Origin of the sequence: Parathalassolituus penaei (assembly GCF_026626885.1) — a bacterium.
In the GTDB taxonomy this organism is placed as follows: domain Bacteria; phylum Pseudomonadota; class Gammaproteobacteria; order Pseudomonadales; family Oceanobacteraceae; genus Oceanobacter; species Oceanobacter penaei.
Window position 1 is genome coordinate 1 of the sequence record NZ_JAPNOA010000006.1, and the last position, 57671, is coordinate 57671.

The window sequence follows — 57671 nt, forward strand, 5'->3', positions numbered from 1 at the left end:
AGAATCCGTAATCTGAGCTGGCAGGAAACGGTGACGCTGAATCCGGTGAGGAAGGAAGAAATACAAGCCGCGACGATGGCGGCCTGATTAATGGTTTATCGGACAACTATGTTGAAAAATACCGGCAATCAAAACACCCACTCTAAAGGGTACTTTTACCCGATTCCATTTTTCAGTTCACAAGCCATAATCCGATTTCAAGTACTTCACGGATGGAGTTCAATCATGCCAAAGCCACGCAAGCAACAGGTCTCTGTTGAAGCTACCCCCTACTACCACTGCGTTTCGCGCTGCGTTCGTCGCGCATTTCTTTACGGCACCGATTCGGTTTCCGGCCAATGTTATGAACACAGACGCGGCTGGTTAGAGGAACGCTCCGTGGCTATCCAATTTCTGAGTTACCCAAAACTACCTGCAATCGATATGCAACAACTGATTTTCCATCTGATCAAGGTACCTGGCAACCAGACTACAATATTCCTCCCCAACAAAATCCCTAAACCTACCATCCATATGCAACCTTGCGCGCTCAATAAAAATTGGAATAGCGTCAAAATTCCTCGAAATATAACACCCTGTAATATTATTAACATAACAAATCAACGGGTATGCTATTGCATTTCGACGATAACACTTAGGCGGCACAACTTCCGGCGCATTAATCAATTTCATAATCTCCAGAAAAGAATCATTCACTCCCACCCCCATTAAATTAAAATTCAACCATACCCAATGCGACCGTCAACAACATCCTAACCAGGACTCAACCTCTCAAGTGGTTTATTGGTAGCTATCCTGTTCTTGCCAGTCAGAGTAGTGGCTGGCTAGCGCTCTCACTTTCCACTCAGCCACATCAACGAATCAACCAGATCAACCTCTGAGGCGTGTGCTCTGCTAAAACGAGAACATTCCGGCTACTCAGACTGAGTCAATCCAGTCCCACCCAATCCTTACCCAAAGTGATAAAACGATCCTATCCTGCCCGTGCAGTTGATCTATTTTGAAGATGCTGGTTTATGAAGGGCCGTCCTAATTTACCGCTAATTTTTCAAATAAATTGCACCTTTTTTATCCACACCAAAATCTTTCACCACTAAACGTTTTTCCAAAGTATCCAAATCAAGAAGCCATAGATTCACATTGAAGTTAACAGCAATCAGGCCCCCACTCATCGGCAATCAAGCGACAACACTACACTCCGTAGCCACACAAATGCTAGCCTCCCACTGACTTCACAAAAATATTGCTTCACTCCGGCAACAATCAGGGATCTCATCGTGCAGCGGCTCTGTAACCTTCATTCATTGCTACACCATTTATTGGTATAGTCCTGATCTCTCTGATCAACGGATGACATCCAGATGCAAATGGAAATTGTGGCGGCACCCGCCCCGCTTGTTAACTGGAAACCATGGGCTTATCTCTGGTCGCTTGCCTGCTGTCTGATACTGATATGGGCCTGTGTATCCACCACCGGCAAGCTATTACTACCCATGCTTGTAGCGATTTTGCTGATTGTACCGCTCTGGAGACTGCGCTCCTCGCATCTCCCGGTAGAACGTTGCGTGGTGGATGATAGCGATATCCGCTTTTATCGAGGTGATCTGTGTGTCTGGCACGGTAAGTTGGCCGATATCAAACATATTTATGTCAGCCACCAACGCGTAACACTGATTGAACTGCACTTGATTGGCGGTGAGTCATTTTCATTGGTAACACATCTATATAATTACGAGCAGTTAAAAGCGATTGAAGCATTGATACGCTAATAGCCCGGACGTTTCTGGCCGAAAACGCTCTGACTCCGGCTCCAATTTCAGCTCTGAGGCCCACCTCTGGCTCATGGATGACCAGATAACCAGCAGCTTGTTTATCCATTGCGATCTACAACTGTAATCCGAACTCCGGTGCTTGCTGATCCAGGCGTTTCAGCAATTCGCGCATCACTTCCTGTACCTTGATGATATCCGGGCGTTCGCTGTCTTCGGCGCGATACCAGAGCGCGATATCGCGGCGGGCGCCGGGGTTATCTTCCACCTGAATCATCTGTTGTAGGCTGATTTCGCCGGTCATCAGGGTCAGGCGTGCGGGTAATCGCACGACCATGTCGGTGGTTTGTAACAGGTGAAATACCGAACGCAGGCTGCCGGTGAAGGCCATACGCGCCATATTCGGCAAGGCGGTATCTTCGCGGCTGTTCAGAAAACCGGCGCTGGCCCCGGCTATCAGCCAGTTTTTGCGTTCCAGTATTGCGGTGCTGACCGGTTTGCGGCTGCCGAGCAATTCCGATTTCTGGCCGACAAAGACCGCTGAGCGATCCCGAAACAGCACTTCTCTTGCCAGCTGGCCCTGGGCGACCGACAGGTGTGCCGGTGCCAGCAGGAAATCCAGTTCACCCTGTTGTAACCATTCAATTTGTAACGCCGCTGAACCATTACGCAGGTGAAACAGGTAGCGGGTTTCGCGCAGCAGCTGGCCGGTGATATCCGCTGCTGCCGCGTATTCGAGTAGCGGGTCGATACCAATGGTGAATTCGTTGTGGAATCCGCCTTTCCATTGCTGGATCACTTCGTCGCCGTGGGCGGCTTCAGCCAGTATCCGTTCCCCAATCTGGGCCAGTCGGGCCCCGATTTCGGTTGGCTCCATGCCGTAACGGGTACGTTTTAATACCGGTGCACCAACCCGCTGCTCCAGTTGTTGCAGCGCTCGCGTCAGGGTTGGCTGGGTAATAAACAGCTGTTCGGCGGCAGCACTGATCGACCCTTGTTTGACGACCATCGCCAGTTGTTTGAGCAGGTTGGGGTTCATGTATGCGTTTTCTTGTTATCTGGGTTTAAAAACCAATTTTTTGTTATAGCTGGAATTGTTTACTGTAACAACCAATGCAGCGCAGCCCTGAACCCGAATGCGCCTCTGCCCCGACCGATAACAACAAGAAGGAGTGACCCGTATGCAATTCCATCTGAATGGTTTTCACCCTGGTGATCCACGTTTTGCTGATCCGCAGGATGCGGTGGTGGCACCTCCCATCAAACGCCCGCTGCCAACCGAAGTGGATGTGCTGATTGTGGGTTGTGGCCCTGCGGGTCTGAATCTGGCGGCGCAGTTGTCGCAGTTTGGCAGTATCAAGGTGGCGATTATCGATCAGAAAGACGATCGTCTGCTGGTTGGTCAGGCCGATGGTATTGCCTGCCGTACGGTTGAAATGTTCCAGGCCTATGGCTTTGCCGATCAGATTATTCAGGAAGCCTATCAGGTGAACGAGGCGGCGTTCTGGAAGCCGGATGCCGAGCGTCCAAACCAGATCAGTCGCAGCAGCAAGGTGCCGGACGTGGCGGATGACCTGTCCGAAATGCCACACCTGATCATTAACCAGGCACGGGTTCATGATGAGTTCCTGCGGGTAATGCGCCAGTCGGTCGGCAAGATCGAACCGCATTACCAGCGCAAGCTGCTGAGTCTGGAAGTGGATAACAGCGCCAGCGATTATCCGGTGACGGTGACGATCGAACGTATGGTCAACTTCTCGCAATACAGCCAGGAAGTGGAAACCGTGCGCGCCCGTTATGTGGTGGGTTGTGATGGTGCCCGTTCGAGCGTGCGTACGGCGATTGGCCAGCAGCTGGTCGGCGATCCGCTGAATCAGGCCTGGGGCGTAATGGATGTGCTGCTGAATACCGACTTCCCGGACATTCGCCTGAAGTCACTGATCCATTCCAACAACGAAGGCAACATGCTGATTATTCCGCGTGAAGGCGGCTACATGGTGCGTCTGTACGTGGAGCTGGACAAACTCAAGGAAAATGAACGGGTTGCCCGCGATCAGATGACCGCCGATGTGCTGATTGCCGCTGCCAATCGCATCCTGAATCCTTACACCATCGACGTCAAAGAAGTGGCTTGGTGGTCGGTGTACGAAATTGGCCAGCGTATTACCACGGCGTTTGATGACTCCACCCATGAACGTGCCGCCCGTGTGTTTCTGGCCGGTGATGCCTGCCATACCCACAGTCCAAAAGCCGGTCAGGGTCTGAACACCTCGGTGATGGATACCTGGAACCTCGGCTGGAAACTGGCACATGTGCTGACGGGTCTGGCCGATGAAGACATTCTGCGCACCTATTCGGCGGAGCGTCGGGAATATGGTCAGGCGCTGATTGATTTCGATCGTGAGTTCTCGGCCATGTTTTCTGCCAAACCGAAGTCGGCCGATAACCCGGATGGTGTTGATCCAGCCGAGTTCCAGCGTTACTTCCAGCTGTTTGGCAAATACACCGCCGGTGTGTCGATCCAGTATCGCCCGTCGATAATGGTCGGCAGCGGTACACATCAGGCACTGGCGACCGGCCTGACCGTGGGCAAACGTTTCCACTCCGCACCGGTGGTGCGTCAGGGTGATGCCAAACCGGTGCAGCTGGGCCATTGCCATACCGCTAACGGCGCTTATCGCGTGTATGCATTTGCCGGTAAAGACGAGCCGTTTTCAGCCCGCTGTGGCGTAAAAGCCCTGTGTGATTTTCTGGCCAGCCCGGAATCACCGGTGCAGCGTTACACCCCGGCCGGTGCCGATGCAGACTCGGTGATCGACGTACGTGCCGTGTTCCAGCAGCACCATCAGACGGTGGAAACCGCACTGATTCCGGAAGCGCTGGCACCTCGTAAGGGCCGTTATGGTCTGCGGGATTGTGAGAAAGTGTACTGTGTGGACAAGCGTCCGGTGTCATCCGGTGGTGGCCATAACATCTATGAAATGCGCGGTATCAACCAGGATAAGGGTTGTATCGTCATCGTGCGTCCTGATCAGTACGTCGCCGACGTGCTGCCTCTGGATGATCATGCCGGTCTGGCGGCGTTTTTCAGTCGGGTCCTGCGGGCCCGCTAATTTCCAGACAGGCTGATTGCCTCCTCGCACTCTGTTGCACTCAGGCAGAGCGCTTTTACACCAGCGGGTGACACCGCTGGTGTTTTTTCTCTTGCTGTTATTCTCTTGCTGTTTTTCTTCTCTTGGTGCTTCTTCCTTGGGCCGCGAATCAGCGCAGACCAAAACCGCGCTTGTTCAGGAACTCTTTCATGTGGGCGCGCAGTTTGACGGTGAACAGTGGCTTCAACTGTTCCGACCAGCTGCTGCTCTTGTTATTGCTGCTACGGGCCAGGTAGTAGTCGTGCATGGTCTGATCAAAGGCCGCGACCTGTTCTGCAGTACGGGAATCGTCGTAACGGTTTACAAACAGAATGGCTTCTACTGGCAGACGTGGTTTTACATCCGGTTGATGGGCTGGGTAGCCCACCGCCATACCAAATACCGGGTACACCTGATCTGGCAGCTCCAGCAGCTCGCTGACTTCCTGCGGGTTGTTACGCAGGCCACCGATGTAACACAGGCCAAGGCCAACCGACTCCGCCGCCACCGCAACGTTCTGCGCCAGCAGTGCAGCATCGATGCTGGACACTAACAGGTGCTCGGTCATACCAGCGACCACATCCGCACCGGCACGCGCCGCCGCTTCCATCGGACGTTTCATATCGGCACAGAACACCAGGAACTCGGCACAACCGGATACCGATGCCTGACCACCGGCCAGCTCGGCCAGACGCTCGCGTTTGGCAACGTCGGTCACCCGCACAATGCTGCAGGCCTGAACATGGTTGGAGGTCGAAGCGCCCTGGCCGGCACGAACCAGTTCGTGAAGCAGTTCGGTGCCAATGGGCTGGTCGGTGAACTTGCGAATGGAACGGTGGGACTTCAGCAATTCAATGGTCGGATTCATGCGTGTGCTCAGAAGGTTCAGGGTTTGCTGAATTGTGCCCGAAAAACGGCTGTGGTTTGAATGGTTTCCTGTGGAACCCCTTGTTGAAACACCTGTCCTACTGCAGCTAACCCATTTCAGGAGTACGTGCATGAAGCACTCTCTGTTTTCTCCGCTGCAAACATTGCTCGACCAATCCCTGACGCCGGGCGCTCTGCGTCTGTTGCTGGTCAGTGTACTGGCCTGGAGCCCGGTTCATGCCGAAACCGAAAGCAGCAATACCAGCAGTGCCAGTAGCCAGATTCTGAACAGCGCTACTCAGGACGAACAACGCGAGCGTTGCCAAAATACAGGACAACAGGCGGAAGATACCCGTCATAACGACAGTTGATCATCCGCCACTACCCGCTGAACACAGGTTTGCAGCCGTTGGAATAAAAACGACCCGATATACGACTGAACGGGCGATAACCTTGATTCACTGTCCCGGAATCGTGCATGATTCCGGGACACTGTATTGCCTCCGTCATTAGCTGTCGCTTACATCGCTAATGACATATCAGTTGTTATCGAGCGAATTATTCTGACGCACTGCAAGCCTTGTCAGCTCTGGCTTCCAGCGCTGATCACGGTCATCCGGATACGCCAAACAGGCGCCCCTGCCAATATCCAGATCCTGAATCTTTATTACTCTGCCTTGTTGTCTGACAATAAGTTTTTCGACGTATTGTGATATCTCGGACACTGGTTTAGGATGCCGCCCCAATAATGCAACATAGGGAATACAGTTATGGCAATGACACTCTCCCTGCTTCCAACCTCCCAGCACATTTCTCCGGAAACCAATCTGGTGAAAACCCTGCAGCTGGCGCTGGATAAATCCGAAAGTTTCCAGATTTATCCAATTCAGGGCCGTGGAATTCTCGTCAATGCCAAAGCTCGCACCTATGCCGATCCACACCGCCTGGCGCCCAAACTGGTTGCCTGCGCTCGTGAAGGCCGCAGCACTATTCGCCGCATTTCCAGCCGCAGTGATGCCATGCAGGAAGCCGAGTTACAAATGCGCCCGGTAGAAGAACTGCTGTGGACTCTGGCGTTTCAGGAACATCATGTTCGCGATATTCCGGAACACTGTCGTCGTGACGACGTGGTGTCGCTGCGTTACTGGCCGAACTTCACCCGTGTGCCGTCCAGCCCGAACGCTTATCGTATTGCCGCGCTCTTCAAGGCACGTCCAACCTCCATTGTGCTGGCCAGCCGTATTCTGGAAGTCGACGAAGACGAAGTGCTGCGCTTTTATCACGCAGCCAACTGTGCTGGTCTGGTCGAACGGATTAACCGTCAGGGTGAAATGGTCACCACCAAACAGCACCGTCATCACGGCCTGATTCGTTCTCTGATGAATCGCTTCCGTCGGTCAACGCCTGCCACTCACTGATGCCTGTTCGCCTGCCTTACCGGTTGCTGCTACCGTTGCTCGGCGCAGCAACCAACAGCTACAGCCTGTCGGGGATGATCAACTCCGATCTTTCGTATAACAACTTGCCCGTGTATGCCGCTGGCCAGCCGCTGGAAATGTCTGGCATCGGCAAAGGTGTGCGTGTCAGCACCCGCTTTTTAAGCAACTGGTCGGCCGGTGTGGGCGTTAGTCGCCTCAAAGCCACTGATGACCACAACACTGACAACGCCGAGTATGAGTATCAGGACAAAAGCGCGTTTGTGGGTTATCAGTGGCATGACCACTGGTTTGAGCTGAGCGGTGGTCTCGTCACAGATCATCTGGATGCACCTCTCGCCAGCCAGGCCAACATGCGGGTCAACAGCCAGACAGACGGCGAACGACTGGCCTTCACCTGGGGCTATGACTGGTATTTCGGCAACTGGTCACCGGAGATCAGCTCGTCTATTCGCTTGAATCACATTACCTTTCAGGAAGACCAGCACACACCCGGCGCCCGCGAGTTCCAGCGCTTGAATGAAGACCATTCAAGTACAACCCTGCAACAGGCGGCCAGTCTGGGTTATATGGCGAGCTGGGGAGAGCAGATACTGGTTTCAACGATCGGTCTGGATTACCAGCACAGCCTGACCGGCAAGATAGAGTACACCGGCTATAACAACGATCCCGCCAGTAGCGAGCAAAGCAGTGGTGATGTTCAGCAATCCAGTGTTTTCGTGGCGCTGTCATGGTTGACCGATCCCTGGAGCATCAACACCAGCCTGTCGAGAGCACTGATGAACTGTCCATGTGAACAGCAAATACGCATCACGGGCGGTTATTCGTTCTGAATAAAGGCGGGAGATAACAGGCACCCGCGCGGGCGCCTGTATTCACAATCCAACCAACTCGATAGTCAAGTCAGTGCGCTGAGGTGGTCGAGAGCAGGTTTAACACCAGTACCCCCGACAGAATCAGCCCCATCCCTACAAACGCTGCCAGGTCCGGTTTTTCACCGAACCAGAGCCAGCCCACCATACTGATCAGAACGATGCCCGCTCCGGCCCAGATGGCATACACAATCCCTACTGCAAAGTGACGCATACTCAGCGCCAGACAAAAGAATGCCAGTCCATAACCGGCAACCACCACAATTGCTGGCACCCAACGAGTCATACCGTCACTGGCTTTTAATGCGGTTGTGGCCATCACTTCAGCCAGAATCGCCACCACCAGATACACCCAACCCGGCATAACGCCTCCCTGGAAGCCAGCGCGGTTGATCAGGGCTGAACTTCCACTGTGATGTGTTTGAGCTGAGCCATGCTGCCCAGCTGCTGACGAATCCGTGCGATCGACTCCGGAGCACCGGCGGCCACGGACAGCACCACAGCATAGTGATCGGCATTTACTTTCCAAACGTGAAGGTCGCGGACGGATACGCCACTGTCGCGCACCAGCTCGCCAATTTGATTGACCAGTTTGGCCGGGGCTGAGCCGTCCAGCAGAATGGTCGCGGTTTCACGGATCAGGCCGCGCGCCCATACGGAAATAATCACCGCTCCGACAATCCCCATCAGGGCATCGGCCCACATCCAGCCCAGCATCTTGGCCGCTACCAGCGCAGCAATCGCCAGAATAGAGGTCAGGGCATCCGCCAGCACGTGCATATAAGCCGCACGCAGATTGTGGTCGGTATGGCCCTGTTCGTGATGGCCATGTGCGGCATGGCTGTGTTTGGCCGCATGCTGATGATCGTGATCGTGATCGTGATCGTGATCGTGATCGTGATCGTGGTCGTGGTCGTGGTCGTGGTCGTGGTCGTGGTCATGATCATGGTCATGGTCATGGTCATGATCGTGGCCATGTGAATGACCATGGTGATGGTGGTGGTGATCTTTCAGCAACCAGGCACTCACCAGATTCACCGTCAGGCCCAGCACCGCCACCGTAATCGACTCGGCGAAGGCAATCTCCCCCGGATGAAACAGACGCTGCAGTGACTCTACCGCCATCATCAAGGCCACCACCCCCAACGCCACCGCACTGGCAAAACCACCCAGTACCGGCACCTTGCCAGTACCAAAGCTGAATCGCCCTGTGTTGGCATGTTCACGAGCATAACGATAGGCAAACAGGGTAATGGCAAACGCCGCCACATGGGTGCCCATGTGCCAACCATCCGCCAGCAGCGCCATCGAACCATACAGGGTGCCAGCGACCACCTCGGCCACCATGGTGATGGCGGTTAACCACAACACCCAGCGGGTACTGCGTTCACCGCTGTCGCTGGCGGGTAATGGAAGGGGTTGTGTACAAGTAACGTTATGAGTGTTCACGTCAGATCCTGAGGGCAGAACATTTGCCGACAGCCTATCCATTCAGTGGGCGTTTGTCTTGTCAGGAATCAGTTGCATTCGCAAAAAGCCTCGAACCTTCAGGCAGCCCAGCACTCAAAGGCGACACTCAAAAGATGACAGTAGCGGCCTTGAGGGTCAGACTGTGCAGGAATCATACGGAAATACAGAATGAAAACGACGATACCAGAAGTCCTGACCATCGCCGGCCACCGTATTGAACCTGGTACCAGCGCCCAGCTGGAGCTGCCGCTTGGCAAGTTGTATACCAGTACTGATATGAAGATGCCGGTGTTTGTACGCCACAGCCGCAAACCGGGCCCGACCCTGTTCCTGAGCGCTGCCATTCATGGCGATGAGCTGAACGGTGTGGAAATTATCAATCGCCTGATCCACAACCCGGCGATCCGCCAGTTAAAAGGCACGTTAATCGCCGTGCCCATCGTCAACCCGTTTGGGGTTATCAACCAGAGCCGTTACCTGCCCGACCGCCGCGACCTCAACCGCTCTTTCCCTGGCTCCCCCAAAGGTTCACTGGCCGCCCGGATGGCCGATCTGTTTCTGCGTGAAATCGTCAGCCACTGCGATTACGGCATCGACCTGCACACCGGTGCCATTCATCGCTCCAATCTGCCGCAAATCCGCGCCAACCTGGATGATGAAGCCACCCGCGACATGGCGCTGGCCTTTGGTGTACCGGTGTTGTTAAACGCCAACCTGCGTGATGGATCATTACGGGAAGCCGCCGATAACCTCGGTGTACGGGTGTTGTTATATGAAGCCGGAGAAGCGCTGCGTTACGACGAACTCTGTATACGCGCCGGTGAGCGCGGCATTCTGCGGGTGATGCGTCATCTCGGTATGCTGCCAGCCAAACGCCAGAGCCGCAGCCTGATTGAATCCGTGATTGCCCAGGACAGCGGCTGGTTACGTGCGACCGGCAGCGGTTTTGTGCACATTCATAAACGCCTCGGCGACCGGGTTTCCAAAGACGAAAAACTGGCCAGCATTGTTGACCCCCTCGGCAATCTTCTCGATCAGGTGTTAGCCCGCGACGACGGCATTGTGATCGGTTGCCAGAATTTGCCACTGGTGCATGAAGGAGATGCCATGTTCAATATCGCCTACTTCCACAGACCCGATGCGGTCGTGGAGAATATCGGCTTGATGAACGACACCCTTCTACCGGAAGAAACCTTTTTATAATGTTCCTGAAAATCCTGATCCTGGCTGCGGCCATCTTTGGTTATTACTACCTGAACCGTTTTATCGACCGCTGGGTCGAGCGTCATGGCCGCAAGCGCCAGGTGGCGGTCAGCCGGATCTTCTATCTGCAAAAAGCCCTGCAAATGGGCTCGTTTATCCTGTTATTGATGGTCATCGGTTTTGTGCTGGGCTTTGGTTACAGCGAGCTGACCTTTGCCCTGTCGTCGGCGGTGGCGGTATTGGGTGTGGCGCTGTTTGCACAGTGGTCGGTGCTCAGTAACGTTACTGCCAGTGTGCTGATTTTCTTCTTTTTCCCCTATCGTCCCGGTGACCGGGTGCGGGTGCTGGAAGAACACTGCCCGGAAGGTCTGCTGGAAGAAATCACCCTGTTCCACCTGCATATCCGCACCGACGATGGCCAGCAGCTGACCATTCCCAACAGCCTGGTGTTTCAGAAAGCGGTGATCATTACCAAACGTGGCAGTGATGACGATGATGACGACACCGAGGTCAAGGATGTCTGATTCGTACGGTCGTTAGTTTTGTATGCAGGCGTAATTTGTGGGCATAAATGCCCACTCTACGGAATGACAGGTTCTGCCTGGATTCGCACGTTCTGCGCTTGGTAGCGTGGGCATTTATGCCCACTTTACGGGATCACAGGTTTTGCCTGGATTCGCACGTTCTGCGCTTGGTAGCGTGGGCATTTATGCCCACTTTACGGGATCACAGGTTTTGCCTGGATTCGCACGTTCTGCGCTTGGTAGCGTGGGCATTTATGCCCACAGACAAAACCAGGGCCTATAAAAAAAGGGCAGTCAGACCCCGACCGGCCCTGACTGCCCGTAAAAGGGCCCTTTCTTCCACTGTGGTTTGGAAGTCGTGGCCCCAGAGGCTCCTCCCTGATCAGAAATTCGGGTAATTCGGGCCGCCGCCACCTTCCGGGGTCACCCAGGTGATATTGCCTGCCGGGTCCTTGATATCGCAGGTTTTGCAGTGCAGGCAGTTCTGGCCGTTAATCTGCAGTCGTTTGCTGCCTTCCAGCTCGACCACTTCGTACACCCCCGCCGGGCAATAACGTTGCGCCGGTTCGGCGTAATCCGGCCAGTTGGCGGCCATCGGAATACTGGCGTCAGCCAGCTTCAGGTGGCACGGCTGGTTTTCTTCGTGGGCGGTATTCGACAGATACACCGACGACGCCTTGTCGAACGACAACACACCGTCCGGTTTCGGGTATTCCAGACGCTCTGTCTGATGTACGGTTTTCATCTGCTGCCAGTCTTCATGGCGATCACGCAGGGTAAACGGCAGCGCCAGCAGATTCTGGTCAACAAAGTTCACCGCACCGCCGACCAGCGCGCCAAAGCGATGCAGGGCCGGGCCAAAGTTACGGCTGCGGTACAACTCGTCGTACAGCCAGGAATGTCGAATACGCCCGGCCAGACCGGATAAATCCTTGCCCGCCTGATTGCTGCTGATCAGCTCACCAAACACTTCTTCGGCCGCCAACATGCCACTTTTCATGGCGGTATGGGTGCCCTTGATACGGGCAAAGTTGAGGGTGCCCGCTTCGCACCCGGCCAGCAGACCACCCGGGAAATGCATGATCGGCAGAGCATTAAAACCACCCTTGGCGATGGCGCGTGCGCCGTATGCCACGCGTTTGCCCCCCTGCAGATGCGCGGCCAGCAGCGGGTGATGTTTTAACTGCTGGAATTCGTCATACGGGCTTAACCAGGGGTTGCGGTAGTTGAGGTCAACAATCAGCCCCACCATCACCTGCTGGTTGTCACCGTGGTACAGGAAAAATCCACCGCTGGCGCCGTCTTTGTTGCTGCCGCTTAATGGCCAGCCAGCGCCGTGAATCACCAGACCGGGCTGATGCTGTTCAGCCGGAATATCCCACAGCTCCTTGAAACCGATACCGTAGTGTTGTGGGTCGGAATTGCGGTCGAGTTTAAAACGCTGGTACAGCTGTTTACCCAGATGACCACGGCAGCCTTCGGCAAAAATGGTGTAGCTGGCCAGCAGGTTCATACCCGGCGTATAGGTATCGAGCGGTTGACCATCGGCACCTACGCCCATATCACCGGTGGCCACGCCAATGACAGCACCGGCTTCGTTATAGAGAATCTCGCTGGCCGGGAAACCGGGGTAAATCTCGACACCCAGTTCGGTAGCCTGTTCGGCTAACCAGCGGCACAGGTTGCCAACGCTGGCGATGTAGTGCGGGCGTTCACCTTCCCCAAACACGTTGTGCATGGTGGCCGGCACCAATGCGTTAGGCAGCTTCACCGCCCGTTCGGCGTCGGTCAGCAGGTACATTTCGTCACGGGTGGCGGCGGTGGTCAGGGGTGCTCCCATGGCTTGCCAGTCGGGCAACAGCTCATCGAGGGCACGCGGGTCTACCACTGCGCCAGAGAGGATATGAGCGCCCACTTCCGAGCCTTTTTCCACCACACAGATACTCAGCTCCTGACGGTTGATCTGTGCCAGTTGGGCCAGACGGATTGCCGCAGAAAGCCCGGCCGGGCCTGCACCAACAATCACCACATCAAAAGCCATCGACTCACGTTCGCTCATGTTCACCTCGGTGCCGGGCGCGTCTGCATCTGTGCAAATCATCGCCTAACGGCTGTAAGAATTCTTTTTCAAGGCCAAAAAGTCCCCGCAGCGGGCAACAGGGAGCCCGGCAATCTGTCTCTGCGGGGATAAAAACCGGAACCGGGTGATTCCGGATCAGGCGGTCAGGCAGGGTGTAAGGCTCCTGACCGCCGGATAGGGTCAGAACTGGTCTGCGGCCAGCTCCATACAGCTTGCGCTACCGGACAACACAGTGCTGGCGTGGGACAGACTGCGTGGCAGCATGTGTTCCAGGAAGAAACGGGCGGTAATCAGCTTGGCGTTGAGGAACTCCGGATCACCGTTACCAGCGGCCAGCAGTTCACGTGCCTTGATCGCACCGGCCACCAGCAGCCAGGCACCAGTCAGGTAACCAAACTGCATCATGAAGTTAACGGCAGTGGTTGGTGCCAGGTCAGCTTCAGAAGCGGTGTTTTCCAGCAGGAAAATACGAGTGGTAGCACCCAGCTGGATAGCGGTTTCCAGATTGGCCAGCGCCACGTCTGGCAGAGCATCGGCTTCACGCGCCTGTTCCAGGGTTTCCTGCATATCCGCCAGCAGGGCTGCCAGGGTTTCACCCTTGTTCGACAGCATCTTGCGGCCAATAAAGTCGAGGGCCTGAATACCAGTGGTGCCTTCGTAGATTGGCAGGATTCGGGCATCACGGAAGTACTGGGCTGCGCCGGTTTCTTCAACAAAGCCCATACCACCGTGAACTTGTACGCCCAACGAGGTCAGCTCGACCGACATCTCGGTGCACCAGCCTTTCACAATCGGGGTGTACAGCTCGGCACGCGCCATGTGCAGTGCCGCCTCATCACCAGCCACCAGACGGGCGTGATCAAGTTCAGCAGCAGCCATCAGGCACAGGGCACGCATGGCTTCGATGGTGCTGCGCATGCTCATCAGCATACGACGCACATCCGGGTGTTCGATAATGGCGATACGGCTGCCGTCACGACGGGTGCCCTGCAGACGGTCACGGGCGTACTGACGAGCCAGCTGATAGGCACGTTCGGAAATCGCCAGACCTTGCAGGCCCACTCCCTGACGGGCGTCGTTCATCATGGTGAACATGTACTTGAGGCCGTTGTGCGGTTCACCCACCAGGTAACCCAGCGCACCCTCAAATTCCATTACGCAGGTCGGGCTGCCGTGGATACCCAGCTTGTGTTCGAGCGACAGGGCAAACGCGGTGTTGCGCTCGGCAGTGGTGTTGCCTTCGGCATCCAGCAGGAACTTCGGCACCACAAACAGGGAAATACCTTTTACACCGGCCGGGGCATCTGGCAGGCGCGCCAGTACCAGATGGACGATGTTGTCGGTCATCTGGTGGTCACCCCAGGTGATAAAAATCTTGGTGCCACTAATACGGTAGGCATCCCCTTCCGGGATCGCCTTGCTCTTCACCGCGGCCAGATCAGAACCGGCATCCGGTTCCGTCAGGTTCATGGTGCCGGTCCATTCGCCGGAGATCAGTTTTGGCAGGAACAGGTTTTTCAGTTCTTCACTGCCGTGGTGGCTCAGGGCTTCAATGGCACCCTGGCTCAGCAGTGGACACAGGGCAAACGCCATGTTGGCGGAGTGCCAGATTTCGTTAACCGCGGTGCCCAGAACCTTCGGCAGGCCCTGACCACCAAAATCTTCAGGGGCGTTCAGTGACAACCAGCCACCTTCCACCATCTGCTGATAGGCTTCGCTGAAGCCCGGAGTTTGTTGTACCGCCTGATCACTGATGGTGGCGCCCTTGTGGTCGCCGTCCTTGTTCAGCGGAGCCAGCACGCCGGAACCCAGCTTGCCCGCTTCTTCAATGACCGTGGTCGCCAGTTCCATGTTAATGCCTTCCAGACCGGCGGCCTCGCAGAGAGCATCAAAGCCCACCAGTTGGCTCAGAACAAATTCGCTATCCCGGTAAGGGTGTTGGTAATCGCTCATTCCCGTGCTTCCTCATTCACTATCGGCTAATCATCAGGGCGACAGCCTGCGGCTGTCGCCGGTCGCCAGGCGACCTTTCCGGTTGCTGTTACAGATACAGGCTCAGTAGAAACGCTTGCCAGTGGCGGCGCGTTCTTCCATGCCCGGGGTCAGTCGGTACAGCGGGCCACACTCGGCGTGGGCACGCACTTTTTCAGCGAAGGCAGCTGCGCCCATGCTGTCGATATAACGCAGGGCACCGCCGCGGAAGCGTGGGAAACCCAGCCCCAGAATCAGGCCCATATCACCTTCCACCGCGCTGTCGACAATGCCTTCTTCCAGACAGCGAACGGTTTCCATACACATCGGAATCATCATACGTTCGATGATTTCGGCGTCGGTCACTTCCATCACACGCGACACCCGGTCTTCCAGAATGGCGCTGACCTGGGCCGAACGACGCTTGTAACGCTTGCCGTGTTCATCCTTGCCGTATTCGTAGAAACCAACACCGTTCTTCTGACCCAGTGCACCACCGGCCAGCAGGGTTTCGATAATCGGGCGATCATCGTGGCTCATACGTTCCGGGAAGCCGTCTTCCAGCACCTTGTCGGCGTGCACCATGGTGTCGAGACCAATCACGTCGGCCAGATAAGCCGGGCCCATTGGCCAGCCGAATTCTTCCATCACCTGATCGATGCGCTCGAAATCCACACCGTCCATCAGCAGGCGGTTAAAGCCGTTGAAGTACGGGAACAACACGCGGTTGACCAGGAAACCTGGGCAGTCGTGCACCACAATCGGGGTTTTGCCCATGGCGGCAGCGTAGGCAACCGTGGTGGCGACGGTAGCGTCGGAGGTTTGGCTGCCACGAATCACTTCCACCAGCTGCATGGCGTGCACCGGGTTAAAGAAGTGCATACCGCAGAACTGGTCCGGACGCTGCAGCGCAGCAGCCAGCAGGTCGATGGAAATGGTCGAGGTGTTGGAGGCCAGAATCGCGGTGTCGGCCACTTTCTGTTCGGTTTCGGCCAGTACCGATTTTTTCACGTCGATACGTTCCACCACCGCTTCCACCACGTAACCGGTATCCACAAAACCTTCATACGAGAGTTGCGGAGTGATGTTGGCCAGTACCGCTTCCTTGCCAGCCTCGGTCATTTTGCCCTTGCTGATGGAGCGGTCGAGAATACTGCTGGCGGTGGCCATCCCCAGATCCAGTGCTTGCTGGGTGATGTCTTTCATACGGATCGGTGTGCCGTTCAGGGCCGACTGGTAGGCAATACCACCACCCATAATGCCCGCGCCCAATACCGCGGCCTGGGTTACAGGCTGACCCTGTTTGGCCCAGTTACGGGTTTTCTTTTTCAGGAACTGGTCATTCAGGAACAGGCCCACCAGGCTGTGAGCAACCGAACCAGAGGCCAGCTGACCAAAACAACGGGCTTCCAGCGCCAGCGCCTTGTCGAACGGTTCGGTCATGGCGGTGGTCACGGTTTCCAGAATCGCACCGGCGGCCGGGTAACGTGGGTCGAGACCCTTGCCCAGAGTGGTGCGCAGCGCGGCCATTGCCGCAGCGGTTTCGTCACCCGCCGGCAGTGCGGCCTGTTTGGCCTGACGACGGGCGAGGTAATCCTGTTCACCGTTAATAGCGGCCAGCAGCAGCTCACGGCCTTTGGCCTTGAGTTCATCTACCGGCACCACGGCATCCACCGCACCTTGCTCCAGTGCAACCGACGCCTTGTTCGGTTTGCCTGACATCATCCAGCCCAGTGCGGCTTCCGCACCAATCAGACGGCTCAGACGTACGGTGCCGCCCCAGCCCGGGCAGATGCCCAGCGTGACTTCCGGCAGACCCAGTTTGGCGTCGCTGTCGGCAACCCGGAAATCGGTGGCCAGCGCCAGTTCCATACCACCACCCAGCGCCATGCCATTCACCAGGCTCAGGGTTGGATACGGCAAGTTTTCGATGGCGTTATAAAGGCCATGAACCTTTCCCGCCCAGCGTGCAATTTCAGCAGCATCGTGATCAAACAGGGCGGTAAATTCGGTGATATCCGCGCCCAGTACAAAAGCGGCCTTGGCACTGCTGATCAGCAGGCCACGAACCTGGTCGGAGGTGCCGAGTGCGGCCAGTGCCTGCCCCAGTTCATCCTGAAGGTGAGCGTTCAGCACATTAACCGCGGCATCACTGGTATCCAGAACCAGTTCAGCGATGCCCTGTTCAGTCAAAACGACAGAAACGGATTGTCCTGCGTACATGTAGAGTCCCTCAGATAGCAGTCGTAGTCGTTATGGTCACCGCATTCTGCGGTAACCGTTAAGGTCGAATCTTGAGCCAGGTTCTACCCGACCGCTGCTCATCAAAGCTTCGGTCAGGATTGAGAACTCAGTCGCGTGCAAACAGGGCCGCTACCCCCTGCCCGCCGCCGATACAGAGGGAAACCATGGCGTAACGACCACCAACACGCTGCAATTCGTACAATGCCTTGACGGTAATGATGGCACCGGTGGCACCAATAGGATGGCCGAGAGCAATACCACTACCGTTCGGATTCAGGCGTTCGGCTGGTAACTCCAGCAAACGCGCCACCGCCAGCGCCTGGGCTGCAAAGGCTTCGTTGACTTCATAGACATCAATGTCACCGGCTTCCAGTCCCTGACGTTCCAGAATCTGGCGGATCACCGGCACCGGGCCAATGCCCATGATTTCCGGTTCCACACCGTACACGGCGTAGTCCACCAGACGCCCCAGCACCGGCAAACCTCGCTGTGCGGCGGCTTCACGCTCCATCATCACCAGCGCCGCAGCGCCATCATTCAGACCGGACGCATTACCGGCGGTGACGGTGCCGTCTTTCTTGAACACCGGACGCAGTTTCTGCAGATCTTCCAGCGTGCAATCAAAGCGTACGTGTTCATCCTGCTTGAATTCGATCACACCTTTGCGCGATTTCAGCTCAACCGGCATGATCTGGCTGGCGAAGTGGCCATTCTCGATCGCCCGCTGGGCGCGACGCTGGCCCTCAACCGAATAGGCATCCTGATCTTCACGGGAGATGCCGTATTTCTCTGCCACGTTCTCGGCGGTTACGCCCATATGAATGTGGTTAAACGGACAGGTCAGAGCCGAAACCATCGGGTCGACCATCACACCATCACCCATACGTTGGCCAAAACGCGCGGTTGGCAGGTGATACGGGGCACGGCTCATGGATTCGGCACCACCGGCCACCACGGTGTCACACAGACCCAGCTGGATTTGCTGGGCGGCACTGATAATGGCCTGCAGACCACTGCCACACAGGCGGTTCAGAGTCAGGGCCGGCGCGGTTTCCGTCACACCACCATTCAGGGCCGCAACTCGTGCCAGATACATGTCACGTGGTTCCGAGTGGATCACGTTGCCAAACACCACCTGACCAACATCCGCACCATCAACGCCAGCGCGTTTTAATGCTTCGGCCACCACACTGGCAGCCAGATCACCGAGGGAAATATCCTTGAGACTGCCACCGTAAGTACCAATGGCGGAACGGACGGCGCTGACCACCACCACGTCTTTGAGCGTATTCATACCGGACTCCTTTTGTTGTTATCCACCAGTCAGGATAGTCACATCATCATGGCCTTGGGCCAGAGGCATTCAACAGGACCGCGCAGGCCATTACGCTGCGACCATGGTCCGGGATGCAAGTGCCATCAACTGGTATCCGGAAGGGTTTATGTGGCGACTATTTACCGTTATTTGCACCACTTCTGCCCATTGCCCAAAGAGTCGTTTACTTAACATTTTCGGACATCACACATACAATCGGGTTTTCCAGGCCAACGCCTGTTCAGCCATGAGCCACCATGACCAGCGATCGCACGTCCATATCCCTGCATTACGCCCGCAGTCTTGCCAGCGCCGCCCGGCAGCTGGGGCTGGATGATCAGCAACTGCTGCGTCACGCCGGTATCGACCCAGCACTGTGCCTCGATGCCCACAAACGCCTGCGCATCACGCCCGAGCAGTTTGCCGCACTGTTACTGGGCGTCTGGCAAAATGCCAACGACGAATTTATGGGGCTGACCACCAGCCCCGCCAAATACGGCACCTTCGCCCTGATGGCACGGCAGGCGGTGAACCAGAAAAACCTGCGCGGTGTGTATCGCCATATCAGCCGCTTTTATGCGCTGTTTACCGAAGCCATCAGCCTCAGCCTTGAAGAAGACGGTGACGAGGCCAGATTCATCATGGCGCTCAAGGATGACAGTCTCGATACCAACCACACCTTTGCCGAATTTTTCCTGCTGCTGTGGCACCGGTTTCCAGGCTGGCTGATTGGCCGTTTTATGCCGTTGAAACGGGTCGAATTTAACTACCCGGCGCCCTTGCACGGGCGAGAATACCGACTGATTTACCCCGGCCCGGCGCTGTTTGAACAACCACGTCTGATGCTGGTATTCGACCGCGCCATGCTCGACGAACCGCTGGTGCAAACCGAACAGACCCTGCGCCAGCACCTCGATCAGGCACCGCTGGTGTGGGTCAGCCGCCCCAACTTTTTTCCGCACTTCAGCCGCAAAGTGATCAACCAGCTGCTGACGCATGGCGAGCCCGGCAACCTCGATATGGAAACCGTCGCCAACGCACTCCACGTCACCAGCCGCACCCTGCGCCGCAAACTGACTCAGGAAAAAACCTCGTTTCAGGCCTTAAAAGACAAAACCCGCCGCGACCTCGCGATCCGTTATTTGAGCCAGCCAGAACTGACGCTGGCACAGATCTCCGCCCGACTGGGCTTCGCCGACCCCGCTGCCTTCTCGCGAGCGTTCAAACAATGGATGGGCGTACCGCCGAGTGACTATCGGCAGCAGAAGAAGTGACATTCAGACGTCGGGCCGGGCCGCGTTCGGATCGGGCGTCGGGCGTCGGGCGTCGGGCGTCGGGCGTCGGGCGTCGGGCGTCGGGGGCGATTTTTGTGGGCATAAATGCCCACGCTACAGCAGAACATCGACTTCACTGATTGCGCCCAGCGCAGCTGGCCACCGTTAATTGTCCATCTGGGCGAGCCGGGATTCACCGCAACGGCCGACCCGGCCGGGGCATGGATGCCCCGCCAGACCCGTTGGCACAGGGACGTGCCATCGGGTCGGGGTCGAACAGCCGTTGTCGGGGAATACCGGATTCACGAGCCCAGTCGGGCAACAGCAGGGGGAGGCCCGCCCGGTCGGGGGACAAGGTCCCCCAAGAGGGCAGCAGCGTAGCCAATTAAGAAACCGAGTAGCAGTCAGAAGTCGGACGTCGGACGTCGGACGTCGGACGTCGGAAGAACAGCATCCACCAACACACCGCTTTAACCCAGCACAGCTGGCTACCGTTAATTGCCCATCTGGGCGAGCCGGGATTCACCGCAACGGCCGACCCGGCCGGGGCATGGATGCCCCGCCAGACCCGATGGCACAGGGATGTGCCATCGGGCCGGGGTCGAAAAGCCGTTGTCGGTGAAAACCGGGAAAACGAGCCCAGTCGGGCAAAAGCAGGGGGAGGCCCGCCCGGCCGGGGGACAAGGTCCCCCACGAGGGCAAGCAGCCAGGCCTATTAACAAGCCGAGTAACCGCAAAGCGCCTGAAGTCTGAAGTCTGAAGTCTGAAGTCTGAAGTCTGAAGTCGGACGTCGGACGTCGGACGTCGGACGTCGGGCGTCGGGCGTCGGGGGCGATTTTTGTGGGCATAAATGCCCACGCTACAGCAGAACATCGACTTCACTGATTTCGCCCAGCGCAGCTGGCCACCGTTAATTGTCCATCTGGGCGAGCCGGGATTCACCGCAACGGCCGACCCGGCCGGGGCATGGATGCCCCGCCAGACCCGTTGACACAGGGATGTGCCATCGGGTCGGGGTCGAAACGCCGTTGTCGGTGAAAACCAGATAAACGAGCCCAGTCGGGCAACAGCAGGGGGAGGCCCGCCCGGCCGGGGGACAAGGTCCCCCAGGAGGGCAAGCAGCCAGGCCAATTAACAAGCCGAGTAGCCGCCAGACGCCAGACGCCAGACGCCAGACGCCAGACGCCAGACGCCAGACGCCAGACGCCCAGCACAGCCACACTTCGCGCCTATCGCAACACCCAATACACTCCTCCATAAAACGGATTGATGCAGGCCCGACAGGCACTTGCTCCGGCTGCTACCATGCAGCCTGACAACAAGAACATCAGGAATCATCCATGTCTGTATTCACCCTTCGCCAGCTGGGACTGGTATCTGCTGTTTCACTGGTGATGGCCGGTTGTGCCACTACCCCACCACCGGTTTGCATGCCAATGGAAGAAGCACCAGTCGCGGCCGCCGCTCCTGCAACCGCAACAAGCGCGTCAGCAACCGCTACATCCGTTGCCGTCAACAGCGTCGATCAGAAAGCCGTGGCGACGGGCACCGGTATGATCTACATCCTGCGTCCGCTGAATGATCAGAGTCTGGCGTCCATGACGGTCACTCTCGACGACACCCAAGCGGGTTCAATCAAGGGCACTACCAGTGGTGGCCAGTATCTGGTGTTCCCGGTGAGTGCTGGCAAACACACGCTCTATTCATTAGCCGAAAACCGTGCCGAGCTGGCGGTTGAGGTAAAAGACGGTGAAACCCTGTATATCCTGCAGAACGCCAGTTATGGCTTTGGCTCCGCGATCAGTGAGCTGAAACAACTGGATCAGGCGGCAGGTCTGAAGATGCTGCCGACCCTGCGTCCGGGGCGTCAGAAGTGAGTGTCTGTGAGGTCTGAAGCCAAACGTCGCCCATAAAAAACCGCCCGCAGGCGGTTTTTTTATGCAGCTGGCGGTAACACCGCTAGGGACCCTCTGAATAACTCGGTGCCCGCTCTGGCTTATCGGGATGGTGATGAATCACGAAGCCGGTTTGATGGCATAGCAGGCTACGTCAAAAACCGGCGACACCGAGTCATCACCATCCCGAAAGCCCCGAAGGGCGCGGGCTGCAGCACGTTTGAGCGGTGTTGACGAACTTGAAAAGGACCCGGCCAGGTTGGTTCGTCATTTCGCTGCGTTCGTCGCCTTGCTCACACGCACTGCAGCACTCGCGCAGAGCTGTGCAGAGTTATTCAGAGTGTCCCTGGCACACCGGTATTACTGAACTTCTTTGGCAGCAATACGGGCAGACCACTCGATAGGACCAGTGATGTGTACAGACTCACCCTTGGTATCTACCGCTACAGTCACCGGCATATCCACAACGTCGAATTCGTAGATAGCTTCCATACCCAGATCCGCAAATGCCAGAACCTTGGCATCCTTGATCGCCTGGGATACCAGGTAAGCAGCACCACCAACGGCCATCAGGTATACCGCTTCGTTGTCCTTGATGGCTTCAATCGCCATTGGACCACGCTCGGATTTACCGATCATACCCAGCAGACCGGTCTTCTCGATCACGGTGCGGGTAAACTTGTCCATACGGGTTGCAGTAGTCGGGCCTGCTGGGCCAACCACTTCGTCACGTACTGGATCAACCGGGCCTACGTAGTAAATGAAGCGACCTTTCAGATCAACTGGCAGTTCTTCGCCCTTGTTGATCATGTCGACCATACGCTTGTGAGCCGCGTCGCGGCCAGTCAGCATCTTGCCAGACAGCAGTACGGTTTCGCCGGTCTTCCACTCTTTTACTTCTTCCGGAGTAACGGTGTTCAGGTTCACGCGACGAACGCTGTCACCCACTTCCCAGCTGATTTCTGGCCAGTCTTCCAGTTTCGGAACTTCCAGTTTGGCAGCGCCAGAACCATCCAGAACAAAGTGAGTGTGACGGGTAGCGGCACAGTTAGGGATGATGGCAACCGGCTTGTTGGCAGCGTGAGTTGGATAATCCATCACTTTCACGTCCAGCACGGTGGTCAGACCACCCAGACCCTGAGCACCAATACCCAGCTTGTTGATCTTGTCGAACAGTTCCAGACGCAGTTCTTCAGCACGGTTCTGGGCGCCACGAGCTTGCAGTTCGTGGATGTCGATCGGTTCCAGCAGGGATTCCTTGGCCAGCAGCATGGCTTTTTCGGCAGTACCGCCGATACCAATACCCAGCATACCTGGTGGGCACCAGCCCGCGCCCATCTTAGGCACCTGTTCCAGAACCCAGTCAACGATGCTGTCAGAAGGGTTCAGCATGGCAAACTTGGACTTGGCTTCAGAGCCGCCGCCTTTGGCCGCCACATGCACGTCAACGGTGTTCCCCGGAACCAGTTTCATGTGGATGATGGCAGGAGTGTTGTCCTTGGTGTTGGCACGCTTGCCGTCTGGATCAGCCAGAACAGACGCACGCAGAACGTTGTCTGGGTGCAGGTAAGCACGACGAACGCCTTCGTTACACATGTCTTCAACGGACATGTCACCTTCAAACTTCACGTCCATACCAATGGTCAGGAACACGGTCACAATACCGGTGTCCTGGCAGATTGGACGGTGGCCCATGGCACACATGCGGGAGTTGATCAGGATCTGCGCCATGGCGTCTTTGGCCGCCTTGGACTCTTCACGCTCGTACGCTTCGTTTACCGCATCGATAAAGTCTTTCGGGTGGTAGTACGAAATGTACTGCAGTGCATCGGCGACGCTCTGGATCAGGTCTTCTTGCTTGATCACTGTCATGTAGGATCTCTCTCTGTTAGCTCTGTGCTCTTTTGAGCCTGGTGTCTGTCGGGCAGACACTCCCGGTGACAACCGCAACGCGAGGGGGCTTGCTGCTGCCGGATAGAGGTGTGCCAGACAGACGTCTGGCACGAACGGGCCCGGATTGTACAGCAACCCGCGACGCTCTAAAACGCAAACCGGCATAGGCTTTGGTGCAAGCAGCCATTGAGCGGCTGGGGGCGATGTGCAAGGACAGCACGTCAATGATCCGGGATAGAACCGGATGCCTGGACTGGTTCCGGGCCATCGGAATAAACGGATGAATTGCCTCTGGCAGAACGATCCTGAGATTCTCGCGGATCAACCGAAGCTAAGATCACAGATGCCCGGTTCGTACCGGGCATCTGCAACTGGGTGGCTTAGCGGCTACCCGGAGAGTGCAAGGCGGTAATGCGGGCCTGAGTCTGGGTGATCAGGTTGCGCAATGTCGACAATTCCCGAGTGAGGGACGCGTCGGTTTCACGCAGGGCGGTATCGGCGTCGCGCAGGGCTTTCAGTTTGGCATCGTTGCCCTGAATCGCTTCGGTGTTCTGGGCCATACGAATTTCCATCTCGGCTGGAATTCTCTGTACCGCGCCTTCCAGATTCATCAGTCTGTCTTGCTGGCTGGCGAGGTCCTGATTGGTTTTATCAATCAGTGTCGACTGATCTGCCGTGACCTTGTCGAGTTTGCCCAATCGGCTATCCAGACCGGCGATGTCCTTGTCGTTGGCGGCAATCATGTCCTTGTTACGGGCGGCACTGGTGGCGACTTTGTCGAGGGCTGCGTCCTGATCTTTCAGCATGGTTTTCAGGGCATCCAACGACAGGGTGGCGTTTTCGCCGGTGACCGACAGGCGCTCGTTCAGCACTTGCAGGTTCTGGGACTGTTGTTCGATAACTTTCTGGGCATCGGCCAGCTGGGCGCTGGTGTCTTGCAGGCGGGTGAACAGGAATCCGGCAAAACCACAGGCCCCCACCGCCAGAATCATGGCCAGCATGGCAACACCGGAACCACCGCTGGAGCCAGTATCACGGCTGGCGGTACGAGAAGCCGGTTCAGAACGGGAGGAGGATGCGCCACCACGGGTTTTCTTCAACTGACGCTGACGCAGTTCAATGTCGTCGTCCATCGGCATGATGTCGGGCACTACAGGCTCTTTGATATTGTCCATGACCGCTTCCGGTAAATTGTAAATCGGTGAAACACAGGCATTGCCTGATCGTCAAAAATTACTACCAGTATACAGAGAAAAAGTGTCAGAAAACGGGTTTCAGGTGGCAGCAGAGACCGGAAATACAATAGAGGCTGGCTATTGACCACAGATAGCCGATGCCTTCCAACGAGTGTTATCATGCTTGCGATTGAGGGGCACCGACACTTGAATTTCTGTGCACCGCCCCCATCTCATGCAACGCATGCAACCCGACTTAGCCAGAATAATGGAGATCACTTCATGGCCTTTGAACTTCCAGCACTGCCGTACGCAAAAGACGCCCTGGTTCCACACATGTCTGTAGAGACTCTGGAATTCCACCACGGCAAACACCACAAGACTTACGTTGACAAGCTGAACGGTCTGATTCCAGGCACCGAATTCGAAGGCAAGACTCTGGAAGAGATCATCAAGACCTCTTCTGGTGGTGTGTTCAACAACGCAGCCCAGATCTGGAACCACACCTTCTTCTGGAACAGCCTGTCTCCAAACGGCGGCGGCGAGCCAACTGGCGCTATCGCTGATGCCATCAACGCTGCTTTCGGTTCTTTCGCCGAATTCCAGGCCAAGTTCAACGACAAGGCTGTTAACAACTTCGGTTCTTCCTGGACCTGGCTGGTGAAGAAAGCTGACGGTTCCCTGGACATCGTTAACACTTCCAACGCTGCTACCCCAATCACCGAAGAAGGCGTCACTCCGATCCTGACCGTTGACCTGTGGGAACACGCTTACTACATCGATTACCGCAACGTACGTCCTAACTACCTGGGTGGCTTCTGGGCCCTGGTTAACTGGGAATTCGCAAACGCCAACCTGGCTGCGTAATTCGTACAACACTCATTCCTGAGTGTGCGACTGCCAGTGCTTGTGCTGGCAGGTCGAGAAAAAATCCGGTACCCGCAAGGGGCCGGATTTTTTTATGGCCGCCGTTCAGCCTGTCCGGCTTCAGCCAAAAACACAGCGGTGTGTTGAGGCAGCAATAACCTTTACACTGCCGCTTCTGCTTCCGGTTCGGGCTATCCGTATGAAACTCCTGCTTGCTTCCTCTTCCAAGTACCGTCGTTCATTGCTGCAACAGCTGGGTTTGCCGTTTGACTGGGCCAGCCCGGATATTGATGAAACGCCCCGTGCCGATGAATCTCCGGAGCAACTCACCTGCCGTCTGGCATTGGCCAAGGCTGAGGCGCTGGCGGCACAGTGGCCACACCACTGGATTATCGGCAGTGATCAGGTCTGTGTGGTGAATGGCCGAATTACCGGCAAACCCGGAACGGTGGAAAAAGCCGTGACGCAGTTACAGGCTTGCAGCGGCCAGCGTATTTCCTTCCTGACCGGGCTGGCGCTGATTCACCCGGCCAGCGGTTTTTCCAGGGTAATTACCGAGCCTTTTCATGTGCGCTTTCGCGAACTCAGTACGATCGAAATCCGCCATTATGTTGAACGCGAACAGCCGCTCGATTGTGCCGGCAGTTTCAAGGTCGAGGGGGCAGGAATTCAGCTGTTTGAAGGGCTGGAAGGGCGGGATTTCAACAGCCTGATCGGGTTGCCGATGATCGCCCTGTGTGAGCTGTTACGCGAGGCCGGTATCAATCCATTACTGGCAGGCAGTGGCGACTGTTAACCGCCGCCCTGCCCTTCTTTAAATCAGTCGCTTCCAATAAACGCCTGCAGGCTTTTGATGCGCTGTTCAGCGTGTGACTGCATACAGCCAATGTGCACCAGATTACGCATGGTGCCATCCTGATGCAGGATGTATTGGGCTTCACAATCCGCTTCGCGGAATTTGATCCAGGCGCGTTGGCCTTCCAGCAGTTTGGCGCGCACCTCAGGGTAATGGTCTTCATTACCTTCGAGGTGTTTCATCACATTGCGATACACCTCGTTTAAGCGGGCTTCCACCACTTGCTGCTCCTGGGCAGCACATTCATTCATATCCAGCGTGGTTGTGGCGTTGTTACAGTCCAGCGCCATACTGCTGCTGGAGGCCATCAATAACAGCCATAACAGTCGTTTCATTGCTGCTCAATTCCTTGTGCAAGGCCAGCCACGTTGCCTCAGCAAACCTTCTCGGCCCAGAACATCAGGGCGTCGTCGAGGGTACAACTGGTCATCTGCTCGCCCAGTTCGATATACAGGTAGTCGAGTGCATCCAGCACGGCCATCACTTCGGCTTCTGAATAGGACTCAAACCGCTCGCGTTCTTCGTTGGAGCCAAGTAATTGTAACAGGTGTTCGGCAAATAACTGGCCATCGTGGCTGTGCAAGCCCATCAGTGCCAGTTCCAACAAACGTGGTAAACAATAGGCCAACGCGTCGTCGCCCAGATGATCCAGACGCTGGGCACAGCCCCCGCCCAACTCGGCAAGGCCGATATCTGGTAACGCTAGTGAATCCAGTACGGAGCCCTGCCCGTTTTCCCTGAACGCCGGGTTGATAAAATGCGCGGGCCGTGGGCGCTGTGCAAATGCCTTGTAGAGGTTGCCCACCAGCAGATAAACGTCCATATCAAAAGCCTTTGTTCAGGAAATGTGAATGGCACAAGCCGCCAGGGGCCAGGCCGGTTTATTCAGTCGCGGCTGGTTGTTGCTGGTCGCGGTAGATTCGTAATGCCCGGCCACAGGCCACCAGCATTACCGGAATCGCCAATAACGAACACCAGAACAACGCAAACCGGAACAAGGGTAATAACTTCATACCGCCCAGCTCACACACCGCTTGCGACTGAAAATACCCCTGGCATTGCAGGGCTACCACACACCAGTCCAGTACCACGGTCAGCGCTGGAAAAAACAGCGCCAGTGCGAATGCACGAATGTATTGTCGCGTGTGATCTGCCAACATCTCAATCCTTTCCCTGTGTTCTGGAGTCATCCCTGAATGGTTATAACCGCTTGAACTTGTTCAAACGACAGACGGGATAATAGAGAAAAGTGTCAAGAAGTTCTGGTAAGCCACCACACACCGGAGTGGAGCCATGTCACAAGATAAGGCCTTGCAAATACGAATGGCACACCTTGTTGCCATTCCAACAATCAGAGCCCCCAGCAATCACTGGAAAGAAAACGGGCGACCTGTTGGGCGCCCGTTCTGGTCAAGCTGTTATCAATCGGTTGTTGTTAACGCACTGGCAGACCGTTGAACAGGTGGTTCAACTGGGAATCCACATTTTCTGCCCCCAATTTGTCGGATACGCTGAATTCCCAGATGCCATTGTAACGGTCATGAGTCAGATCACGTGACACTTCGGCGGTGTTCACAATGGTCGGACGCAGGAACAGCATCAGGTTGGTTTTGGTGTGTTCGGTACTGGTCGAGCGGAACAGCCAGCCCAGCAACGGGATATCACCCAGCAGTGGCACCTTGCTTTCGGTTTCAGTGACGTCATCACGAATCAGACCACCGAGTACGATGGTTTCCTTGTTTTCGGTCAGAATCACGGTCTTCAAAGCACGTTTGTTGGTGATCAGGTCAGCACTGCCATCCACGGTGGTGGTAGATACCGATTCCGCCGACGCTTCGACTTCCAGACGAATATCACTGCCATCGTGAATGTGCGGTTTTACCTTCAACGACACACCAACGTCTTTACGTTCGATGGTGTTGAACGGGTTGGAGTTGGTGCTGGAAGCGGTCGAACCGGTAATAAACGGTACGTTCTGACCAACGATAATTTCAGCTTCCTGGTTATCCAGGGTCATGATACTTGGTGTAGACAACAGGTTGGTGTTGGAAACACTCTCGATCGCCTGCAGGATGGCACCAAACTGTACTTCACCGTTCTTCTCTTTATAGGCACCCACGGTCAGACCCGAGCCCAGTGCTGATGCGTAATCGCCAGAAGCCACACTGGTGGCAATACTGCCGATAGAAGAACCAGCGTTGGAGAAGTTGGTGGCTGCAACCGGCGCATCAAGGTTACCGCTGAACCACTGCACCCCCATGGCGTCTTCCTTGCCAGCGGTCACTTCAACGATGGCGGATTCAATCAGTACCTGGGCACGACGGACGTCGAGAGATGCCACCAGCTCCTGGATTTCTTTCATCAGCGATGGTTCTGCACGCACTACCAGCGCGTTCAGCTCTTCGTCAGCATGAATACCAATCGTGCCTTTGACCTGCTGGGCGTCTTTATCCTTGGCGGATGAGTTGTCGTTCATCAGGTTCTTGATCATCTCGGCCAGCTTGGTGGCGTCGGCGTATTGCAAACGAATCACCTGGGCGCTGCCGCTGAAATAGGACGGCTGGTCGAGCTGTTCGATCAGATGACGGATACGTTCACGCGCGGTTTTTTCGCCTTTGATAATCAGACGGTTAGAGCGCTCGTCGGCGACCACACGAATGCTACCCGCGGTGTTGTTGGCGTTATCACCGTTACCCTGGGATACCTTGTTCGGATCAAGGCTCTGCAGCATGGTCACTACGTTACCCACCCAGGCCTCTTTCAGCTGCACCACTTCCAGCTCTTCACTGCCGGAACGGTCCAGGCGGTCGATGATCTGTTCCATACGGGCGATGTTGGCCGCATGGTCAGAGATGATCAGGGCGTTGGCGGATTTCACGCCAGCCAGATGACCATACTTGGCCACCAGTGGACGCAGGATTGGCACCAGATCAAGCGCAGGCGTGTTTTTGATCATGATGACCTTGGTCAGCATTTCCTGGCTGTCCGGGGCGATGCGGGTATCGAGGTTACGACCGGCCTGTTTGACGTCGTTCTCGTTGACAATGAGGGTAACACCACCAGCCGGAACCGCGGCAAAACCATGCACCTGCAATACCGACAGGAACAGCTCGTAAACCCCGTTGGAGTCCAGCGGCTCTTTCGACAGCACACTGACCTTGCCTTTTACACGCGGGTCAACCACAAAGCTTTTACCGGTAATGTCGGCAACCTGGCTGATAAAAGCACTGATGTCGGCTTCTTTCAGATTGATTTGCCAGTTTTCCTGAGCGTTGGCGATACCGCTCAGAGCCAGCAAAATCGCCAGCATCCAATGTCTGAACACACCCATTTCCTTAATTCAGCCTGTGGTTAACTACTATTCGGTTATCGCCGCGCATGACTTCAATGCGAACACTTTCGGCGGTTCGGATTTCTTCCAGCAGACTCTGGTCGCTGGCCGGATCACCCAGTGGCTGATCGTTGACCGTCAGCACTACGTCACCCGGTTTGAGCTGGAACTGGATTAACGGTGAACCGGGTTTGACTTCATACCCTTCACCGTCACCACGAGGAACCAGTCCCATCTTGTTAATGGCTACCATCGGATCATCGCCCAGTTCTGCTGAGGCAACGTCCACAAATTCACTGGCGCTGCGAATTTCACCAAAACGCTCCGCCAGATTACCACCACGTGGTGGTGCCGATTCGTTGCGGGTCGGCGTACGGACTGGGCGGTTAGGCGCGGCAACCACATTGCTGCCAGCACCTGGCACATCTTCAAACCGCAGGGTTTCGAGTTTGCCAGCGTTATCGAGAATCACACGATCCTTGAGCACCGATGCCAGACGGGTACGACCATCCACGGTGTCGCCAATCCGGAAGAAGTCTGCTTCCTTGCCGTTGGCGGAAATAATCGCGCTCGAACTCTTTTCCGGAGTCGCCACCGTTACCCCCAGCAGGGTCAGACGCAGACGTGTATCCGGCGCATCCACCGGGTTAACCGCCACCGGCGCAGCCGTTTCCGCACCGGCTACACCAAACAGGTGCAGGTCACCAGTACCCGCCAGCGCTTGTGGACGATCACCACCGGACGCACCACCGGTGGCCGGTTGGCTCAGAATCATGGGGGCTGGTGAGGCAATCTGCCAGACCAGTTGCGAACCTTGCCAGGCCAGCACCAGCGTCAGCGCCAGCTTGCCGAGCTTGAGTACCAGAGACTGCCAGGCAGCGGGTGCCACTGCGTTTATTTCCATCTTATGTCACTCCGAAGGGGCACCAAGGTTATAGAATCTTTTGCGACACTTCAAAAACGATACTGTCAGGCCCTTCTTTACCATTCCATGGCTGTCCGGTCAGATCGAGCAAACGTTTGTAAACCTTCACACCTGCCCAGCCGTCGGTCTTCAGGAACAGCTGGCTGACCGCTTCACGGTCGGTGTTGGTGACGGGCAGTTGCAGGTTGCCCTTGTCGTCCAATGCCATTTCGGCCACCAGCATAGGGACATCGGCCTGCACGGTATTACGGTTCACCGGGAAACTCGCCTTGCCTCCACTGTAGACCAGACGACCACTGACAGCCTGGATTTGCAGTGGTTTCAGACTGCTGATGCTGACATTCAGCTGGCTGGCTTCGAGGGTGCCGGAAATTTCGGTGCGGTTTTTACGCAACATGGGGGTTAACAGGGCGGAATCGAGAAACACATCGCCGTTGCTGAGATTCACAGTACCGGACGGGGAAACCTGCAACTGCAGGTTGGCATTCAGTTGTTCACTCTGAACGCGGATATCAGCAGCAGGATGCGCAGAGAAAAGAGAAAGTGGCTGTAATTTCCAGTCGAGATCAAGCACGCCGGTTTGCGGGTTGGCAATTTGCACACGGGCTTGCCAGACGGTGCCCACCACCGAGCGCACCTCAACCGGCAGTTTGCCGAGTTGCGGTTTTACGTAAGGCCATACCAGATGCAACGGTGCGGTCGCGATCAGAAACAGCAAAAACGCCAGAAAACCCAGCAAAGGCAAACCGCGAAACATCCTAAGCACTGAAACCATGAACAAACAGCCAATCCGTGTGAAAAACGCACGCCATTTTACGGGTGAGGCGCGCAAGTCTAAAGGAATTATGTGACAGACCTGTAACATTAGCGTTCCAGGCGGACAACACCAGCCCTGAAACCGGTATCTGACTCTTTTCGACACAGTCTTGTCAGAATCGCCCTATAAGCTGCGCCAATCCAGCGTTCCGGCAATCAGGGCATCCTTGGCCTTGCGATTCAGACGTTTGACGCGAATCTCCAGTCGCAAGGCACTGCTTTTGTCACCCACCTCGATCACATGACACAGGGTTAACGGGCCTTTGCCACGCAAGCTGCGGGCACAGCGGGCACCATCGGCCTGATGCTCACGGAACCGGCGCACCACATCGGTCGTCACACCACAATAATAGTAGCCAAGGCGATTGCGGATCAGATACAGGCTCCAGTTACCTGTCAGTCCGCTCCCCGGCTCTTGCGACGGGTTGGCCAACGGCCTCACACTATCGTTTTTATCCGTCATCATGGTGGGTACGTTGTCCTGTTATGTTTTGATTGTTTTGCCCGGAGCGAGTCATGCAAACCATTTTCCGTGAGCCTGTCAGCGGTTTCACTCACCTTGCCGGTGCAGTGCTGGCCATCGTTGCGCTCTGCATTCTCACGGTGCGGGCCGCGCTTTACGGCAATATCTGGCATATGGTGTCGTTCAGTGTGTTTGGTGTCACCATGCTGCTGATGTTCACCAGCAGTGCCGTTTACCACCTGAGCCATGGCTCCGAACGCCTGCTGATGCACCTGAAGCGCCTCGATCATATGGCCATTTTCCTGATGATTGCCGGTACGTATACTCCGGTTTGCCTGATTGGTCTGGATAGTCCGCTCGGCAACTGGCTGTGTGGCGCGGTGTGGGCACTGGCGATTGCCGGAGTTTTAATGAAAGCCTTGTGGATTTCAGCCCCCCGCTGGTTATCCACGCTGGTCTATGTACTGATGGGCTGGATGGTGGTAGCCGCGGGTCCACAATTGCTGGAAATCCCTGGCCAGACCCTGCACTGGTTGGTTGCTGGCGGTATCTTTTATACCCTTGGCGCGCTGATCTACGCGACTCGCTGGCCCGACCCTCTGCCCGGCCTGTTTGGTTACCATGAAATCTGGCACCTGTTTGTACTGGCAGGTGTGTTTTGCCATTTCTGGTCTATCGCCTTCGGGCTGGCCTCACCGGAATTAATGGAGTTACCGCTGTGAACCGGATTCACCTGTTACGCGATATTTATCTGAACACCGATGAACTGGAATTAACCGCGATGCGCGCCCAGGGCGCCGGTGGCCAGAACGTCAACAAGGTATCGAGCGCGATTCATTTGCGTTTTGACATCCAGCGTTCATCTCTGCCGGAGTTTGTGCGTAACCGCATGCTGGAGTCTTCCGACAGTCGGATCAGCAAGGACGGGGTTCTGATCATCAAGGCCCAGCAGTTCCGGACCCAGGAACAGAACCGTGAAGATGCGGTGGAACGGGTAGCCGCGTTGTTACGTGCGGCTTGTCAGGTGCAGGCACCACGAGTGGCGACGCGCCCGACACTGGCGTCGAAACGCCGTCGTCTGCAGCATAAAAACGCCCGCTCGGAAGTAAAATCCCTGCGCGGGCGTGTTGATTACTGACGGCTCAGAAAAGCGTTCGAACGCCTGCAATCAGGCGGTTCGTGCCTTGCGAATCACGGCGTAAGCGGTCTGGATTTCCTGGGTCTTTTCCTTGGCCAAACGAATCATTTCTTCCGGAATACCACTGGCGCTGAGTTTGTCCGGGTGGTTCTGGCTCATCAGACGGCGATAGGTTTTCTTCAGGGTTTCGTCATCCACACCGGAGTCGACGCCGAGGGTCTGGTAAGCCTGACGCAGTTGCTGATCCGCCGACACCCCGCCATTACGTGACTGATACATGGCGTCTTCGACACGTTTGCGCATCGTTACCAGCTGCGCCTGGGTGATCCCCAACTGGTTGCAGACATGCTCCATCAGGGCAAATTCCTTGGCTGACGCCGGGCCGTCGGCATACGCCACGGTCATTGCGACCTCCAGAAACACCTGCGCCATATGCGGATTCATGTAATGACGAATCCGCTGGAGTTCTTCATCCAGAGGGAATTGCGGGTCCTTGCCTTCCCGGAAGTAACGAATGGCCTGATCCCGCGCAGCGCCGGACAGGTTCATCCGATCCATCACAAAGTTGGCCGCCTGGATTTCGCGCTCGGTAACCCGGCCATCCACCTTGGCAAGCCGTCCCATAACGTGGAACATCCCAGCAATAAACAGCTGCCGTACATCGCCGCTATTGCGTTGACCCATGACCGCCAGCGAGGTGGAGAACATCCGCTCAAGATTCTGATCAATCAGGTGCCCGACAAACGCACCAAACATCGCACCAAATGGGCCTCCGGTCATAAAACCGAAAACACTGCCCATCGCCTTGCCCATCCACAACGCCATTCCTATCGCTCCTTCAGTAAAGTTTGCTCCAGTTCATGCAGTCGCGCCGGGGTACCAACATCGACCCAGCGTGCGGCCAGTCGTTCACCGCTGATTCGTCCCTGGGCCATGGCAGCCCGCAATACAGGAGCCAGGGCGAAACAGCCCGGCTCATGATCCGCCAGCAAGGCCGGATTCATCACACTCAGTCCGGAAAAGGTCAGACGCGGACCTTCTCCATCAGTCACCACCTGCTGGCCTTGCAGCACAAAATCGCCCTTCGGATTGTGGTCGGGATTATCCACCAGCCACAGATGCGCCAGAACCCCGCCAGACAGGACAGTCGGCGAGACAACACCCGGCCAGTCGGTCCAGACATCACCGTTGATCAGCAAGAATGGCTCAGATCCCAGCAACGGCAAGGCCTTGTGAATACCACCGCCGGTTTCCAGTGCTTCGGTTTCCGCCGACCAGTGAATGCTCAGGCCCCAACGCGAGCCATCCCCCAGACTGGCTTCGAGCATATGCCCGAGCCAGGCATGGTTGATGACCACCTCCCGAAAACCGGCCGCGACCAGGCGTTCGAGGTGGTATTCAATCAGCGGTTTGCCAGCCAGCGGCAGCAGTGGTTTCGGACAGGAGTCGGTTAACGGCGCCATACGCTGACCACGGCCTGCCGCCAGAATCATAGCCTTCATGGCTGCTCCGACAATTGCGCAAGCGCAGGCAGGAATCGTTTATCCAGCCATTGGCAGAATGGCGCAAATTCCTCGTAACGACCGGCCGCATCACGCAGATAACGCACAGTGTTGGGAATATCGGCCAGATAAGCGGCTTTGCCATCACGCAGGTTCAGACGCGCAAAGATACCGGCGACCTTGATCTGGCGTTGCAAGCCCATCCAGTCGGCGTCTTGTACCAGCTGTTCCCAACCGCCCAGATACACACCCTGCTGACGCGCTTTCTGCCAGTAATAGGCCATCAGCTCGTCCACAACCTCGGTCGGCCAGCGTACATAACTGTCACGCAGCAGCGACATCAGGTCGTAGGTCGGCGCACCGGCGACAGCGTCCTGGAAATCGATAATGCCCAGCTCGTTATCACTCAGTACCATCAGGTTGCGCGAGTGATAATCACGATGCACGGTCACCACGGGCTGAGCCAGAATATTGGCGATCAGGGTCTGGAAGACCGATTCCAGCAGTTCCAGCTCTGCATCAGTGAGTTCCATGGCCAGCTGCTTCTGACATAACCAGTCACGGAACAGAGCCATTTCATTATAAAGAAGGGTGGCGTCGTACGGCGGCAAAGCGTCCGGTTTGACGCTCTGCAAATGCAACAACTGGTCAATCGCGACCTGATAGAGGCCGCTGATTTCATCCAGACGGATACCTTCGCGATGCAAACGGCCCCACAGCAGCTGGTTACCGAAGTCTTCCAGCAGCATAAAACCACGCTCGGTATCCACAGCAATCACGCCGGGAACCCGCACACCGGCCTTGTGCCAGGCGGTCGCAATACGGATAAAACGACCACAGTCTTCATGGGCTGGCGGAGCGTCCACCAGAATCCAGCTGCGGTCTCGGAAAGTCATTCGGAAGTAACGACGGAAACTGGCATCACCGGACACCGTTTCGACATTGGCGCTGATCTCCGCATCGGCGAAGCGCTTGATCTCGGCACTCGCCCAGCGAGAGAGATCATCAAGGCGCTGATCCATGCTGGCCTCTCAGGGGTTGAAGGTCTAAAATTGCGCGCTTTACGCGTCGCTCGTATCATCAGCGCGCTAAGATAGCACACTTCACATTACAGGCATCCACGGTCTCCATGGCGGACGTATCCCACTTCGACGAACCTCCAGCACAGCCGCCAGCATCTACGCCGGCCCCATCTGCCATGGCGGTTTCTGTCCGTTATCTGCTGGTGCCACTGCTGCTGTCACCGGTACTTGGCGCCCATGGCGAAGACAATCCGGCGGCATCCCTGAACTGGTATACACGGTCACAACTCACGGCAGCCGAACAGGCCAAACTGCCGTCTTACTGCAGTGGTGACTACCGCCGCAGCAAGATTGAGGCCCTGGACGATCGCCGCCTGATTGCCGAAGCCGATGAATCCCGTATCGATAGCAACGGTGATGCACTGCTGAGCGGCAACGTCGTGATGCAACACGGCAGTTACCAGCTACACAGCTCTGCCGCACACTGGCGTAACGATTTGCGTCAGGCCTGGTTCGACGGTGAAGTCAGCCTGTATAGCGATGACGTCGTCGTCAACAGTGACTCGGCCAGCTTCCAGGAAACCGGCCCGGAACCGGGTGATGGCAGCCTGACCCTGAACTCCGCGGAATACTCTCTGCCCGACCGTCACATGCGTGGTTCCGCCGAAAGTATGACTACCTCGTCTGATGGCACCGTTAACCTCGAAGATGCCACCATGACCTACTGTGAGCCAGGTCGAAACGATTGGGAAATGGCCGCCAGCAATATTTATCTGGATCAGGAAAAAGGCGTCGGTAGTGCCTGGCATACCCGTCTGCGTTTTTATAATGTGCCGATTTTGTACATTCCCTATTATCGATTCCCGATTGATGACCAGCGCACCACCGGTTTCCTCGACCCGGTGTTTGGTATCAACAGTAACGGCAGCCTGAGCGAACTGAAGCTGCCGTTTTACCTGAACCTGGCCGCCAACGCTGATGCCACCCTGACGCCGCATTATCTGGATGATCACGGCTGGATCTGGGAAAACCAGTTCCGCCACAAATCCGCCACTTTTGGTGACGGCGAACTCAACTACAACTATCTGAACAAGGACTCCACCACCGAAGAAGAGCGCTGGCTGCTGAACATCACCCAACGCGGCACCTTTGGTGAACACTGGAGCCACCGCTGGGTATACAACAAGATCAGCGATGACGATTACCTCGCCGATCTCAACTCCAGCGTCAGCCTCGACCGCACCACGCACCTGCCACGGCGCGGTGTGGTTGCCTATGCCGATGACAACAAGACCCTCGACTTCACCGTTGAGAGTTTCCAGACCATTGATCCGGATATCGACCTGTCGAATCGTCCGTACCGTCGTCTACCCGACCTGCGTCTGGGTTATCAGCTGCGTGACAGCGAATGGCAAACCACCCACGTGGTTGAAGGCACCCGTTTTACCCGCGACCACGAAGCCATTATTGATGGCAGCGCCCAGACCCTGACCGGCTTTGATGCTCTGGATGGTGATCGCCTGGTAGCCGATAACGGCGTGTTTTATCGCCTGGAAAACTCATGGGGTTATCTGATGCCGGGCGCGGAATACCGCTACCGCCAGTACGACCTCTACAGTGATGAAGACCTGACCGACACCCGCAGTGGTGAAGTACACCTCGGCGCCGCCCGTTATTCCCTCGATAGTGGCATCACCCTGGAACGCACCACCGCTCTGGGCTCCCTGCCGTTGCGCCAGACACTGGAACCGCGCCTGTACTGGGTGCGTAGTCCGGCCCAGGGTGATCAGGAATACATCCCGACCTTTGATACTCGTCGAACCACCGTCAGTTACGACAGTCTGTTCCGCGGTGACCGTTTCACCGGTCAGGACCGTCTGGCCGACCTCAATCAGCTGAGCATGGGGGTAACCACCCGCCTGCTGACCGAGGAAGGTGATGAGTGGCTGAAGTTCAGCATGGGCCGCGTGACCTATTTCGACAGCCGCAAGGTGCAGCTGACCAGCGACGACTTGCCGGAAAACCTCGGAACCTCCAGTATCCTCAGCGAAACCGAGTGGCACCCTTGGCGCAGCTGGGCGCTCTACCAGATGACCGAGTGGGATTCCTACCAGAATTACGCCCGTCAGAACCGTTATGGCGTAACCTACCGCAATGAACACAACCAGATGCTGAATCTGGCCAGCAACCGTGTTCAGGAAGAAAACGCCGACTACGACGGTATTGATACCACCCTTTATCAGGCTGACGCCGGGGCCTTCTGGGCGCTCAACGACAGCTGGGCCCTGACCGGCCGGGTGCTCAAGGACCTCAAGAGTTACGATACCGACGAACGCCGCCCGGTCAGCCCGTGGCTGGAAACCCTCGCCGGTGTTGAATACCAGAATTGCTGCTGGCGTGTGCAGATGCTCTACCGCAACATGTCACCAACGGCCGACGATGATGCTGAATTCAGTACCTACCAACGCCACAGCCTGATGTTCAGTTTCCAGCTCAAGGGATTGGGAACATTCGGCAGCAGTACCGACTCCACTATTAGCCAAAGCATCAAGGGCTATACCAAGCGAAGCTACCATGACTATTAAATCGTTATTTCTTGCACTGACCATGGGCCTGATCAGCCTTGCCAGCCTTCCGACCCAGGCCGATCCGCAGCTGCTGGACCGGGTTGCGGCAGTGGTCGATGACGACGTGGTCATGCAATCCGAGCTGGATCAGCGTATCGACTACATCCGTCGCCAGAACCGCGGAGCCAACCTGCCTGACAACGCCACCCTGAGCCATCAGGTACTGGAACGTCTGGTGATTGAAAGCATCCAGAAACAGCAAGCCAACCGTGCCGGTATCCGCATCAGCGATGCCCAGCTCAACGAAGCGCTGGAGCGTATTGCCGCCCAGAACAAGATGACCCTGCCGCAATTCCGTGAAGCCATGGAAGCCGAAGGTGTGCCATTTGAAGTGGCCCGCGAGCAGATCCAGAACGAAATGCTGATGTCCCGCCTGCAGCGGGGCATGGTGGGTGAAAAGATCCAGATCACCGATCAGGACGTTGACCTGTTCCTGGCCTCGGAAATGGGCAAGATGACCGCTGCCGCCGAATACCATCTGGGCCACATTCTGGTATCCGTACCCGCTGAAGCCACTCCGGATGATTTCAACAAGGCTGAACAGCGTGTGCGTGACATCCTCCGTCGTCTGCGCGCCGGTGCCGACTTCCGCAGCACCGCGATTGCCGAGTCCGACGGCCGTAACGCGCTCGAAGGTGGTGATCTGGGCTGGCGTAAAGAAACCCAGCTGCCAGGTATTTTCGCCGACGTAGTGCCAAAGCTGGGTGTCGGCCAGATTTCTGAGCCAATCCGCAGCAGCAGCGGTTTCCACCTGGTGCAACTGCAGGAAAAACGTGGCGGCAACAGCCAGGTGATTACCCAGTACCATGTTCGCCACATTCTGGTGAGCCCGAACGAACTGCGTGACAAGTCCGAAACCGAAGCCCTGGCCAGCAGCCTCTACCAGCGCCTGCAAAAAGGTGGTGATTTCGCCGCACTGGCACGCGAATACAGCAACGACCCGGGCAGCGCTACCAACGGTGGTGACCTCGGTTGGGCCAACCCGGGCGATATGGTGCCGGAATTCGACAACACCATGCAGCAAGCCGCGATTGGTCAGGTCAGCGCACCGTTTGAAACCCGTTTCGGCTGGCACATCCTGCAAGTGCTGGAAACCCGCCAGAGCGACATCGGTGCCGACCTGCAACGTAACCAGATTCGTCAGCAGCTGTACCAGCGTCGCTTCGAAGAAGAACTGCCAATCTGGCTGCGCAAGATCCGCGCCGAAGCCTACGTTGATATCAAGAGTCCATCATGACCCTGCGCCTCGCGATTACCGCCGGTGAACCTGCCGGCATTGGCCCCGATCTTTGTGTCCAGTTGGCCCAGCAACCACAGTCAGCCCAGCTGATTGTGATTGCCGACCCGCAACTGCTGGAAGAACGCGCCCGTCAGCTGGATCTGCCGCTGACCATCCGCTTGTTTGATACCAGCGTTGCCCCACAGGCCGCTGACGCTGGTGAACTCTGGGTTGAGCCGGTCTATCTGGCGCATGCCGCGGAAGCTGGCAAACTCGACTCCGCCAACAGCGCTTACGTGCTGGAAACCCTGCGCGTCGCTGCTCAGGGCTGCCTTGATCAGCGCTGGGCCGGTATCGTGACCGCACCGGTACACAAGGGCATCATTAACGATGCCGGTGTTGCCTTCAGTGGCCATACTGAATATTTCCGCGATTACGCCGGTGTTGAAGAAGTGGTCATGATGCTGGCCACTCGCGAACTGCGCGTAGCCCTGGTAACCACTCACCTGCCTCTGCGTGACGTTGCCGATGCCATTACGCCGGATCGCCTGACCCGCGTAACCCGCATTCTGCATCACGATCTGCAGGAATTTTTCGGACTGGCGCAGCCTCGTATCCTGGTGGCGGGTTTGAACCCGCATGCTGGTGAAAACGGACACCTCGGTGACGAGGAAATCCGTATTATCGAGCCAACACTGGAGCTATTGCGTCAGGAGGGGATGAATCTGGTCGGGCCACTGCCTGCCGATACCCTCTATACTCCCAAACATCTGGCCAACGCCGATGCCACTCTGGCCATGTACCATGACCAGGGATTACCGGTACTCAAGTACCACGGCTTCGGACGTGCCGCCAACATTACTCTGGGTCTGCCATTTATCCGCACTTCTGTGGATCACGGCACCGCTCTGGATCTTGCCGGAACCGGCAAGGCCGATGGCGGCAGCCTGCAGACAGCGATAGAGGTAGCCATTGATATGGCCAGCCGTCGTCGCGGTCAGACCCCAACCGAACCGAGCCCGACATGAACAAACGCAATCCGACTCCCAATATGCATGGCCACAAGGCGCGTAAGCGCTTTGGCCAGAACTTCCTGCATGACCCGTACATCATCGGCAAGATCGTCAGCTCCATTCACCCGAAAGAGAGCGACTGTCTGGTCGAGATCGGCCCGGGTATGGGAGCCCTGACTGAACCTCTGCTGGAAGCCACCGGCAAGCTGCAGGTAGTAGAACTCGACCGCGACCTGATCCCGATCCTGCGCACCAAGTTCTTCAATTACCCGAACTTCCGCATCCACGAAGGTGATGCCATGAAGTTCGATTTCACTACCCTGCTGGAACCCGGTCAGAAACTGCGTATCGTCGGCAACCTGCCGTACAACATTTCGACTCCGCTGATTTTCCACCTGCTGAGTTACCACGCTCGCGTGGACGACATGCACTTTATGCTACAAAAAGAAGTCGTGGAACGTCTGGCCGCCGCACCGGGCAGCTCCGATTACGGTCGCCTGGGTATCATGGCGCAGTACTACTGCCGCGTAGAGCCGCTGTTTATTGTGGGTCCTGGCTCATTTAATCCACCACCAAAAGTGGATTCCGCCATTGTTCGTCTGCGCCCTTACGAACAGTTACCCATCGAAGCGAAAAGTGTCGCTACACTGCAACAGGTGGTTCGCGAAGCATTCAGCATGCGTCGCAAGACCATTCGTAACACAATGCGCAACCTGATCAGTGCCGAGCAGCTGGAAGCTCTGGGTATCGATACATCGCTGCGCCCGGAAGTACTGACCCTTGAGCAGTATGTACGCATTGCCGACGCCGTGTTTGCAGAACGCCAGGTAGAACCAGAGGAGTCTATGGATGGAACCGAGTGAAGCAATCAGCATCGAGGCATTCCCGGAATACCTCGATGAGCAGTCCGATCCCGAAGACGAGCGTTACGTCTTCAGTTATCACATTATCATCAGCAACCGTGGAGATCAGGCGGCAACCTTGCGTTCCCGCCACTGGTACATCACCAATGGCAACGGTGACATTCAGGAAGTCAAAGGTGAAGGTGTAGTGGGTGAACAACCCTGCATCGCCGCCAATGATTACTTCGAATATTCATCCGGTGCCGTGCTGAGCACGCCGGTCGGCTCCATGCGTGGTTATTACGTGATGGAAGCCGAAAATGGCCGCCTGTTCCACGCCAGCATTCCGGTTTTCACACTGGCTGCCACTCACGCACTGAATTAGAATAGCTAGATGGCTATATACGCAATTGGTGATATTCAGGGGTGCTTTGAACCCCTGCAACGCCTGCTCAACCTCATCCGCTTTGATCCCTCCCACGACCAGCTGTGGCTCGCCGGTGATCTGGTCAACCGTGGCCCGCAATCGCTGGAGGTGCTGCGCTGGGCCTGCGACCTCGGTAACCGCGTGACAACGGTGCTCGGTAATCATGACCTGCATCTGCTGGCCCGTTATTACGGCAGTGACCGCCGCAGTCGTGGCGACACCCTCGACGAGGTACTGGCCGCTCCCGACTGTGCCGAGCTGATGTGGTGGTTACGCCAGCAACCACTGGTACATCACGACGAAGCCAGCGGCTGGTGTATGGTACATGCCGGTTTGCCACCACGCTGGGGCCCACGCAAAGCCCGCCGTCTGGCTGGCGAAGTGGAAGCCATCCTGCGCTCAGACCAGGTTGAAGTGTTTCTGGCCGGCATGTATGGCAATAAACCGGACATCTGGCAGAAAGAACTGCAGGGGATTGATCGTTGGCGAGTAATCGTCAATTATTTGACTCGAATGCGCTTCATTGATGTTAATGGTCGCCTCGATCTCGAAAGCAAGGAAGGCCTTGATACGGCTCCCCCCGGCTTTATGCCCTGGTTTGAAGCACCTGACCGCAAGGCTGAAAGCACGCGCCTGATTTTCGGGCACTGGGCAGCATTAAATGGTGAAGTTAACCTCCCCAATCTGTTCGCACTGGACACAGGTTGCGTCTGGGGCGGCCAGCTCACTGCTCTGCGTCTTGACGACCAGCAACGATTTTCCGTCGCCGCCAGCCCCGACTGAGCGGCCTTTACCATCCCACAGACAGGGAGAACAGAATGGCTCAATTCCAGCAAATCAGCCCGGCAGATGCCCGTAGCCTGATTACCAGCCGCGATGACATCCAGATTGCTGATATTCGCGATGCCATGAGCTACCAGGCGGGCCATATCACTGCCGCTCATCGGGTCGATAACGAAAACCTCAACCAGTTCATCGCCAGCACTGATAAGCAGAAACCATTAATTGTGTGCTGCTACCACGGCAACTCCAGCCAGGGTGCTGCCCAGTATTTTGCATCCCAGGGCTACGACGAGGTGTACAGCCTCAAAGGTGGTTACGAGATGTGGAAAACTGCGTTCCCGGAACTCTGCCAGCGTGGCTGATCAGCCCCGCCAGGCCCGCTGCTGAGCGCCCCCTCTCGTCCCGCCATTGCCAGCAATGGCGGGCTTTTGCACGGTCATCCTGACTGTGGAATCTCCCTCTTTTCTGCCCCCTCCCGGTCTTCGTCCAGTTCGATAACAGACCATTCGTAAACCAGAAAATAACGGTTGTCATAAACCGGACATTCGGCGCATCCTGAAAGTGAAGGATGTGAAACTGGCCGCGCGCATCCAGCCAGGCCAGCTGCAATGCGGGTAACAAGTACGGCACGCTCAATGCATAGATAACTGCAGGCGCCAGAAATCCGTTTCTGCCACAGCCCACTACACTGAACCAGACACAGGGGAATGCCATCGTTCAGAGTCGTCAGCTACACCGATAATTCGTCTACCAGCCGGAGAGGTAACCTATGAGTGTATTCAGCCGTTACAAAGACAGATATCAGTCAACCCAGCAGGAAGTAATGAGCCTCCAGGAATATCTGGAGCTGTGCAAATCTGACCCAAGCGTTTATGCCACCGCAGCCGAGCGTATGCTCATGGCCATTGGCGAACCGCAACTGGTCGACACCTCCCGGGATATGCGCCTCAGCCGCATGTTTTCCAACAAGGTGATCAAACGCTACCCGGCCTTCAACGAGTTTTATGGTATGGAAGAAGCGGTGGAAAACATCGTCTCCTACTTCCGTCACGCCGCTCAGGGTCTGGAGGAACGCAAACAGGTTCTGTACCTGCTCGGCCCGGTAGGCGGCGGTAAATCCTCGCTGGCGGAACGCCTGAAACATCTGATCCAGAACGTACCTTTTTATGCCATCAAGGGCTCACCGGTATTCGAATCACCGTTAGGTCTGTTCGACCCGGAAGAAGACGCAGCGATTCTGGAAGAAGACTATGGCATCCCACGCCGTTACCTCGGCCGGGTGATGTCACCATGGGCAGTAAAACGCCTGCACGAATTCGGCGGCGACATCAGCAAGTTTGAGGTGGTGAAACTGTACCCATCCACCCTTGATCAGGTCGGTGTGGCGAAAACCGAACCGGGTGACGAAAACAACCAGGATATCTCGGCACTGGTGGGTAAAGTTGATATCCGCAAACTGGAAGACTACTCACAGGACGACCCGGATGCTTACGCCTACTCCGGTGCGCTGTGCCGCTCCAACCAGGGTCTGATGGAATTCGTAGAGATGTTCAAGGCGCCCATCAAGGTGCTGCACCCTCTGCTGACCGCCACCCAGGAAGGTAACTACAACGGCACCGAAGGTATGGGTGCCATTCCGTTCGAAGGTGTCATTCTGGCTCACTCCAACGAGTCGGAATGGCAAACCTTCAAGAACAACAAGAACAACGAGGCCTTCCTCGACCGTGTGTACATCGTGAAGGTGCCGTACTGCCTGCGCGTTGACGAGGAAGTGAAGATTTACCAGAAACTGCTGGAGCACAGCTCACTGGCAAGCTCGCCATGTGCCCCGGACACTCTCAAGATGCTGGCCAAGTTCACTGTGCTGTCACGTCTGAAAGAGCCGGAAAACTCCAGTGTTTACAGCAAGATGCGGGTATACAACGGCGAAAACCTGAAAGACACCGATCCCAAAGCCAAATCGATCCAGGAATACCGCGACACCGCGGGCGTGGACGAAGGCATGACCGGTATCTCGACCCGTTTCGCCTTCAAGATCCTGTCCAAGGTGTTCAACTTTGACGCCACCGAAGTGGCCGCCAACCCGGTACACCTGCTGTACGTACTGGAACAGGCGATTGAACAGGAACAGTACCCTGAAGAAGTACACAACCGTTACCTGACGTACCTGAAAGAATATCTGGCCGCTGATTATGTCAGCTTCATCGGCAAGGAAATCCAGACCGCTTACCTGGAATCCTACTCCGAATACGGCCAGAACATTTTCGACCGCTACGTCACCTATGCGGACTTCTGGATTCAGGATCAGGAATACCGCGACCCTGAAACCGGTGAAATGCTCGACCGGGTGGCCATCAACGAGGAACTGGAGAAGATCGAGAAATCCGCTGGCATCAGCAACCCGAAAGACTTCCGTAACGAGATTGTGAACTTCGTGCTGCGCGCACGTGCCAATAACAACGGCAACAATCCGTCCTGGCAGTCTTACGAGAAAATGCGCTCAGTAATCGAGAAGAAAATGTTCTCCAACACTGAAGATCTGCTGCCGGTTATTTCGTTCTCGGCCAAATCGTCAACGGATGACCAACGCAAGCACGACGACTTCGTCGCCCGTATGACCGACCGTGGTTACACCGAGAAACAGGTTCGCCTGTTGTCCGAGTGGTACCTGCGTGTCCGCAAGTCCCAATAACGTGCAAGGGGACGTGGGTTGACAGGGGTACGCCCCTGCCAGCCCGGCGGCACAGTCAACGGAGCCTGCCAGAGAGGCTCCGTACCGAGGATTGGGAGGAAGCATGTCTTATATCGTCGATCGTCGCCTCAACGGCAAAAACAAGAGCATGGTCAACCGTCAGCGGTTCCTGCGCCGTTACAAGCAACACATCAAGGAAGCTGTATCCGATGCAGTGAATCGTCGCTCCATTACCGATATGGAACGTGGCGAGCAGATCAGCATTCCAACTCGTAACACCCATGAACCCATGATTTCCCACGGTCAGGGCGGTAAACAGCACCGCGTATTCCCGGGTAACAAACAGTTCAGCAGCGGCGACCTGCTGGATAAACCTCAAAAAGGTGGCGGTGGCACTGGTTCCGGCAAAGCAGGCAACCAGGGCGGCGGTGAAGACGACTTCACCTTCTTTATCACCAAGGACGAGTTCCTGAACTACCTGTTTGATGATCTCGCCCTGCCCAACATGGTCAAAAAGACCCTGTCGCAAACCAAGGAATTCAAAACCCGTCGGGCCGGCTTTGTGTCCGAAGGCACCCCCAACAACCTGTCCGTGGTGCGCTCGCTGCGTAACGCCCACGCCCGCCGCATTGGTATGGGCTCCGGCAAACGCCGTCGCATCCGCGAACTGCAGGAAGAACTGCTCAGCCTGCAAGCAGAACCGGTACCGGATCTGCTGCGTATCAACGCCATTGAAACCGAACTTGCCGAACTCGAACGTCGCCTCAAGATGCTGCCATTTATCGACCAGATCGACCTGCGTTACCGCAGTCAGGTCAAGGTACCTACTCCAAGCAGCAAAGCCGTGATGTTCTGTGTAATGGACGTGTCCGGTTCCATGACCCAGGACGTCAAAGACCTGGCCAAGCGTTTTTACCTGTTGCTGTACCTCTTCCTTGAAAAGAACTACGAACACATCGAGCTGGTGTTTATTCGTCACCACACCAGCGCCAAGGAAGTGACCGAAGAAGAGTTTTTCTACTCCCGGGAAACCGGCGGCACCATCGTTTCCAGCGCCCTCAAGCTGATGAACGAAATTGTCCGCGAGCGTTACCTCGGCAGTGAATGGAACATCTACGGTGCCCAGGCTTCCGACGGTGATAACTGGGATGACGACTCACCGCTGTGCGCGAAAATTCTTGGCGACGAATTGCTGCCCATCATCCAGCATTTCGCCTACATTGAAATTACCCCGCACGAACACCAGGCGCTGTGGTACGCCTACCAGGGTGTTGCACAGGCCAACAAGAGTAAGTTCGCGACGGCCCAGATCAAGGGCGCGAGCGATATTTACCCAGTCTTCCGCGAATTGTTCGCCAAGGAGCGATACAAGGAGGCCGTATGAGTGAGGAAAAAAGAACTGACACCCGTCAGTACCTGTCGACCGATTCCGACTGGACGTTTGAGCTGCTGGAAACCTACGACCGCGAAATCGGCCGGGTCGCCAAAATCTACGGACTCGACACCTACCCGAATCAGATCGAAATCATCAGCGCCGAGCAGATGATGGATGCCTACTCATCCGTGGGTATGCCGATCGGTTACAACCACTGGTCTTACGGCAAACAGTTCCTGGCCACCCAGAAAAGCTACCAGCGTGGCCAGATGGGTCTCGCCTACGAGATCGTGATCAACTCCGATCCTTGTATTGCCTACCTGATGGAAGAAAACACCATGCCGATGCAGGCACTGGTGATTGCCCACGCCTGTTACGGTCACAACTCCTTCTTCAAGGGTAATTACCTGTTCCAGACCTGGACCGACGCCAGCTCCATCATCGACTATCTGCTGTTTGCCAAGAACTACGTGCGCAAGTGTGAAGAGCGCTACGGCACCGAAGAAGTCGAACGTATGCTCGACGCCTGCCACGCCCTGCAAAACTATGGTGTTGATCGTTACCGTCGGCCACGCCCGATTTCGGCAGCAGAAGAAAAACTGCGTCAGAAAGAGCGGGAAGACATTCTGCAGCGTCAGGTCAACGACCTCTGGCGCACCCTGCCAACTCGCAAGAACGAAACGACTACCAATCGCCGCCGCAAATTCCCGGAGGAACCGCAGGAAAACATCCTCTACTTCCTCGAGAAAAATGCGCCGCTGCTGGAGCCATGGCAACGTGAGCTGGTGCGGATCGTGCGCAAGATTGCCCAGTATTTCTATCCGCAGCGTCAAACCCAGGTAATGAACGAGGGCTGGGCCACCTTCTGGCACTATACCCTGCTGAATCACCTGTATGACGAAGGCAAACTGACCGACGGTTTTATGATGGAAATCCTCAGCTCGCACACCAACGTGGTGTTCCAGCCGGATTACGACAAACCCTATTACAGCGGCATCAACCCCTATGCGCTGGGCTTTAACATGTTCCGCGATATCAAGCGGATCTGCGAAAACCCGACCGACGAAGACCGTGAGTGGTTCCCGGACATTGCTGGCAAAGACTGGCTGGAAACCCTCCACTTCGCCATGCACAACTTCAAGGACGAAAGTTTTGTCCAGCAGTTCCTGTCACCCAAACTGATGCGCGACTTCCACCTGTTCAGCATCTATGACGATGACGAGAAACCGCAGTACAAGGTTGAAGCGATTCATAACGACGAAGGTTACCGCACCGTGCGGTCGATGCTGTCACGTCAGTACGACCTGTCGGTACGTGAACCCAACATCCAGATCTGGTCCGTGGATCTGGAAGGTGACCGCTCACTGACCCTGCGTCATACCATGCAGGACGGCACACCACTGTCTTCAGATGCTTACGAAGTGATGAAACACCTGCACTTCCTGTGGGGCTTCGATATTCATCTGGAAACCTTCAAGGACGGCAAGCTGGTATCACGCCAGAGCTGTCCCTCGGTAAGCGTTACCGAGTAATCGGCTCCCCTCCCCCAGGCCGCCTCGCGCGGCCTTTTTTATTGGTCTGCAGCGGACCGCACAGACTCTGGAATCTATACAAAATCCCACGTGCAGCAGCGAACCGCCATCCTCATAATCAGTCACATCCGCTCCCGATCCACACACGGTATTTCTCCATGAACCTCGATATGAACCTCATGCTCGTAGGGTTGGTATTCAGCTCCATCGGCTTTGGTTATTTCATCTACGGCAAACGCCAACAACAACCCGTGTACCGCTACTCAGGCCTCGCACTGATGCTGTACCCGTACGCCGTCACCAGCATGCTGCCACTGGTACTGATTGGTTGCGCCCTGCTGGCCATACCGCGATTTATCCGGATGTAACGGGCGTCGGGCGAAACAGCATCGCGAATAAATTCATCCCCACAACACAAACACCGCATTCACCCAGCGCAGCTGGCAACCAAATGCCCATTGGGCGAGCCGGAATTCACACCGAGGCCCGACCCGGCCGGGGCATGGATGCCCCGCCAGCTCAGTTGGCACAGGGATGTGCCATCTGAGCGGGGTCGAAACGGCCGAGGGTGTGAATTCCGGATAAACGAGTCCAGCAGGGCAAAAGCAGGGGGACGGCCGCCCGGCCGGGGGACAAGGTCCCCCAGGCAGGGCAAGCAGCGGTTCAAATTAACAAACCGATTGGCCATCGGACGCCAGACGCCAGATGCCAGATGCCAGATGCCAGATGCCAGATGCCAGATGCCAGATGCCAGACGCCAGAAGCCGGACGCCGGACAAAGTAAAAGCCGCAACGTCCCCACGCAGGAGCGTGGGGACGAGAAAGACGCCAGATCCAATCGCGGCCCGGCCATAAACAAAAAATCCCGCCCGGTAAACCGGACGGGATTCTTCGTTAACCAACCGACGCCCACAGGCGTCCGTCAGTTATCAGCCTTTTACGAACGCCAGAGTGTCGTTCAGGGCTTTACCCATCTTCTCAACGATTTCGTCGATCTGGGCCTTGGTAGTGATCAGCGGTGGGCACAGTGCCAGGCTGGAGCCGGCAACCGGACGGCTGATCAGACCGTGTTCCTGACAGGCGTTAGCTGCGAAGTAGCCAACCTTGCCATCCTTGAACGCTTCACCGGTTTCCTTGTTGGCAACCAGTTCTACAGCGGCAATCATGCCAGCGCCACGCACTTCACCAACCAGCGGGTGATCGGCGAATTCCTGCAGACGGGACTGCAGGTAAGCACCGGTTTCAGCGGCTTTGGCGAACATATTGTCGCGCTCGTAGATTTCCAGGGTCTTCAGAGCCACTGCACAGGCTACCGGGTGACCGGAGTAGGTGTAACCGTGACCAAACACACCCAGCTTGCTGCATGGTTCAACCATGGCGTCGTACATATCGCCACGGATCACAGAAGCAGAGATTGGCACGTAAGCGGAAGACAGCTGTTTGGCGAAGCTCATCATGTCCGGTTTGATGCCCATGGTGGTCACACCAAAGTCGTTACCGGTACGGCCAAAGCCGGTGATCACTTCGTCAGCGATGAACAGAATATCGTTCTGTTTCAGCAGCGCCTGCACCTTGTCGTAGTAACCCACTGGCGGCACGATCACGCCAGAAGCACCGGTGATTGGCTCAGCGATAAAGGCCGCGATGGTGTGGGCACCTTCACGTTCGATCAGGTCAGCCAGGTTGCCAACGATACGGTCAACAAACTGGGCTTCGGTTTCGCCGTCTTTCTTGCCACGGTAGTAGTGTGGCGCATCGGTACGCAGTACACCCAGAGCTTCAATCGGCAGATCGAAGTTGGTCTGGTTGATTGGCAGGCCAGTCAGGCACGCCGCACCCACGGTAACACCGTGGTAAGAACGTTCACGAGCAATGATCTTGCGCTTTTCCGGCTTGCCGATAGCAGCGAAGTAGTAACGCAGCAGTTTGATCTGGGTGTCGTTGGCGTCAGAGCCAGAGCTGCCCATGAATACACGTGCGTTATCAACTGGAACCATGGAGGACAGTTTGTCGGCCAGTTTCATGCCTGGTTCGTGGGTCTTGCCACCAAACATGTGAGCGTAAGCGATGGTTTCCATCTGGTTTTTGGCGGCTTCAATCAGCTCGGCATTGTTGAAACCGAGGGAGGCACACCACAGACCAGACATACCTTCGAGGTACTGTTTGCCCTGGTTGTCGTATACGTAAACGCCATCACCACGAACGATGTTCAGGGTTTCTACTGAAGCAAAGTTGGTGGTTGGATAAATCATCTGAGACATCATCTGTTCTCCTGTCATGCATCAGCAGCCCATGCCGCTGGATGCCAATACCCTTTAAACCGCTGTCACTCACGGGCAGTCGGCTGAAATCGTTGCTGCCCGACCCCGGCAGCGGGGTTGCCGGTGTTAGCAGCAAGCCACCCACACCGTCTCCTGCGCTTACAGTCCGCCGAGGCAGATGTATTTGGTTTCCAGGTAGTCATCGAGACCGTACTTGGAACCTTCACGGCCCTGACCAGACTCTTTCACGCCACCAAACGGAATCACTTCAGAGCTGATCGCGGTTTCGTTCACGCCCACCATGCCGTACTCCAGCGCTTCGGAGACTTTCCAGATACGCTTGAGGTTGTTGGTGAAAATGTAGGAAGCCAGACCGAACTCGGTGTCGTTGGCCATGGCAATCGCTTCGTCTTCGGTTTCAAACTTGAAGACTGGCGCCACCGGGCCAAAGATTTCTTCCTTGAACACACGCATGGATGGCTTGGCATCGGCCAGAATGGTTGGCTGGTAGAAACAGGCACCCTGCTCACCACGTGCCCCCCCCATCACCACACGAGCGCCATCAGCGATCGCAGACTCAACCAGCTCAGACACACCGTTAACGGCTTTTTCGTTAACCAGAGGACCATGAGTGGTGTCCTCATCCAGACCGTTACCCACGCGGAACTTGCTCACTTCATCGGCCAGACGCTCAATGAAACGATCGTAGATTCCAGACTGCACCAGCAAACGGTTGGAGCAGATACAGGTCTGACCAGAGTTACGGAACTTGGAGATCAGAGTGCCGGTGATGGCCTGATCCAGATCCGCATCATCAAAAATGATGATTGGTGCGTTACCGCCCAGTTCCATGGAAGTGCGCTTCACAGTGTCTGCACACTGCTTCATCAGCAGCTTGCCGACCGGGGTAGAACCGGTGAAGGTTACTTTCTGGACGATCGGGTTGGAGGTCATCTCGCCACCAATCGCAGAAGAACGTGCACCCGCCACTACGTTGATAACACCCGCTGGAACACCGGCCTGTTCAGCCAGCAGCGCCAGCGCCAGAGCAGACAGCGGAGTTTCAGTGGCAGGCTTGCAAACGATGGTGCAACCAGCCGCCAGTGCCGGAGCGATCTTGCGAGCCAGCATGGCAGACGGGAAGTTCCACGGAGTAATGGCTGCTACCACACCCACAGGCTGCTTGATCACCAGGTTACGGCGACCAGGCTGGTTAGCCGGGATGATGTCGCCGTAAACACGACGGGCTTCTTCGGCGAACCACTTTACGTAAGACGCGCCATACGCAATCTCACCCTTGGCTTCGAACAGCGGCTTGCCCTGTTCTGCGGTCAGGATGGCGGCCAGCTCGTCCTGGTTAGCCATAATCAGGTCGAACCATTTTTCCAGAATGTTGCTGCGCTGCAGGGCGGTCATGGCAGACCAGGCCGGGAAAGCAGCTTCAGCGGCTTCAATGGCACGACGGGTTTCATCAGCGCCCATGTTGGCAACTTCCGCCAGCACAGCACCGTTAGCCGGGTTGCTGACAGTAAATGTGGAGCCATTGTCCGAATCGGACCACTCACCACCAATCAGGCCTTGAGTGACCAGCAGGCGGCTTTTCTGAATATCAAACACCATGATCTCGTACCCTTGAGCGTCGTAATAAGGTTGTTATAACCAGCGGCGACTGGCCATTAAATAGGGACAAAGCAGAGCTTACGTTGATAAGACCAAACACATCAGACATTCCGACGTTTTTGGACACAAGCGGCCAATCACGCCGGAATTCACATCAGTACTCAGACACCATAGGCACTGCACACCAGCTGCGGCCAGTACACAGAGCATCAACCCACAGACGATGAACGTAGCGGTTGGTCTTGCGATCACGCGGTGACAAAGTCTCCATCTGACGCAGCATGGACACCTCTGGATAAATGGCAGGATTGGCGAGAATCTCAGGGCTGACGAACTTCTCGGCAGACGCCATTACGCTTGGGGAATGCAACCAGACAGAGTTACGAGCCGCCACTTCCGGGCGCATCAGATACTCCATAAAGCGGTACGCGAGGTCTGATTGTTTGGAGTTGGACGGAATCCCCATCGCCACCATACGAATTGCGGCACCTTCTTTTGGAACGTAGTAAGCCAGATCATGGGCACGGGCAAACTCGGACAGCAGGTCACCTGAGTAACCCACCGCCACACACAGCTTGCCGTCCACCAGATCCTTGCGGAACTGGGCGGTATGCAGGTAGGAAATATCCTGGAGGGCGTCTTTCAGCAAGTTGCCGGCTTCGTCCAGCTGCTTGTGGTTCAGGGTGTTGGCGGAGTAGCCCAGATACAGGAGTGCGGCGGCAAACAGCTCGTCACGCTCGTTCAGCAGGCCGATACCACACTGGGCGGCTTTTTTACGAACAGCCGGGTCAAACAGCAGTGCCCAGGAGTTCTGATATTCCTGCAGGCCCAGATCTTTCAGGCGACGGGTATTCACACCCAGGCCAGTGGTGCCCCACATATAGGGAACCGCATTGGGAGCACCATCGTCCTGCTGGTAATAGTTGTTGATGATATTCGCGCGAATATCCTGCTTTTCTGGCAGACGATCGCTGTCGATATTACTCAGATAACCGTTGGCCGACAGAATGTTAACCATACGGGTTGGCGGGAATATCAGGTCAAACTGGTTACGTTGATCAAACAGCTGGGTCGCGAATTCGTCCACATTGGTAAATGACACATATTCAATACGGACATTCTGGGTCTTTTCAAAATCACTGATAACGTCAGGCTCAACAAACCCGGCCCAGTTCAGGATACGTAATACCGGCGCATCAGCCGCATGAGATAAAGGAGCTAGCAGTAATGCCAGAAAAAGCGTACAGAAAGCTCTGAAACCGGTCTGTTTCATTGGTTAAACACCTGATTTAAAAGGAAAATGACTGAGGGGATAATCATTCTGGAGATCCGACCAATACGGTCAGACAATCCATTTATGACGGTTTTATAACCAGCAGCCGCACGCCATTAAATAGGTACAAACCAGAGCTTACGTTGAAAAGTCAGGACAGATTTTTGCAATTTCAGACAAATAAAAAGCCCCACGACCGGAGGTCGCAGAGCTTGGGGGATCAATCGGATTACAGAGTGGACAATAAGCGAATATCAAATTCGCTTGATTGTCTGATTGCTCAATTACAGTAATCGCGTGGAACCCGACGGGTTACACCAGTGAACAGATGATAAGAAATAGTGTCGGCACAAGCTGCGACTTCATTCGCAGATAATTGCTCGCCCCAGAACTCCACCACACTGCCAACACCGGCACCTTCAATTGGTGTCAGGTCGATGGTCATCATGTCCATGGAAACACGGCCAACAATACGGGTACGCTGACCGTTAACCAGCACTGGAGTACCTTCAACCGCCTGACGCGGATAACCATCGGCATAACCCATGGCCACAGTGCCTACCAGTGTTGGTTTGTCGGCCACAAAACGGCTGCCATAACCCACACTTTCACCCGGCTCAACGATACGGGTCGCAATCACCTTGCTTTCCAGAGTCATAGCCGGACGCAGCTGGTCGGCGATGTCAGACTGAAAGTCGAGCGGAGAGCTGCCGTACAGCATGATGCCAGGACGGTTCCACTGCTGAACGGTACGCGGGTGTGCCATCAGTGCCGCCGAGTTGGCCATACTGATGTTCAGGCCCAGACCTTCGGCTACCTGGAACAGGCGCTGGGACTGGGTTGGTACATCGATACGACCAGCCGGTTCGGCCAGGTCAGCGTTGGCAAAGTGGGTCATCAGGGTTACGGAACGCACTTGTGGCAATGCCTGCAGACGCTTGGCAACCTCAACCACCTGCTCCGGGGCAAAGCCCAGACGGTGCATACCGGTATCCACTTTCAGCCAGATGTTCAGCGGCTGCGACAGATCTGCCGCGGCCAGCTGGTCGATCTGGTCCGGACGCTGGATAGCGGTCCAGAAGTTCTGATCAGCAATCACCGGCAGTTCGTCAGCCGTGAAAAAGCCTTCCAGCAGCAGTACCGGCTGTTGAATACCAGCCTCACGCAGCTCCAGCGCTTCTTCAATACAAGCCACCGCAAAGGTGTCGACATGTTCAGACAGAGCACGCGCCACTGCCACGGCACCATGACCGTATGCATCCGCTTTTACTACAGCCAGAGCATTACCGTGCGGGCACAGGGAACGGGCCAGCTGATAATTGTGGACAATGTTGTCCAGATGAATTCGGGCTACTGCCGGGCGTGACATGACCTTGTCTCCACTAACAGGCGTTAGCCTGCAATTGCCATGATGGCTTCAACTTCGATATCTGCCGCTTTTGGCAGAGCTTTTACTGCGTACGCAGCACGGGCTGGGTACGGAGCAGAGAAATAACGGCTCATGATTTCGTTCACTTGCGGGAAGAAGCTCATGTCAGACAGCAGTACGGTCAGCTTCACGCAATCCGACAGGCTGCCACCCGCTGCTTCAGCAACGGCTTTCAGGTTTTCGAAAACCTGTACAGCCTGGGCTTCGAATGAGTCGATCACCATTTCCATGGTTTCAGGGTTCAGCGGGATCTGGCCAGACAGGTAAACGGTGTTGCCTACTTTAACAGCCTGGGAGTAAGTGCCGATGGCCGCTGGAGCCTTTTCGGTGGAAATAATAACCTTGCTCATGTGTTTCTCCTGAATTGATTAAAACCCGGAGCCCAGAACAGGCTCCGGTGACAGACCAGCTTGAAGTGGTCTTACAGATAACGGTGAACGGACAGACCTTCAGTGCTGATGTCGGTAGCACGTTCGTTCACGATGTCGGCCAGCAGGCGTGCAGAGCCCTGGGACATGGTCCAGCCCAGAGTGCCGTGACCGGTGTTCATGTACAGTTTCTTGACCGGAGTCTTGCCAATCACCGGTACAGAATCCGGAGTCATTGGGCGCAGACCACACCAGAATTCGGCGTTTTCCACATCACCAGCACCCGGGAACAGGTCGCTGACTACAAATTCCGCTGGCTTGCGACGGGAGTCTTTCAGGCTCAGGTCGAAAGAAGCGATCTCGGCAGTACCACCCACACGAATACGGTTGTCGAAACGGGTTACCGCCACCTTGAAGGCTTCGTCCATTACGGTGGACTGTGGAGCCTTGCTTTCGTCGATGATTGGCAGGGTCAGGGAGTAACCCTTCATCGGGTAAACCGGCAGATTGATGCCCAGTGGTTTGACCAGCAGCGGGGAGTAGCTGCCCATACACACCACGTAAGCGTCTGCCGTCAGACGACCAGCAGATGTCACCACCGCTTGGATTTCGTTGTCGCGGTGTTCCAGCGCACGAATGTCGGTGTTCATCATAAATTTCACGCCAATGGCCTTACAGGCATCTGCCAGACCCTGGGTGAACTTGCGGCAATCGCCAGTACCGTCGTTCGGGAACATCAGACCGCCCACAAACTTCTCGGATACGTTGGCCAGAGCTGGTTCAAACTTGATACAGGTAGCGTGGTCGATCACCGAGTGTTCAACGCCACACTCACGCAGGGACGCCAGGTCGGCACCGATGGAGTCCATCTTCTGCTGGTCACGGAACAGCTCGATGGTGCCTTGCTTGCGCTGGTCGTAGTGAATCGGGCAAACCTGTTCCAGGTCTTCGAAGCACTGACGGCTGTATTCAGAGATACGCAGCATGCGGTTCTTGTTCACGCGGTACGCATCTTCAGTGCACTGGCCCAGCATTTTCAGCATCCAGCCAGCGGTGTGAGCGTTCATGGCAGAAGAGCTGACCAGGATTGGAGCCAGGTCTTGCATCATCCACTTGATCGCCTTGAACGGAATGCCAGGAGCGGCCCATGGATTGGTGTAACCATAAGACAGCATACCGGCGTTACCATAACTGGTTTCATCGGCAACACCGTCCTGACGGTCAACCACAGTCACCTCGTGACCGGACTTGGCCAGATACCAGGCGGATGACACACCGAGAACCCCTGCACCCAACACAACAATTTTCATAATTCACGCTCTCACACGCTGAAGGGAGTAGAAGCCCGGCAGGCATACCCTCGCCGTGGCTTGATCATTAAGTTAATTCTAGTCACCAACCCATAGATTTACCCTTTGATTTTGGCTTAAATACAGGAGATTCCACTGCACAATAAAAACCAAGCAGTGTATACAACCAAAACACGATCAATCCTGACAAAGAGCTCAGCCATGCCCAAAACCACCGATGGTCGCACTCGCCCACTCGATCGCCTCGACAAACGCATCCTCACCGAATTACAGAAAGACGGCCGCATCAGTTACGTCGAACTGGCCGACCGCATTGGCCTCAGTTCCACCCCCTGTATGGAGCGGGTGAAACGTCTGGAAAAAGAAGGCTACATCATGGGATACCACGCCCGCCTGAACCCACAGATGCTGGGTTACAACATGCTGGTGTTTGTGGAAATATCCCTTTCCTATCAGTCTCCGGATGCGTTCCAGAAGTTCAACCAGGCGGTGGAGCTACTGCCCTATTTGCTGGAATGTCATCTGGTTTCCGGTGATGCCGACTATCTGATCAAGGCGCGTATCAACGACATGTCGGAATACCGCGCGCTGCTTGGCGACATGCTGCTGACCCTGCCCGGTGTGAAGAACTCGAAGAGTTATATTGTGATGGAGGAGGTAAAAGAGACCTCCTGGCTGCCAGTGAAATAAACCAGCCGCCTGTCGGTAATGCGATCAGTTAAGCCCCCGTCGGCATTCTTAAACATCGTTACCGCATCGGTTGGTCACGATCTGCTCGGCTTGTTAATTGGCTCTACCGTATGCCCTCATGGGGGACCTTGTCCCCCGGCCGGGCGGGCCTCCCCCTGCTTTTGCCCGACT

Annotated in this window: 51 protein-coding genes; 25 read left to right on the plus strand and 26 right to left on the minus strand. The window is 56.0% G+C overall.

The window, feature by feature from the left end; translation table 11 throughout:
• Nucleotides 1-1361 precede the first annotated feature (1361 nt).
• Entirely contained in the window at nt 1362-1769 is a 408-nt protein-coding gene (locus OUO13_RS01070; RefSeq protein ID WP_283171998.1) for a hypothetical protein, read from the plus strand.
• 115 nt (nt 1770-1884) lie between these two features.
• On the opposite strand, the gene OUO13_RS01075 is transcribed toward OUO13_RS01070, so the two are convergent.
• Nucleotides 1885-2808: a LysR family transcriptional regulator gene (locus OUO13_RS01075; RefSeq protein ID WP_283171999.1), complete on the minus strand. Its 924-nt coding sequence runs from the start codon at nt 2806-2808 to the stop codon at nt 1885-1887.
• 142 nt (nt 2809-2950) lie between these two features.
• Between OUO13_RS01075 and OUO13_RS01080 the strand changes: the two genes are divergently transcribed.
• Entirely contained in the window at nt 2951-4882 is a 1932-nt protein-coding gene (locus OUO13_RS01080; RefSeq protein ID WP_283172000.1) for an FAD-dependent monooxygenase, read from the plus strand.
• 148 nt (nt 4883-5030) lie between these two features.
• Here OUO13_RS01080 and nfsA read toward each other — a convergent pair whose 3' ends face one another.
• Nucleotides 5031-5768: an oxygen-insensitive NADPH nitroreductase gene (gene nfsA / locus OUO13_RS01085; RefSeq protein ID WP_283172001.1), complete on the minus strand. Its 738-nt coding sequence runs from the start codon at nt 5766-5768 to the stop codon at nt 5031-5033.
• A 130-nt stretch (nt 5769-5898) separates the two neighbouring features.
• Between nfsA and OUO13_RS01090 the strand changes: the two genes are divergently transcribed.
• The 3 genes from OUO13_RS01090 to OUO13_RS01100 all read left to right on the plus strand — a co-directional run bounded on the left by OUO13_RS01090 (nt 5899) and on the right by OUO13_RS01100 (nt 8036).
• Nucleotides 5899-6138, plus strand: coding sequence for a hypothetical protein (locus tag OUO13_RS01090; RefSeq protein WP_283172002.1), 240 nt, complete (start codon nt 5899-5901; stop codon nt 6136-6138).
• 399 nt (nt 6139-6537) lie between these two features.
• Nucleotides 6538-7185: a hypothetical protein gene (locus OUO13_RS01095; protein WP_283172003.1), complete on the plus strand. Its 648-nt coding sequence runs from the start codon at nt 6538-6540 to the stop codon at nt 7183-7185.
• On the plus strand, nt 7185-8036 hold the full coding sequence (locus OUO13_RS01100; RefSeq protein ID WP_283172004.1) for a hypothetical protein: 852 nt from the start codon (nt 7185-7187) through the stop codon (nt 8034-8036). The genes OUO13_RS01095 and OUO13_RS01100 overlap by 1 nt, the downstream gene beginning before the upstream one ends.
• Before the next feature lie 70 nt (nt 8037-8106).
• Here OUO13_RS01100 and OUO13_RS01105 read toward each other — a convergent pair whose 3' ends face one another.
• Together OUO13_RS01105 and OUO13_RS01110 are read right to left on the minus strand one after the other, a co-directional pair.
• Nucleotides 8107-8439: a DMT family transporter gene (locus OUO13_RS01105; protein WP_283172005.1), complete on the minus strand. Its 333-nt coding sequence runs from the start codon at nt 8437-8439 to the stop codon at nt 8107-8109.
• A gap of 29 nt (nt 8440-8468) precedes the next feature.
• Entirely contained in the window at nt 8469-9524 is a 1056-nt protein-coding gene (locus tag OUO13_RS01110; RefSeq protein WP_283172006.1) for a cation diffusion facilitator family transporter, read from the minus strand.
• A gap of 189 nt (nt 9525-9713) precedes the next feature.
• On the opposite strand from OUO13_RS01110, the gene OUO13_RS01115 reads away from it, so the two are divergent.
• Together OUO13_RS01115 and OUO13_RS01120 are read left to right on the plus strand one after the other, a co-directional pair.
• Nucleotides 9714-10748: a succinylglutamate desuccinylase/aspartoacylase family protein gene (locus OUO13_RS01115; RefSeq protein WP_283172007.1), complete on the plus strand. Its 1035-nt coding sequence runs from the start codon at nt 9714-9716 to the stop codon at nt 10746-10748.
• Nucleotides 10748-11272, plus strand: a complete 525-nt coding sequence (locus OUO13_RS01120; RefSeq protein ID WP_283172008.1) for a mechanosensitive ion channel family protein — start codon at nt 10748-10750, stop codon at nt 11270-11272. The genes OUO13_RS01115 and OUO13_RS01120 overlap by 1 nt, the downstream gene beginning before the upstream one ends.
• A 382-nt stretch (nt 11273-11654) precedes the next feature.
• Here the strand turns inward: OUO13_RS01120 and OUO13_RS01125 are convergent, their stop codons facing one another.
• From OUO13_RS01125 to bktB, 4 genes are all read right to left on the minus strand, one after another.
• Nucleotides 11655-13331 carry an electron transfer flavoprotein-ubiquinone oxidoreductase gene (locus OUO13_RS01125; RefSeq protein ID WP_283172009.1) on the minus strand — a complete coding sequence of 559 codons (1677 nt, stop codon included), beginning with the start codon at nt 13329-13331 and terminating at the stop codon, nt 11655-11657.
• Between the two features lie 201 nt (nt 13332-13532).
• Nucleotides 13533-15305: an acyl-CoA dehydrogenase family protein gene (locus tag OUO13_RS01130; protein ID WP_283172010.1), complete on the minus strand. Its 1773-nt coding sequence runs from the start codon at nt 15303-15305 to the stop codon at nt 13533-13535.
• A 102-nt stretch (nt 15306-15407) separates the two neighbouring features.
• Nucleotides 15408-17546: a fatty acid oxidation complex subunit alpha FadB gene (fadB, locus tag OUO13_RS01135; protein WP_283172011.1), complete on the minus strand. Its 2139-nt coding sequence runs from the start codon at nt 17544-17546 to the stop codon at nt 15408-15410.
• Between the two features lie 127 nt (nt 17547-17673).
• Nucleotides 17674-18861 carry a beta-ketothiolase BktB gene (gene bktB, locus OUO13_RS01140; RefSeq protein WP_283172012.1) on the minus strand — a complete coding sequence of 396 codons (1188 nt, stop codon included), beginning with the start codon at nt 18859-18861 and terminating at the stop codon, nt 17674-17676.
• Between the two features lie 278 nt (nt 18862-19139).
• Here bktB and OUO13_RS01145 point away from each other — a divergent pair, with 278 nt between their 5' ends.
• Both OUO13_RS01145 and OUO13_RS01150 read left to right on the plus strand, forming a co-directional pair.
• Complete coding sequence (locus OUO13_RS01145; protein ID WP_283172013.1) at nt 19140-20156, plus strand: AraC family transcriptional regulator; 1017 nt, start codon at nt 19140-19142, stop codon at nt 20154-20156.
• A gap of 1340 nt (nt 20157-21496) precedes the next feature.
• The gene (locus tag OUO13_RS01150; RefSeq protein ID WP_283172014.1) at nt 21497-22033 is read left to right on the plus strand and encodes a hypothetical protein; all 537 of its coding nucleotides are present in this window, start codon (nt 21497-21499) and stop codon (nt 22031-22033) included.
• A gap of 378 nt (nt 22034-22411) precedes the next feature.
• On the opposite strand, the gene OUO13_RS01155 is transcribed toward OUO13_RS01150, so the two are convergent.
• The gene (locus OUO13_RS01155; RefSeq protein WP_283172015.1) at nt 22412-23923 is read right to left on the minus strand and encodes a fumarate hydratase; all 1512 of its coding nucleotides are present in this window, start codon (nt 23921-23923) and stop codon (nt 22412-22414) included.
• A 401-nt stretch (nt 23924-24324) separates the two neighbouring features.
• On the minus strand, nt 24325-25119 hold the full coding sequence (locus OUO13_RS01160; protein WP_283172016.1) for a hypothetical protein: 795 nt from the start codon (nt 25117-25119) through the stop codon (nt 24325-24327).
• Nucleotides 25120-25401: 282 nt separating this feature from the next.
• Here OUO13_RS01160 and sodB point away from each other — a divergent pair, with 282 nt between their 5' ends.
• The gene (gene sodB / locus OUO13_RS01165; protein ID WP_283172017.1) at nt 25402-25986 is read left to right on the plus strand and encodes a superoxide dismutase [Fe]; all 585 of its coding nucleotides are present in this window, start codon (nt 25402-25404) and stop codon (nt 25984-25986) included.
• A 199-nt stretch (nt 25987-26185) separates the two neighbouring features.
• Nucleotides 26186-26782 (plus strand): Maf family protein, encoded by a 597-nt coding sequence (locus OUO13_RS01170; protein ID WP_283172018.1) that lies wholly within the window; start codon nt 26186-26188, stop codon nt 26780-26782.
• Between the two features lie 23 nt (nt 26783-26805).
• Here OUO13_RS01170 and OUO13_RS01175 read toward each other — a convergent pair whose 3' ends face one another.
• The 7 genes from OUO13_RS01175 to OUO13_RS01205 all read right to left on the minus strand — a co-directional run bounded on the left by OUO13_RS01175 (nt 26806) and on the right by OUO13_RS01205 (nt 32380).
• Complete coding sequence (locus OUO13_RS01175; protein WP_283172019.1) at nt 26806-27177, minus strand: lysozyme inhibitor LprI family protein; 372 nt, start codon at nt 27175-27177, stop codon at nt 26806-26808.
• A gap of 38 nt (nt 27178-27215) precedes the next feature.
• Entirely contained in the window at nt 27216-27665 is a 450-nt protein-coding gene (locus OUO13_RS01180; RefSeq protein WP_283172020.1) for a hypothetical protein, read from the minus strand.
• Between the two features lie 58 nt (nt 27666-27723).
• A complete protein-coding gene (locus tag OUO13_RS01185; protein WP_283172021.1) occupies nt 27724-28002 on the minus strand; it encodes a hypothetical protein in 279 nt (92 codons plus the stop codon).
• A 275-nt stretch (nt 28003-28277) separates the two neighbouring features.
• The gene (gene gspD / locus OUO13_RS01190; RefSeq protein WP_428982306.1) at nt 28278-30167 is read right to left on the minus strand and encodes a type II secretion system secretin GspD; all 1890 of its coding nucleotides are present in this window, start codon (nt 30165-30167) and stop codon (nt 28278-28280) included.
• A 10-nt stretch (nt 30168-30177) separates the two neighbouring features.
• The gene (locus OUO13_RS01195) at nt 30178-31077 is read right to left on the minus strand and encodes a type II secretion system protein N (protein WP_283172023.1); all 900 of its coding nucleotides are present in this window, start codon (nt 31075-31077) and stop codon (nt 30178-30180) included.
• Between the two features lie 28 nt (nt 31078-31105).
• The gene (gene gspN / locus OUO13_RS01200) at nt 31106-31855 is read right to left on the minus strand and encodes a type II secretion system protein N (protein WP_283172024.1); all 750 of its coding nucleotides are present in this window, start codon (nt 31853-31855) and stop codon (nt 31106-31108) included.
• A 183-nt stretch (nt 31856-32038) separates the two neighbouring features.
• Nucleotides 32039-32380, minus strand: coding sequence for a GIY-YIG nuclease family protein (locus OUO13_RS01205; RefSeq protein ID WP_283172025.1), 342 nt, complete (start codon nt 32378-32380; stop codon nt 32039-32041).
• A 50-nt stretch (nt 32381-32430) separates the two neighbouring features.
• Between OUO13_RS01205 and trhA the strand changes: the two genes are divergently transcribed.
• Both trhA and arfB read left to right on the plus strand, forming a co-directional pair.
• Nucleotides 32431-33099 carry a PAQR family membrane homeostasis protein TrhA gene (trhA, locus tag OUO13_RS01210; RefSeq protein WP_283172026.1) on the plus strand — a complete coding sequence of 223 codons (669 nt, stop codon included), beginning with the start codon at nt 32431-32433 and terminating at the stop codon, nt 33097-33099.
• Complete coding sequence (gene arfB, locus OUO13_RS01215) at nt 33096-33515, plus strand: alternative ribosome rescue aminoacyl-tRNA hydrolase ArfB (RefSeq protein WP_283172027.1); 420 nt, start codon at nt 33096-33098, stop codon at nt 33513-33515. Before trhA ends, arfB begins: the two co-directional genes overlap by 4 nt.
• Before the next feature lie 30 nt (nt 33516-33545).
• Here the strand turns inward: arfB and djlA are convergent, their stop codons facing one another.
• From djlA to OUO13_RS01230, 3 genes are read right to left on the minus strand one after another with little or no spacing between them, the layout of a single operon-like run.
• Nucleotides 33546-34340, minus strand: coding sequence for a co-chaperone DjlA (gene djlA, locus OUO13_RS01220; protein ID WP_283172028.1), 795 nt, complete (start codon nt 34338-34340; stop codon nt 33546-33548).
• Nucleotides 34341-34342: 2 nt separating this feature from the next.
• Nucleotides 34343-35017, minus strand: a complete 675-nt coding sequence (gene murU / locus OUO13_RS01225) for an N-acetylmuramate alpha-1-phosphate uridylyltransferase MurU (protein ID WP_283172029.1) — start codon at nt 35015-35017, stop codon at nt 34343-34345.
• Entirely contained in the window at nt 35014-36039 is a 1026-nt protein-coding gene (locus tag OUO13_RS01230) for an aminoglycoside phosphotransferase family protein (protein ID WP_283172030.1), read from the minus strand. Before OUO13_RS01230 ends, murU begins: the two co-directional genes overlap by 4 nt.
• 107 nt (nt 36040-36146) lie before the next feature.
• Between OUO13_RS01230 and OUO13_RS01235 the strand changes: the two genes are divergently transcribed.
• The 11 genes from OUO13_RS01235 to OUO13_RS01285 all read left to right on the plus strand — a co-directional run bounded on the left by OUO13_RS01235 (nt 36147) and on the right by OUO13_RS01285 (nt 48917).
• Nucleotides 36147-38624 (plus strand): LPS-assembly protein LptD, encoded by a 2478-nt coding sequence (locus tag OUO13_RS01235; RefSeq protein ID WP_283172031.1) that lies wholly within the window; start codon nt 36147-36149, stop codon nt 38622-38624.
• The gene (locus OUO13_RS01240) at nt 38614-39903 is read left to right on the plus strand and encodes a peptidylprolyl isomerase (RefSeq protein WP_283172032.1); all 1290 of its coding nucleotides are present in this window, start codon (nt 38614-38616) and stop codon (nt 39901-39903) included. Before OUO13_RS01235 ends, OUO13_RS01240 begins: the two co-directional genes overlap by 11 nt.
• A complete protein-coding gene (gene pdxA / locus OUO13_RS01245) occupies nt 39900-40913 on the plus strand; it encodes a 4-hydroxythreonine-4-phosphate dehydrogenase PdxA (RefSeq protein ID WP_283172033.1) in 1014 nt (337 codons plus the stop codon). The genes OUO13_RS01240 and pdxA overlap by 4 nt, the downstream gene beginning before the upstream one ends.
• The gene (gene rsmA, locus OUO13_RS01250) at nt 40910-41761 is read left to right on the plus strand and encodes a 16S rRNA (adenine(1518)-N(6)/adenine(1519)-N(6))-dimethyltransferase RsmA (RefSeq protein WP_283172034.1); all 852 of its coding nucleotides are present in this window, start codon (nt 40910-40912) and stop codon (nt 41759-41761) included. The genes pdxA and rsmA overlap by 4 nt, the downstream gene beginning before the upstream one ends.
• Nucleotides 41748-42125, plus strand: a complete 378-nt coding sequence (gene apaG, locus OUO13_RS01255; protein WP_283172035.1) for a Co2+/Mg2+ efflux protein ApaG — start codon at nt 41748-41750, stop codon at nt 42123-42125. The genes rsmA and apaG overlap by 14 nt, the downstream gene beginning before the upstream one ends.
• 9 nt (nt 42126-42134) lie before the next feature.
• Nucleotides 42135-42950 (plus strand): symmetrical bis(5'-nucleosyl)-tetraphosphatase, encoded by an 816-nt coding sequence (locus OUO13_RS01260; protein WP_283172036.1) that lies wholly within the window; start codon nt 42135-42137, stop codon nt 42948-42950.
• Between the two features lie 35 nt (nt 42951-42985).
• On the plus strand, nt 42986-43312 hold the full coding sequence (glpE, locus tag OUO13_RS01265) for a thiosulfate sulfurtransferase GlpE (protein WP_283172037.1): 327 nt from the start codon (nt 42986-42988) through the stop codon (nt 43310-43312).
• Nucleotides 43313-43719: 407 nt separating this feature from the next.
• Nucleotides 43720-45642, plus strand: a complete 1923-nt coding sequence (locus tag OUO13_RS01270; protein WP_283172038.1) for a PrkA family serine protein kinase — start codon at nt 43720-43722, stop codon at nt 45640-45642.
• 103 nt (nt 45643-45745) lie between these two features.
• Nucleotides 45746-47026: a YeaH/YhbH family protein gene (locus tag OUO13_RS01275; protein ID WP_283172039.1), complete on the plus strand. Its 1281-nt coding sequence runs from the start codon at nt 45746-45748 to the stop codon at nt 47024-47026.
• Nucleotides 47023-48549: a SpoVR family protein gene (locus tag OUO13_RS01280; protein WP_283172040.1), complete on the plus strand. Its 1527-nt coding sequence runs from the start codon at nt 47023-47025 to the stop codon at nt 48547-48549. Before OUO13_RS01275 ends, OUO13_RS01280 begins: the two co-directional genes overlap by 4 nt.
• A gap of 170 nt (nt 48550-48719) precedes the next feature.
• The gene (locus OUO13_RS01285) at nt 48720-48917 is read left to right on the plus strand and encodes a hypothetical protein (RefSeq protein WP_283172041.1); all 198 of its coding nucleotides are present in this window, start codon (nt 48720-48722) and stop codon (nt 48915-48917) included.
• Nucleotides 48918-49478: 561 nt separating this feature from the next.
• Here OUO13_RS01285 and OUO13_RS01290 read toward each other — a convergent pair.
• The 6 genes from OUO13_RS01290 to OUO13_RS01315 form a co-directional block, all read right to left on the minus strand.
• On the minus strand, nt 49479-50813 hold the full coding sequence (locus OUO13_RS01290; protein WP_283172042.1) for an aminotransferase: 1335 nt from the start codon (nt 50811-50813) through the stop codon (nt 49479-49481).
• Nucleotides 50814-50969: 156 nt separating this feature from the next.
• Complete coding sequence (locus tag OUO13_RS01295) at nt 50970-52430, minus strand: NAD-dependent succinate-semialdehyde dehydrogenase (RefSeq protein ID WP_283172043.1); 1461 nt, start codon at nt 52428-52430, stop codon at nt 50970-50972.
• A gap of 154 nt (nt 52431-52584) precedes the next feature.
• A complete protein-coding gene (locus tag OUO13_RS01300; RefSeq protein WP_283172044.1) occupies nt 52585-53703 on the minus strand; it encodes an extracellular solute-binding protein in 1119 nt (372 codons plus the stop codon).
• Between the two features lie 280 nt (nt 53704-53983).
• Entirely contained in the window at nt 53984-55072 is a 1089-nt protein-coding gene (gene alr, locus OUO13_RS01305; protein ID WP_283172045.1) for an alanine racemase, read from the minus strand.
• 23 nt (nt 55073-55095) lie between these two features.
• On the minus strand, nt 55096-55482 hold the full coding sequence (locus tag OUO13_RS01310) for a Rid family detoxifying hydrolase (protein WP_283172046.1): 387 nt from the start codon (nt 55480-55482) through the stop codon (nt 55096-55098).
• A 71-nt stretch (nt 55483-55553) separates the two neighbouring features.
• Nucleotides 55554-56810, minus strand: a complete 1257-nt coding sequence (locus tag OUO13_RS01315) for a D-amino acid dehydrogenase (RefSeq protein ID WP_283172047.1) — start codon at nt 56808-56810, stop codon at nt 55554-55556.
• A 201-nt stretch (nt 56811-57011) separates the two neighbouring features.
• On the opposite strand from OUO13_RS01315, the gene OUO13_RS01320 reads away from it, so the two are divergent.
• Nucleotides 57012-57500 carry an Lrp/AsnC ligand binding domain-containing protein gene (locus tag OUO13_RS01320; protein ID WP_283172048.1) on the plus strand — a complete coding sequence of 163 codons (489 nt, stop codon included), beginning with the start codon at nt 57012-57014 and terminating at the stop codon, nt 57498-57500.
• Nucleotides 57501-57671 lie beyond the last annotated feature (171 nt).

Coding starts and splice junctions, on each gene's coding strand:
- sodB (WP_283172017.1), top strand. CDS start 25,402: ATGGCCTTTGAACTTCCAGCACTGCCGTACGCAAAAGACGCCCTGGTT.
- OUO13_RS01270 (WP_283172038.1), top strand. CDS start 43,720: ATGAGTGTATTCAGCCGTTACAAAGACAGATATCAGTCAACCCAGCAG.
- OUO13_RS01090 (WP_283172002.1), top strand. CDS start 5,899: ATGAAGCACTCTCTGTTTTCTCCGCTGCAAACATTGCTCGACCAATCC.
- OUO13_RS01290 (WP_283172042.1), bottom strand. CDS start 50,813: ATGATGTCTCAGATGATTTATCCAACCACCAACTTTGCTTCAGTAGAA.
- OUO13_RS01115 (WP_283172007.1), top strand. CDS start 9,714: ATGAAAACGACGATACCAGAAGTCCTGACCATCGCCGGCCACCGTATT.
- OUO13_RS01100 (WP_283172004.1), top strand. CDS start 7,185: ATGCCTGTTCGCCTGCCTTACCGGTTGCTGCTACCGTTGCTCGGCGCA.
- OUO13_RS01300 (WP_283172044.1), bottom strand. CDS start 53,703: ATGAAACAGACCGGTTTCAGAGCTTTCTGTACGCTTTTTCTGGCATTA.
- OUO13_RS01155 (WP_283172015.1), bottom strand. CDS start 23,923: ATGACAGTGATCAAGCAAGAAGACCTGATCCAGAGCGTCGCCGATGCA.
- OUO13_RS01075 (WP_283171999.1), bottom strand. CDS start 2,808: ATGAACCCCAACCTGCTCAAACAACTGGCGATGGTCGTCAAACAAGGG.
- OUO13_RS01310 (WP_283172046.1), bottom strand. CDS start 55,482: ATGAGCAAGGTTATTATTTCCACCGAAAAGGCTCCAGCGGCCATCGGC.
- OUO13_RS01180 (WP_283172020.1), bottom strand. CDS start 27,665: ATGGACGTTTATCTGCTGGTGGGCAACCTCTACAAGGCATTTGCACAG.
- OUO13_RS01120 (WP_283172008.1), top strand. CDS start 10,748: ATGTTCCTGAAAATCCTGATCCTGGCTGCGGCCATCTTTGGTTATTAC.
- OUO13_RS01295 (WP_283172043.1), bottom strand. CDS start 52,430: ATGGTGTTTGATATTCAGAAAAGCCGCCTGCTGGTCACTCAAGGCCTG.
- OUO13_RS01130 (WP_283172010.1), bottom strand. CDS start 15,305: ATGAGCGATTACCAACACCCTTACCGGGATAGCGAATTTGTTCTGAGC.
- nfsA (WP_283172001.1), bottom strand. CDS start 5,768: ATGAATCCGACCATTGAATTGCTGAAGTCCCACCGTTCCATTCGCAAG.
- fadB (WP_283172011.1), bottom strand. CDS start 17,546: ATGTACGCAGGACAATCCGTTTCTGTCGTTTTGACTGAACAGGGCATC.
- OUO13_RS01230 (WP_283172030.1), bottom strand. CDS start 36,039: ATGGATCAGCGCCTTGATGATCTCTCTCGCTGGGCGAGTGCCGAGATC.
- OUO13_RS01280 (WP_283172040.1), top strand. CDS start 47,023: ATGAGTGAGGAAAAAAGAACTGACACCCGTCAGTACCTGTCGACCGAT.
- pdxA (WP_283172033.1), top strand. CDS start 39,900: ATGACCCTGCGCCTCGCGATTACCGCCGGTGAACCTGCCGGCATTGGC.
- OUO13_RS01205 (WP_283172025.1), bottom strand. CDS start 32,380: ATGATGACGGATAAAAACGATAGTGTGAGGCCGTTGGCCAACCCGTCG.
- OUO13_RS01275 (WP_283172039.1), top strand. CDS start 45,746: ATGTCTTATATCGTCGATCGTCGCCTCAACGGCAAAAACAAGAGCATG.
- djlA (WP_283172028.1), bottom strand. CDS start 34,340: ATGGCGTTGTGGATGGGCAAGGCGATGGGCAGTGTTTTCGGTTTTATG.
- murU (WP_283172029.1), bottom strand. CDS start 35,017: ATGAAGGCTATGATTCTGGCGGCAGGCCGTGGTCAGCGTATGGCGCCG.
- OUO13_RS01080 (WP_283172000.1), top strand. CDS start 2,951: ATGCAATTCCATCTGAATGGTTTTCACCCTGGTGATCCACGTTTTGCT.
- OUO13_RS01175 (WP_283172019.1), bottom strand. CDS start 27,177: ATGAAACGACTGTTATGGCTGTTATTGATGGCCTCCAGCAGCAGTATG.
- trhA (WP_283172026.1), top strand. CDS start 32,431: ATGCAAACCATTTTCCGTGAGCCTGTCAGCGGTTTCACTCACCTTGCC.
- OUO13_RS01125 (WP_283172009.1), bottom strand. CDS start 13,331: ATGAGCGAACGTGAGTCGATGGCTTTTGATGTGGTGATTGTTGGTGCA.
- OUO13_RS01195 (WP_283172023.1), bottom strand. CDS start 31,077: ATGGAAATAAACGCAGTGGCACCCGCTGCCTGGCAGTCTCTGGTACTC.
- OUO13_RS01240 (WP_283172032.1), top strand. CDS start 38,614: ATGACTATTAAATCGTTATTTCTTGCACTGACCATGGGCCTGATCAGC.
- OUO13_RS01145 (WP_283172013.1), top strand. CDS start 19,140: ATGACCAGCGATCGCACGTCCATATCCCTGCATTACGCCCGCAGTCTT.
- OUO13_RS01235 (WP_283172031.1), top strand. CDS start 36,147: ATGGCGGACGTATCCCACTTCGACGAACCTCCAGCACAGCCGCCAGCA.
- OUO13_RS01170 (WP_283172018.1), top strand. CDS start 26,186: ATGAAACTCCTGCTTGCTTCCTCTTCCAAGTACCGTCGTTCATTGCTG.
- bktB (WP_283172012.1), bottom strand. CDS start 18,861: ATGAATACGCTCAAAGACGTGGTGGTGGTCAGCGCCGTCCGTTCCGCC.
- OUO13_RS01160 (WP_283172016.1), bottom strand. CDS start 25,119: ATGGACAATATCAAAGAGCCTGTAGTGCCCGACATCATGCCGATGGAC.
- OUO13_RS01095 (WP_283172003.1), top strand. CDS start 6,538: ATGGCAATGACACTCTCCCTGCTTCCAACCTCCCAGCACATTTCTCCG.
- OUO13_RS01285 (WP_283172041.1), top strand. CDS start 48,720: ATGAACCTCATGCTCGTAGGGTTGGTATTCAGCTCCATCGGCTTTGGT.
- gspN (WP_283172024.1), bottom strand. CDS start 31,855: ATGTTTCGCGGTTTGCCTTTGCTGGGTTTTCTGGCGTTTTTGCTGTTT.
- OUO13_RS01185 (WP_283172021.1), bottom strand. CDS start 28,002: ATGTTGGCAGATCACACGCGACAATACATTCGTGCATTCGCACTGGCG.
- alr (WP_283172045.1), bottom strand. CDS start 55,072: ATGTCACGCCCGGCAGTAGCCCGAATTCATCTGGACAACATTGTCCAC.
- OUO13_RS01070 (WP_283171998.1), top strand. CDS start 1,362: ATGCAAATGGAAATTGTGGCGGCACCCGCCCCGCTTGTTAACTGGAAA.
- glpE (WP_283172037.1), top strand. CDS start 42,986: ATGGCTCAATTCCAGCAAATCAGCCCGGCAGATGCCCGTAGCCTGATT.
- OUO13_RS01150 (WP_283172014.1), top strand. CDS start 21,497: ATGTCTGTATTCACCCTTCGCCAGCTGGGACTGGTATCTGCTGTTTCA.
- rsmA (WP_283172034.1), top strand. CDS start 40,910: ATGAACAAACGCAATCCGACTCCCAATATGCATGGCCACAAGGCGCGT.
- OUO13_RS01320 (WP_283172048.1), top strand. CDS start 57,012: ATGCCCAAAACCACCGATGGTCGCACTCGCCCACTCGATCGCCTCGAC.
- OUO13_RS01105 (WP_283172005.1), bottom strand. CDS start 8,439: ATGCCGGGTTGGGTGTATCTGGTGGTGGCGATTCTGGCTGAAGTGATG.
- OUO13_RS01260 (WP_283172036.1), top strand. CDS start 42,135: ATGGCTATATACGCAATTGGTGATATTCAGGGGTGCTTTGAACCCCTG.
- OUO13_RS01315 (WP_283172047.1), bottom strand. CDS start 56,810: ATGAAAATTGTTGTGTTGGGTGCAGGGGTTCTCGGTGTGTCATCCGCC.
- apaG (WP_283172035.1), top strand. CDS start 41,748: ATGGAACCGAGTGAAGCAATCAGCATCGAGGCATTCCCGGAATACCTC.